Origin of the sequence: Caballeronia eucalypticola (genome assembly GCF_047608185.1) — a bacterium.
In the GTDB taxonomy this organism is placed as follows: domain Bacteria; phylum Pseudomonadota; class Gammaproteobacteria; order Burkholderiales; family Burkholderiaceae; genus Caballeronia.
This window is the reverse complement of the sequence record NZ_JBLKRU010000050.1, coordinates 1-52,963: the sequence shown is the minus strand read 5'-3', so window position 1 is coordinate 52,963 and position 52,963 is coordinate 1. Positions and strand designations below refer to the sequence as shown.

At 60.3% G+C, this 52,963-nt stretch carries 46 protein-coding genes; 19 read left to right on the top strand and 27 right to left on the bottom strand.

The window, feature by feature from the left end; genetic code table 11:
* Positions 1-7 precede the first annotated feature (7 nt).
* From ACMX25_RS34380 to ACMX25_RS34340, 9 genes are all read right to left on the bottom strand, one after another.
* Positions 8-1,366 carry an IS4 family transposase gene (locus tag ACMX25_RS34380; RefSeq protein ID WP_436231370.1) on the bottom strand — a complete coding sequence of 453 codons (1,359 nt, stop codon included), beginning with the start codon at positions 1,364-1,366 and terminating at the stop codon, positions 8-10.
* Between the two features lie 132 nt (positions 1,367-1,498).
* Positions 1,499-2,848: an MFS transporter gene (locus tag ACMX25_RS34375; protein WP_414954348.1), complete on the bottom strand. Its 1,350-nt coding sequence runs from the start codon at positions 2,846-2,848 to the stop codon at positions 1,499-1,501.
* A gap of 93 nt (positions 2,849-2,941) precedes the next feature.
* A complete protein-coding gene (locus ACMX25_RS34370) occupies positions 2,942-4,135 on the bottom strand; it encodes a CaiB/BaiF CoA transferase family protein (protein WP_414954347.1) in 1,194 nt (397 codons plus the stop codon).
* 104 nt (positions 4,136-4,239) lie between these two features.
* On the bottom strand, positions 4,240-5,169 hold the full coding sequence (locus tag ACMX25_RS34365) for a LysR family transcriptional regulator (protein ID WP_414954346.1): 930 nt from the start codon (positions 5,167-5,169) through the stop codon (positions 4,240-4,242).
* Between the two features lie 72 nt (positions 5,170-5,241).
* Positions 5,242-6,645 carry an efflux transporter outer membrane subunit gene (locus ACMX25_RS34360; RefSeq protein WP_414954345.1) on the bottom strand — a complete coding sequence of 468 codons (1,404 nt, stop codon included), beginning with the start codon at positions 6,643-6,645 and terminating at the stop codon, positions 5,242-5,244.
* 8 nt (positions 6,646-6,653) lie between these two features.
* The gene (locus ACMX25_RS34355; RefSeq protein WP_414954344.1) at positions 6,654-8,228 is read right to left on the bottom strand and encodes a DHA2 family efflux MFS transporter permease subunit; all 1,575 of its coding nucleotides are present in this window, start codon (positions 8,226-8,228) and stop codon (positions 6,654-6,656) included.
* Positions 8,225-9,325: an HlyD family secretion protein gene (locus ACMX25_RS34350; RefSeq protein ID WP_414954343.1), complete on the bottom strand. Its 1,101-nt coding sequence runs from the start codon at positions 9,323-9,325 to the stop codon at positions 8,225-8,227. Before ACMX25_RS34350 ends, ACMX25_RS34355 begins: the two co-directional genes overlap by 4 nt.
* 63 nt (positions 9,326-9,388) lie before the next feature.
* On the bottom strand, positions 9,389-9,811 hold the full coding sequence (locus ACMX25_RS34345) for a MarR family winged helix-turn-helix transcriptional regulator (protein WP_414954342.1): 423 nt from the start codon (positions 9,809-9,811) through the stop codon (positions 9,389-9,391).
* A gap of 124 nt (positions 9,812-9,935) precedes the next feature.
* Entirely contained in the window at positions 9,936-10,832 is an 897-nt protein-coding gene (locus tag ACMX25_RS34340; RefSeq protein WP_414954341.1) for a LysR family transcriptional regulator, read from the bottom strand.
* A 230-nt stretch (positions 10,833-11,062) separates the two neighbouring features.
* Between ACMX25_RS34340 and ACMX25_RS34335 the strand changes: the two genes are divergently transcribed.
* The 4 genes from ACMX25_RS34335 to ACMX25_RS34320 are packed head-to-tail and all read left to right on the top strand — an operon-like array spanning position 11,063 to position 14,089.
* Positions 11,063-11,803 carry an IclR family transcriptional regulator gene (locus ACMX25_RS34335; protein ID WP_414954340.1) on the top strand — a complete coding sequence of 247 codons (741 nt, stop codon included), beginning with the start codon at positions 11,063-11,065 and terminating at the stop codon, positions 11,801-11,803.
* 60 nt (positions 11,804-11,863) lie between these two features.
* On the top strand, positions 11,864-12,610 hold the full coding sequence (locus ACMX25_RS34330) for a transporter substrate-binding domain-containing protein (protein WP_414954339.1): 747 nt from the start codon (positions 11,864-11,866) through the stop codon (positions 12,608-12,610).
* A 31-nt stretch (positions 12,611-12,641) separates the two neighbouring features.
* Positions 12,642-13,307: an amino acid ABC transporter permease gene (locus tag ACMX25_RS34325; RefSeq protein ID WP_414954338.1), complete on the top strand. Its 666-nt coding sequence runs from the start codon at positions 12,642-12,644 to the stop codon at positions 13,305-13,307.
* 2 nt (positions 13,308-13,309) lie between these two features.
* Positions 13,310-14,089, top strand: coding sequence for an amino acid ABC transporter ATP-binding protein (locus ACMX25_RS34320; protein ID WP_414954337.1), 780 nt, complete (start codon positions 13,310-13,312; stop codon positions 14,087-14,089).
* Positions 14,090-14,106: 17 nt separating this feature from the next.
* Here ACMX25_RS34320 and ACMX25_RS34315 read toward each other — a convergent pair whose 3' ends face one another.
* On the bottom strand, positions 14,107-14,547 hold the full coding sequence (locus tag ACMX25_RS34315; protein WP_414954336.1) for a hypothetical protein: 441 nt from the start codon (positions 14,545-14,547) through the stop codon (positions 14,107-14,109).
* A gap of 147 nt (positions 14,548-14,694) precedes the next feature.
* On the bottom strand, positions 14,695-15,666 hold the full coding sequence (locus tag ACMX25_RS34310; RefSeq protein ID WP_414954335.1) for a GlxA family transcriptional regulator: 972 nt from the start codon (positions 15,664-15,666) through the stop codon (positions 14,695-14,697).
* Between the two features lie 275 nt (positions 15,667-15,941).
* Here ACMX25_RS34310 and ACMX25_RS34305 point away from each other — a divergent pair, with 275 nt between their 5' ends.
* The 5 genes from ACMX25_RS34305 to ACMX25_RS34285 all read left to right on the top strand — a co-directional run bounded on the left by ACMX25_RS34305 (position 15,942) and on the right by ACMX25_RS34285 (position 20,769).
* On the top strand, positions 15,942-16,631 hold the full coding sequence (locus tag ACMX25_RS34305; RefSeq protein ID WP_414954334.1) for an HD domain-containing protein: 690 nt from the start codon (positions 15,942-15,944) through the stop codon (positions 16,629-16,631).
* A 216-nt stretch (positions 16,632-16,847) separates the two neighbouring features.
* Positions 16,848-17,723, top strand: a complete 876-nt coding sequence (locus ACMX25_RS34300) for a TauD/TfdA dioxygenase family protein (protein ID WP_414954333.1) — start codon at positions 16,848-16,850, stop codon at positions 17,721-17,723.
* A 56-nt stretch (positions 17,724-17,779) separates the two neighbouring features.
* Positions 17,780-18,841: an ABC transporter substrate-binding protein gene (locus ACMX25_RS34295; protein WP_414954332.1), complete on the top strand. Its 1,062-nt coding sequence runs from the start codon at positions 17,780-17,782 to the stop codon at positions 18,839-18,841.
* A 201-nt stretch (positions 18,842-19,042) separates the two neighbouring features.
* Positions 19,043-19,873 (top strand): ABC transporter ATP-binding protein, encoded by an 831-nt coding sequence (locus ACMX25_RS34290; protein WP_414954331.1) that lies wholly within the window; start codon positions 19,043-19,045, stop codon positions 19,871-19,873.
* Entirely contained in the window at positions 19,870-20,769 is a 900-nt protein-coding gene (locus tag ACMX25_RS34285; protein WP_414954330.1) for an ABC transporter permease, read from the top strand. The genes ACMX25_RS34290 and ACMX25_RS34285 overlap by 4 nt, the downstream gene beginning before the upstream one ends.
* 76 nt (positions 20,770-20,845) lie before the next feature.
* Here ACMX25_RS34285 and ACMX25_RS34280 read toward each other — a convergent pair whose 3' ends face one another.
* The 6 genes from ACMX25_RS34280 to ACMX25_RS34255 form a co-directional block, all read right to left on the bottom strand.
* Positions 20,846-22,252: an OprD family outer membrane porin gene (locus tag ACMX25_RS34280; protein ID WP_414954329.1), complete on the bottom strand. Its 1,407-nt coding sequence runs from the start codon at positions 22,250-22,252 to the stop codon at positions 20,846-20,848.
* Positions 22,253-22,552: 300 nt separating this feature from the next.
* A complete protein-coding gene (oppF, locus tag ACMX25_RS34275; RefSeq protein WP_414954328.1) occupies positions 22,553-23,536 on the bottom strand; it encodes a murein tripeptide/oligopeptide ABC transporter ATP binding protein OppF in 984 nt (327 codons plus the stop codon).
* Positions 23,529-24,527: an ABC transporter ATP-binding protein gene (locus ACMX25_RS34270; RefSeq protein ID WP_414954327.1), complete on the bottom strand. Its 999-nt coding sequence runs from the start codon at positions 24,525-24,527 to the stop codon at positions 23,529-23,531. The genes oppF and ACMX25_RS34270 overlap by 8 nt, the downstream gene beginning before the upstream one ends.
* A 5-nt stretch (positions 24,528-24,532) precedes the next feature.
* Positions 24,533-25,435 (bottom strand): ABC transporter permease subunit, encoded by a 903-nt coding sequence (locus ACMX25_RS34265; protein WP_299709631.1) that lies wholly within the window; start codon positions 25,433-25,435, stop codon positions 24,533-24,535.
* A 30-nt stretch (positions 25,436-25,465) separates the two neighbouring features.
* Positions 25,466-26,386 carry an ABC transporter permease subunit gene (locus ACMX25_RS34260; protein WP_299709629.1) on the bottom strand — a complete coding sequence of 307 codons (921 nt, stop codon included), beginning with the start codon at positions 26,384-26,386 and terminating at the stop codon, positions 25,466-25,468.
* Between the two features lie 92 nt (positions 26,387-26,478).
* A complete protein-coding gene (locus ACMX25_RS34255; protein ID WP_414954326.1) occupies positions 26,479-28,179 on the bottom strand; it encodes a peptide ABC transporter substrate-binding protein in 1,701 nt (566 codons plus the stop codon).
* Positions 28,180-28,685: 506 nt separating this feature from the next.
* Here ACMX25_RS34255 and ACMX25_RS34250 point away from each other — a divergent pair.
* The 3 genes from ACMX25_RS34250 to ACMX25_RS34240 all read left to right on the top strand — a co-directional run bounded on the left by ACMX25_RS34250 (position 28,686) and on the right by ACMX25_RS34240 (position 33,444).
* Positions 28,686-29,615, top strand: a complete 930-nt coding sequence (locus ACMX25_RS34250; protein WP_414954325.1) for a LysR substrate-binding domain-containing protein — start codon at positions 28,686-28,688, stop codon at positions 29,613-29,615.
* A 355-nt stretch (positions 29,616-29,970) separates the two neighbouring features.
* The gene (ggt, locus tag ACMX25_RS34245) at positions 29,971-31,710 is read left to right on the top strand and encodes a gamma-glutamyltransferase (RefSeq protein WP_414954349.1); all 1,740 of its coding nucleotides are present in this window, start codon (positions 29,971-29,973) and stop codon (positions 31,708-31,710) included.
* A gap of 339 nt (positions 31,711-32,049) precedes the next feature.
* Positions 32,050-33,444: an NCS2 family permease gene (locus tag ACMX25_RS34240; protein ID WP_414954324.1), complete on the top strand. Its 1,395-nt coding sequence runs from the start codon at positions 32,050-32,052 to the stop codon at positions 33,442-33,444.
* Between the two features lie 169 nt (positions 33,445-33,613).
* Here the strand turns inward: ACMX25_RS34240 and ACMX25_RS34235 are convergent, their stop codons facing one another.
* The 3 genes from ACMX25_RS34235 to ACMX25_RS34225 form a co-directional block, all read right to left on the bottom strand.
* A complete protein-coding gene (locus ACMX25_RS34235; protein ID WP_213762224.1) occupies positions 33,614-33,763 on the bottom strand; it encodes a hypothetical protein in 150 nt (49 codons plus the stop codon).
* 248 nt (positions 33,764-34,011) lie between these two features.
* Positions 34,012-35,103, bottom strand: coding sequence for a calcium:cation antiporter (locus ACMX25_RS34230; RefSeq protein ID WP_414954323.1), 1,092 nt, complete (start codon positions 35,101-35,103; stop codon positions 34,012-34,014).
* Between the two features lie 503 nt (positions 35,104-35,606).
* A complete protein-coding gene (locus ACMX25_RS34225) occupies positions 35,607-36,038 on the bottom strand; it encodes an OsmC family protein (protein WP_414954322.1) in 432 nt (143 codons plus the stop codon).
* 192 nt (positions 36,039-36,230) lie between these two features.
* Here ACMX25_RS34225 and ACMX25_RS34220 point away from each other — a divergent pair, with 192 nt between their 5' ends.
* On the top strand, positions 36,231-37,571 hold the full coding sequence (locus ACMX25_RS34220; protein WP_414954321.1) for an NAD(P)/FAD-dependent oxidoreductase: 1,341 nt from the start codon (positions 36,231-36,233) through the stop codon (positions 37,569-37,571).
* A gap of 227 nt (positions 37,572-37,798) precedes the next feature.
* Here the strand turns inward: ACMX25_RS34220 and ACMX25_RS34215 are convergent, their stop codons facing one another.
* The gene (locus ACMX25_RS34215; RefSeq protein ID WP_158934984.1) at positions 37,799-38,017 is read right to left on the bottom strand and encodes a hypothetical protein; all 219 of its coding nucleotides are present in this window, start codon (positions 38,015-38,017) and stop codon (positions 37,799-37,801) included.
* 150 nt (positions 38,018-38,167) lie between these two features.
* On the opposite strand from ACMX25_RS34215, the gene ACMX25_RS34210 reads away from it, so the two are divergent.
* The gene (locus ACMX25_RS34210) at positions 38,168-38,818 is read left to right on the top strand and encodes a DsbA family oxidoreductase (protein ID WP_414954320.1); all 651 of its coding nucleotides are present in this window, start codon (positions 38,168-38,170) and stop codon (positions 38,816-38,818) included.
* A 30-nt stretch (positions 38,819-38,848) separates the two neighbouring features.
* Here the strand turns inward: ACMX25_RS34210 and waaC are convergent, their stop codons facing one another.
* Both waaC and ypfJ read right to left on the bottom strand, forming a co-directional pair.
* Positions 38,849-39,859, bottom strand: coding sequence for a lipopolysaccharide heptosyltransferase I (gene waaC, locus ACMX25_RS34205; RefSeq protein ID WP_414954319.1), 1,011 nt, complete (start codon positions 39,857-39,859; stop codon positions 38,849-38,851).
* 359 nt (positions 39,860-40,218) lie between these two features.
* Positions 40,219-41,130 carry a KPN_02809 family neutral zinc metallopeptidase gene (ypfJ, locus tag ACMX25_RS34200; protein WP_414954318.1) on the bottom strand — a complete coding sequence of 304 codons (912 nt, stop codon included), beginning with the start codon at positions 41,128-41,130 and terminating at the stop codon, positions 40,219-40,221.
* 451 nt (positions 41,131-41,581) lie between these two features.
* Here ypfJ and ACMX25_RS34195 point away from each other — a divergent pair, with 451 nt between their 5' ends.
* From ACMX25_RS34195 to ACMX25_RS34185, 3 genes are read left to right on the top strand one after another with little or no spacing between them, the layout of a single operon-like run.
* On the top strand, positions 41,582-42,994 hold the full coding sequence (locus ACMX25_RS34195; RefSeq protein WP_414954317.1) for a cytochrome ubiquinol oxidase subunit I: 1,413 nt from the start codon (positions 41,582-41,584) through the stop codon (positions 42,992-42,994).
* A 1-nt stretch (position 42,995) separates the two neighbouring features.
* Positions 42,996-43,997 (top strand): cytochrome d ubiquinol oxidase subunit II, encoded by a 1,002-nt coding sequence (gene cydB / locus ACMX25_RS34190; protein ID WP_414954316.1) that lies wholly within the window; start codon positions 42,996-42,998, stop codon positions 43,995-43,997.
* Complete coding sequence (locus tag ACMX25_RS34185; protein ID WP_414954315.1) at positions 43,975-44,145, top strand: hypothetical protein; 171 nt, start codon at positions 43,975-43,977, stop codon at positions 44,143-44,145. The genes cydB and ACMX25_RS34185 overlap by 23 nt, the downstream gene beginning before the upstream one ends.
* 122 nt (positions 44,146-44,267) lie before the next feature.
* On the opposite strand, the gene ACMX25_RS34180 is transcribed toward ACMX25_RS34185, so the two are convergent.
* The gene (locus ACMX25_RS34180; protein WP_414954314.1) at positions 44,268-45,323 is read right to left on the bottom strand and encodes a permease; all 1,056 of its coding nucleotides are present in this window, start codon (positions 45,321-45,323) and stop codon (positions 44,268-44,270) included.
* A gap of 41 nt (positions 45,324-45,364) precedes the next feature.
* A complete protein-coding gene (gene mnmH, locus ACMX25_RS34175; protein WP_414954313.1) occupies positions 45,365-46,456 on the bottom strand; it encodes a tRNA 2-selenouridine(34) synthase MnmH in 1,092 nt (363 codons plus the stop codon).
* Positions 46,457-46,790: 334 nt separating this feature from the next.
* On the opposite strand from mnmH, the gene ACMX25_RS34170 reads away from it, so the two are divergent.
* Together ACMX25_RS34170 and eutC are read left to right on the top strand one after the other, a co-directional pair.
* Positions 46,791-48,170 carry an ethanolamine ammonia-lyase subunit EutB gene (locus ACMX25_RS34170; RefSeq protein ID WP_414954312.1) on the top strand — a complete coding sequence of 460 codons (1,380 nt, stop codon included), beginning with the start codon at positions 46,791-46,793 and terminating at the stop codon, positions 48,168-48,170.
* Positions 48,170-48,976, top strand: a complete 807-nt coding sequence (gene eutC, locus ACMX25_RS34165) for an ethanolamine ammonia-lyase subunit EutC (RefSeq protein ID WP_414954311.1) — start codon at positions 48,170-48,172, stop codon at positions 48,974-48,976. The genes ACMX25_RS34170 and eutC overlap by 1 nt, the downstream gene beginning before the upstream one ends.
* A 115-nt stretch (positions 48,977-49,091) precedes the next feature.
* On the opposite strand, the gene ACMX25_RS34160 is transcribed toward eutC, so the two are convergent.
* The gene (locus ACMX25_RS34160; RefSeq protein WP_414954310.1) at positions 49,092-49,601 is read right to left on the bottom strand and encodes a fimbrial protein; all 510 of its coding nucleotides are present in this window, start codon (positions 49,599-49,601) and stop codon (positions 49,092-49,094) included.
* 587 nt (positions 49,602-50,188) lie between these two features.
* On the bottom strand, positions 50,189-52,867 hold the full coding sequence (locus ACMX25_RS34155) for a fimbria/pilus outer membrane usher protein (RefSeq protein ID WP_414954309.1): 2,679 nt from the start codon (positions 52,865-52,867) through the stop codon (positions 50,189-50,191).
* Positions 52,868-52,963 lie beyond the last annotated feature (96 nt).

Here is a 52,963-nt window from a genome sequence, read left to right as displayed (position 1 = left end):
CATTCCCTTATACAGAAGTGTCGTCACCATCGTCGTCGCGTAAGAGGCGCAATGTTTTTGCAGCGACATGAACTTCTCGGAGGCCGAGCCAGATGGTCTTTGCTCCGGGTTCGCCATCGCCCTTGCGGCCAAGGAAACCTCCCAGGCGCGCGATCAGTCGCAATACTTCGTTGAGCTTCGGTTGGGCCGGCGCTCGGGTTTTCGTGAGCAGGTAGGCGGAGCGAATTTCATCGGGATCGAAGAACAGGTGCGCGTCCAGATCCGGGCAGGTTCGTCCGAGCCGCATCAAATAAGCCACACGCCAAGCCACCACCAGAAACAGCGCTAACGCGCGCTCGAGCCGTTCGATCGTGCCCAACTGAAGCGCCTCGACACGGCACGCGTTCTTCAGGATGTTGAACAAGATTTCCACTTCCCAGCGCGCTCGATACCAATCGATCAGTTCGACTGCCTCCTCCACCGTGCTGGCCGTGCGATTGGTCAACAGACGCCATTCGATCGGCTTAACGCCCGCAGGAGCCTCGAACTCGCGCGCGACCAGGCACGTCGCAGCGATGCACTTGCCTTTGCCCGCGGGCAACTCCACGCGTTGCACCCACAGATGCTGGCGCACCGTGCGTGCTTTGACGCCATGGCGCGAAGCCATCGTGAAGGCGATTTGCCCGACAGCTTCCCCACGGCTCGTGCGCTCCCACAGCTTGTCTCCCTCCGGCAGGCAGCGATTATGAGCGGCTCGTACCAGCCAGTCGGCCGGCGTGCCCAGCTCCTGCGCTCGCAACATCAGCGACATCAGATCCGCTTCGCGGTCGGCCACATACACCAAACGCGTGGAGGGCAGGCTCGGCGCCATTTCGGCAATGCGCTCATAGCCCTCGATCCAGCGCACACTCTCCTTGAGTCCGCCACGCTTGCCGGATTCGTCCTTCTTCTCCCGCGCCCACATCCACGCATCCAGAATGCCCAACGGCTCGCGCTGCGGCGTAACCGCGTAGGTCGGGTGCAGATACATGCCCCGCTGGGCTTCATAGCTCAGCGGCCCGAGTCCGATCGCGCCTTGTCCATTGAAATCCAGCTCTGATGTGTCCTGCACGCAGAGCACGACACGATGGGCCTGCATGCGCTCCTGCGTCTGCTGCCAATGCGGCTCCAAAATTGCATGCCATTCGACCTTGTCGTTGTCGAAGAAGCGGTACGCCGCCATCGTCTCGCCCCAGCCCTGGCATGCCTTGGGCACGCTGGCCATCGGGTCGGCCGCCATTCTTTCCATCAAAAGCCTCGCTCGCTTGTTCAGGCGCGCATCGCCGAGCTCGAGCTGTTTGAATTCCGTCTGGGTCCAGGGCGTCGATTCGGTGACCAATGCGTCCACTCAAAAAGCAAGAGTAAACGCGATCCGCTGAAAGTTTACAAGCGCAGCGCTACGTCATTGAAAGTAAACGCGTTCTTCCGCGCACGACGCCTTGGGCTACCAGATGTGTATAACCGGATGGATATAACCAGGTTAGCCCCGGGAAATGCGGGCCTCCGACGCATCTTTCTCGCGCAATATAGTCGGCAAACCGAACAGCAAAAGCAATGCGCAGGCGAGACTCATCGCGCCAATTGCGTAGAGCGCGGGTGTCGTGCTGCCGGTCAGGTCGCGAACCCGTCCAACCATTACCGGACTCACAATGCCGCCAAGTTGTCCAATAGTGTTGATCAGCGCGATGCCACCTGCCGCGCCCGCCCCCGTGAGGAGCTTTGGCGGCAACGCCCAGAACGCGGGAATTGAAGCCACCACACCCGCTCCCATCACGCCGAGCGCCACGATCAGGAAGCCAGTCTGTTTATCGAAGATACCTGCCGCGAAAAAACCGATCGCCGCCATCACCAGCAGGCCGCAAACAAACTTGCGGCGCTCGCCCGACGCGTCGGAGAGACGGCCCACCACGACCATCGCGATCGCCCCGCAAATGTAGGGCACGGCCGTCAGGAAACCGATGGTGGTCGGGTTGCGTGTGCCAGCGCTTCGAATGAGTTGCGGCGCCCAGAAATTGAGCCCATACGACGCCACCTGGATCAGGAAATAGATCAGTCCGAGCATCAGGAAACCACGTGTCCTGATTGCATCGAGTAACGAGCTGCCGGCGCCCGAGTGCGGCGCGTGTCGCTGAATACGGCTCGCCAGCAGTGACTTTTCGGAGGCGCTGAGCCAACCCGCATCTTCAATCCGGTCCTTCAGCACCTTGAGTACCAGCAGGCCGAGGACCACGCACGGCAAGCCGCCAAGCAGGAATAACCAGTGCCATCCGCGGATGCCAAGCACGCCGTCCATGTGTCCGAGGACCAGTCCCGACAACGGCGCGCCCACCAGCCCGGAGAAAGCCGAGGCAAGAAACAGCATCGACGTGATGCGGCCGCGATAGCTCGCCGGAAACCACAGCGTGAGGTAGTACAGCACGCCGGGGGCGAAGCCCGCTTCCATTGCGCCGATGATAAAGCGCAGCCCATAGAACTGCCATTCGTTGCCGACCAGCACCATGGCGCTGGTGGCAATTCCCCACGAAATCATGATGCGCGCGATCCAGCGGCGCGCGCCGACCTTGTAAAGCAGCAAGTTGCTCGGGACTTCGAACAATACGTAGCCGATCACGAAGAGGCTGGCGCCGAGACCGTAGGCGGTGTCGGAGAAACCGAGATCGCTTTGCAGTTGAAACTTCGCAAAGCTGATGTTGATGCGATCGAAAAATGCGAACAAATAGCAGATCATGATCAGCGGCATGAGTCGCCACGCGACCTTGCTGATCACCGCTTTCAAGTCGTTTTCGCTGTGTGCCTGCGGTACGGAAGCCGTGGCGTCGAGATCGCTCATGATTGTCTCCTTGCCGGACTGGCCTTGGCGCCGTCCGGTCATATGTGTTCTTTGATGGTGAAAGAAGGGGTGTGTCAGTCGCAGTGCCCGAACTTATTGCACAGCGCCCTCGCTGCGTAACCGTTCGACGTCGTTCGCATTGAAGCCGAGATCCGACAGTACGGAGTCCGTATGTTCGCCCAGCGTCGGTCCTTGCCAACGGACTTCGCCGGGGGTGTCGGAGAGCTTCGGAACAATGCCGGGCATCTTCACCGACACCCCGCCGGGTAACGCGGCGTCAAGCAGCATGTCACGCGCCTGGTAATGCGGGTCCGCAACAATATCGGCGACCGAATAGATCCTGCCGGACGGCACTTCCGCTGTATCGAGCGCGGCGAGCACATCGTCAATCGGATGATGCGTGGTCCACGCGGTGATCGCAGCGTCCAGCATTGCGCTTTGTGCGGCGCGGCCGTCGTTGCGGGCAAGCGCGGGGTCATCGGCGAGATCGGCGCGGCCTATTACGTGCATCAGGCGCTTGAAGATCGGATCGCTGTTGCCCGCGATCACAACAAAAGCGCCGTCTTCGGTGCGATACGTATTCGACGGCGCAATGCCAGGCAACGCACCGCCGCTGCGCTCGCGCACGTGTCCGAGCAAGTCGTATTCGGGAATCAGGCTTTCCATCAGGTTAAAGACGCTTTCGACAAGCGACACGTCCACGACTTGGCCGTCGCCCTGCCCGGTCTTTACGCGCAGGATCGACATCAACGCGCCGATCACCCCGTGCAACGAAGCCAGCGAGTCACCGAGGGACACGCCCGCGCGTGCCGGTGCGCCATCGACGTCGCCGGTCGTATAGCGGATGCCGCCCATCGCCTCGCCGATCGCGCCGAAACCTGGACGATCGCGATACGGGCCCGACTGTCCGTATCCGGAGATGCGGACCATCGTGAGTTTGGGATTGATTGCGTGCAGCACGTCCCAGCCAAGGCCGAGTTTTTCGAGCGCGCCGGGACGGAGGTTTTCGATCACGACGTCGGCGTCCGCGGCGAGACGCTTGACGACATCGACACCGTCCGGGGACTTCAGGTTGACGCACACGGACTTCTTGTTGCGCGACTGCAGATACCACCAGAGCGACGTGCCCTCGTGCAGCTTTCGCCATTTACGAAGCGGGTCGCCGTTATCCGGCGCTTCAATCTTGATGACGTCGGCACCGAACTCCCCGAGCATCCGGGCGGCGAACGGCGCCGCTATCAGAGTGCCGATTTCTATGACGCGAATGCCTGCGAGCGGTCCAGCCATGATGCTTGTCTCCCAAAATTTCTAGTCTGGAAGACAGCTTAGGAGCGGGCAACGCGCCGCGTCCAACCGCATTTCGCCAATGACCGTTCGCGAACGGCGAACGCTCAGGCTTCGTTCTGTTCCTGGTGCTCTACGGCGCACAGATGATCGAACAGCATCCGGCTGACTGGCGGGAGCCCGGCAACATCGCGTACCACGACGATCAGGTCGCGCTGGCTCCAGGTTTCATCGAGCGTAACGGCCGTCAGCCCGAGCGGGCGGCCTACTGTATTGAAGACCTTCAGCGGCAGCACGCTGATGCCTAGCCCCGTCTGCACCATGCGGCAGACGCCGTCGAAACCCGGCACCTGGATGCGCAACCGCAATGGTTTACCCGCCTGCCGCGCGGCCGTTTGCGTACGCAAATTGATCGAGCTGGCCGCATGGAGACCGACATAGTCGCTATCCAGCGTTTCGATGAACGTGACCTGCTCGCGGCCCGCGAGTGCATGATCTTCGCGCATCACCACGACCAGCGAATCATGCCTGTAATGCGAGACATCGAGGCCGCGCGTATCGGCTTCGCCTGAGCAGATGCCGACATCGGCGAGGCTGTCGGCAATGCCCTGCACCACGCCGCTGCTCGGGCGCTCTTCCAGGTCGAGCTTGATGCGCTCGTTCATCGAGAAGAATGCGCGCAAGTCTTCGGGAAGGAATTCGACGATGGCAGAAAGGTTCGCCATCATGCGGACATAACCGCGCACGCCGGCCGCGTGCTCGGCTAATTCAATGCCAATGTTCTCGACATCGCGCAGCACGCGGCGCGCATGATGCAGCAGCGTTTCGCCTGCGGGCGTGAGCTCCATGCCGCGTGCCCGGCGCACGAACAGCGATGCTCCCACGGCCTGTTCGAGTTCGAGCAAGCGCTTGCTCGCAGCCGATACAGCGATTGCCTCGCGCTCGGCCGCCCGGGTAAGCGTGCCCTCCTCGTAGACCGCGAGGAACAACTGCAGCGTGGTCAGGTCAAGCCGTCTCAAGAGGTTTTTGAGTGCCATCGGGTGGGTTCGGGCGGGTAAGCAAGGTGAACACAAAAGATGCCCGATGTTACCCGAGGCCTGCACCACGCCTTATTCTTGCTTTGCTTCGCTCCACCCGCCGCCGAGAGAACGGTACAGCGCGACCGCTGCCAGCGCGTGCTCACGCTTCGCCTGGTTCAGCGCATCCGAGTCCTCCAGATACGCTTCCTGCGCCGCGAGGACATCGAGGAAACCACTCGCACCGCCCTTATAAAGTTGCGTGGAGAGGCGCAGCGACTGGTCAGAGGATTGCAATGCGTCCTTCAAACGGTCCGCCTGCTCCGATGTGCTGACGAGATCGGTACGTGTGTCTTCCACGTCTTTAAGCGCCTGCAGCATGGTCTGGCGCAAGCGCAGATCGGACTCGCGCATGCGGCTCTGGCTCTGCTCGATGCCCGCTGTAATGCGCCCGGCGTTGAAGATCGGGCTGGTCGCATTGAGTGCCGCGCTAAAGAGGTTATCGGTGAGCGTGGGCAAGCCAAGATACGACGATGCCAGCAAACCGTCGGTCAGTTGCAGCGAGAACTTCGGATAGCGATCCGCTTGCGCGACGCCCACTTCCGCCGCGCGTTGCGTGAGCTCGGCGTAGGCACTGCGGACATCGGGACGGCGCAGCAACGCCTCCGAAGGCAGCATCTGCGGCACGGCGTTTGACGGCGTCGGGATGGTCCCGGGCGTGGCGAGCACGAGGGTATCGACGGATTCAGGCGTGCGCCCGGAGTACACCGCGATCAGGCTGAGCTGATGCTGCACGGTAGCGTCGGCACGCGGCAAGCGCGCTTGCAACTCGCTCAACTGGTTCTGTGCGCGAGTGACGTCAAGTCGCGGCGAAAGCCCGTATTGCATGCGTTCCTGCGTCAGCCGGAGTGCACGTTCCCGGATCGCGATATTGTCCCGCAGGATCTTCTGTTCACTTTGCGCCCAGCGCAGATCCACATACGCCGACGCCGTATTAGCCGCGAGCGCGAGACGCAGCGCACCGACATCGTGTTGACGGCCCGTCAATTGCGCCTGGGCCGCCAGCAGTTCAAGGCGCTCGCCGCCGAATACGTCGGGCGTCCAGCCGAGCGTCAGGCCAAAACCTGCCTGACGAACATAGCCCAGCGGCGGCGGCGTGTTCTGGCGCTCATCCTCTGCGGTAGCGTTCGCGTCAAGCTCCGGCAAAAGCGCCGCGCGACGCTGCGTCGTCACGGCCTGTGCCTGCTTTACCCGCTCCAGTGCTGCCTGCACATCCAGGTTCTGGCTCAGCACCGAACTCACCAGTTCATGCAACACGGGATCGCCGAATTGCTCCCACCACGCGGCGGCATCCACGGTGTCTTGGGGAGCGTCGGCGCTCCAGTTTGCGGGCGCTATTGACTGGACAGTCGATGGTAAATCCGCATGGCTCGCGGGTTGCACCGCGCACGCCGCGAGCGTCATGCTCGCTGCCAGTGCCAATAAAATCTTATACATGGTCGATCTCAATGAGCGTCAGGAGAAGGCGGCGCAGCGCCGATAGGCCGCACGAAAAGCACGCTGACGATGCCGACGGCAAAGCACATCGCGAGTACGTAGAAGGTGTCGGAGAAGGTCATCACGAGTGCTTCCCGGAACACCAGCGCGTGCAGGTTGGCGAGGCCCGCGTTAGTCGCGTTGAGCGCATCGCCGGCCACCGATCCCCAGTGCGCGAATTGCCTGGACAAGAACGCTTCGGTCTCCGGACTAGCTGTAGTGACGCGTTCGCTGATGCGCAGATAGTGGAAATTCAGCCGGTCGTTGAGCATGGTCGCGCTAACCGCAATGCCGATCGCGCCACCAAGATTACGCATCAGGTTGAACAGGCCGCTCGCGGACTTCAGGCGCGATTGCGGCAGCGAGCCCAGCGCCATGGTTACGATTGGCGGTACGGCGAACTGCTGGCCAATCCCCCGCAGCGCCTGTGGCAGCAGCAGTTGCTGCCAGCCCCAGTCGTTCGTGAGCGGCACGTAGAAATAACATCCCGCACCGAAACACACGAGGCCGAAGAGCAGACACCAGCGCATGTCGACGAGACGCGAGGCGAATGCATAAGCGCCCAGCGCAAGCAACTGAAACACGCCCACCGACAACAACGCAATCCCGATCTGCAGCGAATCCAGTTCACGCACGCGGCTCAGGAACAGCGGCGTGAGAAACACTGCAACGAAGATACCGATACCCGTTACGAACGACAGCAAACAGCCGATCGCGAAGTTCCTGACCGCGAGCGCGCGCAGATCGACAACGGGATCTTTTGCAGTGAACGCGTGCACGAAAAACAGGAAGCCGCAGATGGCGGAAATCCACGTACAGGTGACGATTACATCGTCGCCGAACCAGTTCTTGCGCGGCCCTTCCTCCAGCACATATTCAAGGCAGCCGAGGAACCCCGACATCAACGCGATGCCCAGATAGTCGCCCTTCTTCAATAACGACAAGTCGGGTTCGTCGATATGCACGAACTTCGGCACCATGATCGCCACCACCAGTCCCGGCACGAGGTTCAGATAAAACAGCCAGTGCCATGACCATTGCGACGTGATCCATCCGCCGATCACCGGACCGATCGCAGGCGCAAGCGACGCGAGCGCACCGATCGTCGTCGATGCAATCAGCCGCTGCTTGCCGGGAAACAGCACGAACGCCGTGGTGAAGACGGTCGGGATCATTGCTGCACCGAGCGCGCCTTGCAGGCCGCGGAAAATGATCATCGAATTGATGTCCCACGCGAGGCCGCACAGCATGCTCGTGATGGTGAAGCCGACCGCGGAGGCCACGAACAGCCAGCGCGTGGAGAACACTTTGGAGAGCCAGCCGGACATCGGGATCACGAGGATTTCCGCGATCAGGTAGGACGTCTGCACCCACGAAAGTTCGTCCTGGCTAGCCGACAAACCGCCGCCAATATCCTTCAGCGACGACGCCACTATCTGGATGTCCAGCGTCGCCATGAAGAAGCCCAGGCACATCAGCGCGAACGCAAAAACACGCTGCCTGGTGGGCTGATCGGCGGGATTCAGTGGAACGGCGGGGCTCATGAACGGCTCGCGCTGTCGAGGTGTACCTTCACGGTCGCAGAGAGGCCGGCGCGCAGGACGTCCTGCTTGTCCTTCGGTACGTCGAGGCGAATCCGCACTGGCACGCGCTGCACGATCTTCGTGAAGTTGCCGGTCGCGTTCTCAGGCGGCAAGACGCTGAAGGTCGCACCGGTCGCCGGCGCGAGGCTCTCCACATGACCCGGGAAGGTCCCGCTGGCGGCATCGAGTTCAACATCGACGCGATCGCCCACATGCATCTTCTTGAGCTGGTCTTCCTTGAAGTTTGCATCGACCCATAAGCCATCAGTCGGCACGATTGTCAGCAGCGACGCTCCAGTGTTGGCGAGCATGCCCACGCGCGCCGTCCGGTTGCCGACGTATCCATCCACGGGCGAGCGGATGGTCGTGTACTCCACGTTCAGTTCGGCAATGCGCCGCAACGCTTCAGCGGTCGCAACACGTGCACGGGCGTCGTCTATTTGTGCGGCAAGCACGGCGAGTTGCCGCTGCGAAGCGAGCGCCGCTGCGTTGCTGTTATCGAGCGTGGCGCGAGCCTTCAGGAAATCCGCATCGGCGCGTTCGACCACCTGGTTCGATACCGCTTCGTCCTTGACGAGCTGCCGGTAACGCACCTGGTCCGACGCACTGCGCGTGACTTCTGCAGCCGATGCCCGCACCTGCGCCTGGCTCTGGTTGATCACGGCGCCCTGCAACTGCTGCTTCGCTTCAAGTTCCGCGACGGCGGCGCGCGCGCCCTGCACGTCGGCATTGGCCTGCGCGAGCCGTGCGTCGTAATCGCGTGAGTCGAGCCGGATCAGCACCTGGTTCGCCTTCACGCGCTGGTTATCGGAGACGAGCAGTTCGGTGACGAAACCGTTGACCTTCGGCGCCATCACCGTGACGTTGCCGCCGACATACGCGTCGTCCGTGCTTTGAACGAAACGCAACACGGTGAACCAGTAGGTGGTTGCAGCGGCGATCACGACCACCACCGCGATAATCGCGAGCGGCATCCAGCCGAGTCGGAAAGGCCGCCGTGCTTCGCGCTCAGCCGTCGGCGCGGCAGTGGAGGCAAGCGGCGTGGAAGGTGTGGTCATCGGTGAGTCCTGTTGGTTGCATCGAATGGGTTATGCGGGTGCGTGGCTTTCTTTTCTGACGGGTCACTCGCTGGTCAGGCGAAATAGTTCGCGCCGCAGGCGTGCCGCCTGCCGGCGCCCGAACTTCGCCTCGAATTCTTCTTGCGCTGCCTGCCAGTGCCGCAGCGCGTCGGCCAGCTTGGTCCGGCCGCTTTCGGTCAGCGTCAACTGCAAACGGCGCTGGCAAGGTCCGCCCATCGTCGACATGACAAGCCCGTTGCGCAGCAACGGCTGCAGCACGCGGACCAGGGTCGTGCGCTCCATCACCATGGCCTGCGCGAGTTCCGCCATCGTCATGTCGGCCACGCGATCAAGCGCGGAGACGATGCTGAATTGCGTCGGCGTGATCTGTACCGCCGATAAATGCCGCTCGTATAACTGCGAGATATGACGCGCGGCTTGGCGAACCGCAAAACAATCGTCGTGTCGTGGAGGGCGTGTGTGCATGTGCACAGATTATGTGTGCATATGCACGTAGTCAACCGCTATTGTGCGCATCAATTAATGTCGAATCCGTTAACAATCGAAACGAAATCGATGCGAAATGAAGTTGAAAATTTTTCCGCCCCGCTCAGGTTTCAAAGAATTCCGCAGCGTGTTCGATGAACGCCCGCACCTTCGCCGGCAGCAAGGTGCGGCTGCTGTAAGCCAGGCGGATTTCGATTGCGCCATCGACGATCTCGAAGTCGTCCAGCAGCGACACCAGTTCGCCCGATGCCAGTTCGTCGCGAACCAGCGCGGCCGGCAACACGCCAAGGCCGAAACCTTCCAGCACGAGTTCGCGGTTGAGCACCGCGTTGTTCGATGTCACGTCGGCTTTCAGCGGCACCGTGATCTGTTCGCCGTCATTCAGCCGGAACGTGAGCACGGGCTTGCGGATCGACGCGTGCATGGCGACGAATTCAAGGTCCGCAAGCTCGGACGGATGCGTCGGCCGCTGCTTGCCTTGCAGATACCCAGGCGTCACCACAATGACGAGCGGAATGCGTTCGAGCAAGCGTGTGACGGTGGTGTCACTGGTTAACATGAAGGGCAGCACGACACCAAGGTCGTAGCCGTCCGCCACCAGATCCACCGGACGCTCGGTCAGGGTGACGTCGAGTCCGATCAGCGGGTATCGCCGGCGGAAAGTGGCGATCAGCGGGACCAGCCGGTTCACCGTTGCCGTCGTGTGCGCGACCAGCCGCAGCATGCCGGTCGGACCGCTCATGCGATCCGACGCCTGCGCCTCCAGCGCGTCAAGCTCATCCAGCACGCGGGAGCAGCCCGGGAAGAATTGCTCGGCGGTCTCGGTCAGCGAGATGTGGCGCGTGGTGCGATGAAAGAGCCGGTTGCCCAGCCGCTGCTCGAGCGTGGCGATGGCGCGCGACACCACCGGAGGCGACACGCCAAGCAGGTCAGCGGCGCGCGTGAAGCTTTTCGCCTCCACGACCGCGCGGAACACTTTGAGGCTTGTCACATAGTCCATGTCTCTGAGTCCATTTTTCTCGGTCCTTGGGCGTGTTGCGCTGGGATTTGCAATTTGCCTTGTGTCGCCAGGCAATGTTGTATCGCAACGCCCAGATTCTCCCGCAAGCCGGACTTTTTTGCCGATCATCGCGTCGCGCTAACGAGGAAACAAGCGGCGCTTCCAAACTATTTTCCCATCCAATGAGAATTGATTTCTTTCTTTGAGAATTGGCGAGAGAAACTTTCACCATGAAACCGCCGGTCAAATCGTCCTCCGTCATCGACCGCGTCCTCCACGCGCTGACCAGCGTCGCCCGGGCGGGAAGGCCTATCGGCGCGAAGCAGATCGCAGAGGATATTGGTGCGCCGTTGTCCACGGTGTACCGGCTGCTGGGCTCGCTTAAAGCATGGGGCCTCTTGCAGGAACATGCGAATTCCGGCTTGTTCGAACCGGGTCCGTCCAGCATGCAACTCGCGTGGGGTTTCGATCAGAACGCGCAGCTCGTGACCCAAAGCCGCGACGAAATCAGGGCGCTCGTGCAGCGGACCGGCGAGAGTGTCGGCTTGCTCGTGCCGATCAACGACACAGTCGTCTGCCTCTCGATGGTCGAAAGCGACCAGCCGCTGCGATGCTCGTTCGCGCGCGGCCGCACGCATCCGCTGACACGCGGCGCGTCGGCGAAAGCGCTGCTCGCCTTCCTGCCTGAAGCAGAAGCCGATGCCGTGATCGCCGGCAACACGCTCGACGACCCTGAAAGCGCCGCTGCGCTGCATCTGCAGCTGGAAGATATCCGCCGCCGGCGATTTGCAACGAGCGAGAGTGAAGTCGATATAGGCGTTTGGGGCGTGAGCGCTCCGCTTATATCGGATGCGGGACGACTGGAAGGAACCATCACCTTGATGGCGCCCGTTGCTCGCATTGCAGGACGTGAAGCCGAACTGGCGCAGCTCACGCGCGCGGCAGCAGACCGTATCAGCTACAAACTTTAAACCCCTCAATTCTCACTTCGCGCGTAGTCCAAACTATCCACGCCACCCAAGGAAACCAATATGAAACTGACCCAGATACTTTCCGCCCTCGCGCTCGCCGTTGTAGTCAGCGTGGCCGCCGCGCCCGCCGCCCGTGCCGCCGATGACACCATTCGCGTGGCAACCGACGCGACTTTCCCGCCGCTCGAATTCGTCAAGGACGGCAAGCGCACGGGCTTCGATATCGAGCTGATCGAAGCGTTGGCGAAGACCATGGGCAAGAAAGTGCAATGGGTGGATATCGACTTCAAGGGGCTGATTCCGGGGCTGGTCGCGAATCGCTTCGACGTTGCGGCGTCGGGTATCTACATGACGGACGAGCGCCGCAAGGTCGTCGATTTCACCGATCCGTACTACAAGGGTGGTCTTGTCGTGCTGGTGCGCAAGAACGACACATCGATCAAGACACCCGCCGATCTCGACGGCAAGAAAGTCACCGTGCAGGTCGGCACGAAGTCGGTCGCCTTCCTGAAAGACAACTTTCCGAAGGTGCAACGCTTGGAGGTCGAGAAGAACCAGGAGATGTTTGATCTCGTGAACATCGGCCGCGCCGATGCCGCGGTGACCGGCCGCCCCGCCGCTGTCGAATACGCGAAGGTACAGCCCAACGTGCGTGTTCTTGATAAGGGGCTGACGACCGAGCTGTACGGCTTCGCGTTGCGCAAGGACGAAACCGCGCTGACCGCGCAGATGAACAAGGCGTTGCAGACACTGCGCGCTAACGGCACCTACGACGCGCTCGCGACGAAGTGGTTCGGCAAGCAGTAACGCGACAGACCTTACCGGAGAGGAGTAACCGATGACGCTCGATTTTTCGCCCGTGTGGGCAGGCTGGGAAGCACTCGCAACCGGCGCTGCGACGACTATCGAAGTCACGGCTTGTTCGCTCGTACTGGGCTGCGTGCTGGGCCTGTTAGTCGGAATTGGCAGGCTCGCGCCGCAGCGCCGCGTGGTCTATGGCATCTGCACCGCCTATCTCACGTTCATACGCGGTACGCCCTTGCTCGTGCAGCTTTTCATCCTGTTCTTCGGGCTGCCGCAGTTCGGCATCATGCTGCCCGCGTTTGCTTGCGGCGTGCTCGGACTCGGCGTTTATAGCGGCGCGTATGTGTCGGAGATCGTGCGCGGTTCGATTCAATCGGTGGATCGCGGGCAGATGGAAGCCGCAAGATCGCTTGGGATGCCTTATCGAATGTCGATGCGCAAGGTGATCTTGCCGCAAGCGTTCGTGCGCATGATTCCGCCGCTTGGCAATGAGTTTATTGCATTGATCAAGAACTCGGCGCTGGTCTCCTTGCTGACGATCAACGACCTGATGCACGAGGGCGAGAAGATCATCAGCGTGTCGTACCGGTCGCTGGAGGTGTATATCGTAATCGCGTTTATCTACCTGATTCTGACGAGCGCGACGTCACTGGCATTGCGCAAGACAGAAAAAACGCTGCGTGCCGACGGGAGAGTCTGATCATGAGCACAACCCTCAAAGAGCCTATTGTTTCAGTCAGGCAACTGGCGAAGTCGTTCGGGTCCAACCGTGTGTTGAACGGTATCGATATGGACGTCCAGCCCTCTCAGGTGATCGTGGTGATCGGGCCAAGCGGTTCGGGAAAGAGCACGTTCCTGCGCTGTTTGAATGGACTGGAAACGGCCGAAGAGGGCACGGTCCGGATCTGCGGCCATGCGCTAGTTGACAACGGCCGGATGATCGATGAAAACGGCCTGAACCGGATCCGAAAGGACGTCGGCATGGTGTTTCAATCGTTCAACCTGTTCCCGCACCTGACCGTGCTGCAGAACGTCACGCTCGCGCCGCGTTCGCTAGCTCGCGTGAGCGCGGCGGAAGCTGACGCAGAAGCGCGCGCGCTGCTGGCGAAGGTCGGGCTCGGTCATAAGGCCGATGTATATCCGGGCACTTTGTCTGGTGGACAAAAGCAGCGCGTGGCGATTGCACGGGCGCTTGCAATGCATCCGCAAGTCATGCTCTTCGATGAACCCACATCCGCGCTCGATCCCGAACTGGTCGGTGAAGTACTGCAGGTCATGCAGGCGCTGGCGAGCGAAGGCATGACCATGCTGATCGTCACGCATGAGATGAACTTTGCGCGCGATGTGGCGGACACGATCGTGGTGATGGACCATGGCAGCGTGATCGAGGCGGGACCGCCGGAACAGATTTTCGGGGCGCCGCGCGAAGCTCGCACACGCAGCTTCTTGCAAGCGGTCTTGTCGCGCGAACAAGCGGCTTGAGCGGAAGCGCCAAGGCCTCAGGATGCGCCGGACTCGGCCGGCCAGGGCCACCGGCTAAAGCGCGATTCCGGCGTAGGTTCGTCTGACGGTGCGGGCAGCCCTTCGGCAAACCACGCGACCTCGGCTCTACGCTCACTGACATAACGCGCCCACCCTTCCGCGTTTCCTGCAAAAAGATCGTGCTGCACCGTCGATGCCAGCAATGCCCGGTTGAGGTCTTGATCGAGGAGCGTTTTCGGCCACAGGAAAAACGCGGCGGTCGCGCGTTCGTTCACCTGTTGCGGGGTCATGGCGGCATCGAGATATCCGAGCCACGTGAAAGTGGCAAGCGAGTCCTCGCGCGCTATTGCATCGCCGAGTGTGGCGTATCGCTGGCCGCCACGCGACAAGCACGACAGCGCCTCCAGCACATCGCCCAGATGCAGCAATAGCGCACGTCGTTCATAAGCATCTTTCATAACATCTCCAGATTCATGGGTCCGCGCCGATCCGTTCAAGAACAAATTAAAGATATCGGCGCACTCGCGGACGCTTGTGTCATTCGTCAGTACGAAGGGAGCATGAAGCGGTCCAGCATACGGTCACGACCGTTCGTACCTACATCGTCAACCGTCCGCTCCGAGCTTCTGAAAGCTCAGGCGATAATCATTCGGCGACACGCCCAGGCGTTGCCTGAACACAATTCGCATGCGGTCCGCCGTGCCGAAACCGCACTCATACGCGATCGTTTTCAATGGCGTCGCGCTGCTTTCCAATGCGTTTCGTGCTGCATCAATACGTGCTTGCTCCACGAAATCATGTGGCGTCACGCTCGTTGCCTCAACAAACGCCCGCGCGAAATTGCGCTCGCTCATGCCCGCGATCTGCGCAAGTTTTTCAACCGTCATCCGTTCGCCGATATGCTCCATCACGTAGGCTTGCACCTTCGCGGCCGGCGAGGTTTCATCGGCGGGCGCACTCAAATACGGGCTGAATTGCGACTGACCGCCGCGACGCTGCGCAAATACCACCAGACGTTTGGCGACAGCGAGCGCGATCCGCGGCCCGTGGTCTTCAGCGACCAGCGAGAGAGCAACATCGATCCCCGCCGTCACGCCCGCCGATGTCACCAGGCTGCCGTCGCGAATATGAATACGGTCGAGCTCAACGCGGGCCAGCGGAAATTGCCGTGCGAGTTGTGGCGCATTTTGCCAGTGCGTCGTGACATGACGGCCATCGATCAGACCGGCGTGACCCAGCGCGAACGCGCCAGTGCAGATAGAACCGTAGCGCTCGCAACGGGAAGCCACGTCACGCAGCCACGTGCTCAGGCGCAAATCGGGGGGATCGAAAGGCAGCCCGGGACCGCCCGCCACGAGGGCGACGTCGTAATGCTGCTGCGGCGCGTCACAAGTAACGTCCGCCAGCATTCGCGTGCCGTTGGACGCGCGCACGGGCACGTTTTCCGCGCTGACCACTGTGATTGCGTAGCCTTCGCCCGGCTCGACGAAACCATTCGCTTCGGCGAATACATCGAGTGGACCGGCGACATCGAGCGCCTGCACTTGCGGAAAAATCGCGATGGCGACGCTACGCATTACGTCTTTCTCCAGTTCCAGGCAATTGATTGCGATCCCATGCGAAAGGGCCAATTTTTCAAGCATTTCACGCACTTGGCAGGAGACGCCGTGCGGTTGGCAGACTTCGACGGACCCATTGCATTGCGGCCGCGGCGACGTCCGGCGACACTGAATTCGTCGTCAACACCCTTTCGTTTCTCCCGATGACCCGCTTCGGACAGCGCATTTTAGCAAGCTGTTCGCGACAACAAGCGCGACATCGAGGACAGCCCAACATTCAAGGAGCATTCAACATGACCACCACCATCGCCGGCATCCACATTCCCGACAGCGCCATGGCGCGCGCCGCCACCGAACTCGTCCGCGATACCGAGCCGGACCTGCTCTATAACCACTCGCGCCGCGTGTTCCTGTTCGGCGCGCTGACCGGCGAGCGTCGCAAACTCGCCTACGACGCGGAATTGCTTTACATCGGCGCGATGTTCCATGACATGGGCCTGATCGATGCGTACAGCAGCACGACTGATCGCTTCGAAGTGGACGGTGCAAACGCCGCACGCGACTTCCTGAAGGGTTACGGCATTAACGAGCACGACATAGAACAAGTGTGGGATTCGATCGCATTGCACACGACGCCGGGCATTCCGCAGCACAAGAAGCCGGTGGTCGCGCTGGTTACGGCGGGCGTGGAGATGGACGTGCTCGGACTCGCCTACGATGAATTCACGGAGTCGCAGCGCAAGCAGGTTATCGCCGTGCATCCGCGTGAGGTGAATTTCAAGGAAGGGATCATCGATGCGTTCGCTCACGGCACGATCAAAAAGCCCGAGACCACGTTCGGCAACGTGAAAGCGGATGTCCTCGCGCTCAAGGACCCCACGTACAAGCGCCTGAATTTCTGCAGCCTGATCCTGAGTTCGTCGTGGAATGACAGCGCGGCCGGCTGCGCTCATTGCAGCGATCCGGCGCATAACCACCAGTGATTCGGCGAGTCTGAATGGAGCCTGAGTGGCCGCGCCTCTACTGGAGCGGCCTGTTTATCGCTAAAACAGATAAGCGTATGGGATTTGGTTCGTTGACGTTGTAGTCAGGGGATTCTAGATTCGGGGTCTAAGCAGGGTTTTTGCGGCGTATTCTCTTGGTACGTCTTGCCGCTTCACCTCAGCGTTCCCGCCCCGAATTGAATTGACGAGTCCCGCGTGACAACCTTATCCCCGCACCAGACCATCGAAATCACACCGTTTGAAGGCGCGCCGCTGGGCGCTGAAGTGACAGGTCTCGACCTGAGTCAGCCCCTTGCCGACAACGATTTCAAGCGCATTCATCAAGCCCATCTCGATCATCACGTGGTCGTGTTCCGCGACCAGCGCATCACGCCCGACCAGCAAATCAGCTTCAGCCGCCGTTTCGGTCCGCTGCAAATCCACGTGCTGCGCCAGTTCCAGTTGACCGGTCACCCGGAGATTCTGATTGTCTCGAACGTGCTCGAAGACGGCAAACCGATCGGTCTCGGCGACGCCGGGCATTTCTGGCATTCGGATCTTTCATACAAGGAAACACCGAGCCTCGGTTCCTTGCTGCATGCGCAGGAATTGCCGGCCGAAGGCGGCGACACGCTGTTCGCCAACATGCATCTGGCATGGGACACGCTGCCGCAAGCACTGCGCGACGCCGTAAAGGGACGCTCGGCCGAGCACACCTATCTGGCGAAATACGCTGAACTGCAAAAGCGCAGCCCGTGGCGCCCCAACCTGTCAGCCGAACAGATCGCGGAAGTAAAACCGGTTGTACATCCGATCGTGCGCACGCATCCGGAAACGGGCCGCAAGGCGCTGTTCGTCAGTGAGCACTTCACCACGCACGTGATCGGCTTGCCGGAAGACGAGAGCCGCGACCTGCTGCAGGCCCTCTTCGAACACAGCGTTCGCGATGAACACATCTACCGCCATGTCTGGCGCGAACACGACCTCGTGTTCTGGGACAACCGCTCGCTCATGCACCTTGCAGCGGGCACGCCGGATCATCTGCGCAGAAAGATGTATCGAACGACGATTGAAGGCGATACGCCGTTCTGAGGGGTCAAGCGCCCTGTCTTAAATCAAACTCCAAAAAAAATCTCTTCGGACTTTCAATGCCGCTTTCGCTCTTCTTTCGGCGGGGACCCGGGGGTTCCCGTTCATCGCTGCGCTCGTTCACTGCCGCGTTCCTCTCCGTCTCCGTTGCCCTCTCGTCGTTTGCGGCACCCGCGCCCGCGCGCGCCGAGGGCACGCTCCGTATCGCGGAGCAGTTCGGCGTGGTGTATCTGCTGCTGAACGTTGCGCGTGACCAAAAATTGATCGAACAGGAAGGCAAGAAAGCCGGTGTCGATATCAAGGTGGACTGGCTGAAGTTATCGGGTGGCGCGGCAATCAACGACGCGCTGTTGTCCAATTCCATCGACATCGCGGCTGCAGGCGTCGGCCCGTTGATGACGATCTGGGACCGGACGCACGGCAAGCAGAATGTGAAGGGCGTAGCCTCGCTGGGCAATCTGCCGTACTTCCTGGTATCGAATAATCCGAACGTGAAAACCATCGCGGATTTCACGGAGAAGGACCGCATTGCAGTGCCGGCGGTATCGGTGTCGGTGCAATCGCGCGTGCTGCAATTCGCTGCCGCGAAGCGTTGGGGCGACAAGGACTACGATCGTCTCGACAAGCTGACGCAAGCAGTGCCGCACCCCGATGCCGCCGCCGCGATCATTGCCGGCGGGACGGAAATCACCGGGCACTTCGGCAATCCGCCGTTCCAGGAACAGGAACTGGCGGGCAATCCGAAAGCCCATATCGTGCTGAATTCCTACGATGTCCTCGGCGGTCCCGGCTCGTCCACCGTGCTCTACGCGACAGAAAAATTCCACGATAACAATCCTAAGACGTATCACGCGTTCATCGCGGCGCTTGCCGATGCCGCGCGTTTCGTCGCAGCGAATCCAGAAGCGGCTGCCGATATCTATATCCGCGTGAACAACGCCAGGATCGACCGCAAGCTGCTGATCGGGATCATCAAGAACCCGGATACGCAGTTCAAGATCGCGCCGCAAAACACCCTTGGGCTTGCCCAGTTCATGTACCGGGTCGGCGCGATCAAGAATCAGCCGAAGACATGGCAAGACTATTTCTTCGCCGATCCGGCCCTTGGGAACGGTAGCTGAATCCGCCTGCTGCATGGCTGCGTGTCATGAACGCCCGCGACGCAGCGGGCGTTTTTTTGACCCTCGCTCCAACATCCGATTGCGGCAATCAAACGGCAAAACCGTCGCTTATGCGTCGGCGTGTTTTGAATATGCCCAATGATTGGTTCACGCGCGCGTGCCGCCCCGCTATGGTCGTGTTTTATGCACGAATGCACAGCCATGGCCGCCAACCCTACCGTTCTATATCCGCCGCCCGGGAGCCGCGATGCTCCCGCGACGAGCGCGAAGCTTCTCACCGTCGATAACGTCAGCCTCGAGTACCGCACCCGCGAGCGCATCGTGCGCGCGACGCATGAAGTCAGCTTCGACGTGTACGGCGGCGACCGCTTCGTGCTGCTCGGCCCATCGGGTTGCGGAAAGTCGACGCTGCTGAAAGCGGTCGCGGGTTTTATCGAACCGACTGCTGGCACCATCCGTATCGACGACAAAATCGTGCGAGGTCCCGGCACTGATCGCATTGTCGTATTCCAGGAATTCGATCAGTTGCCGCCATGGAAAACCGTGCTGCAAAACGTGACCTTTCCATTGCGTGTCGCGAAGAAACTGAGCCGTGCGGAAGCCCGCGAACGGGCCCTGCACTTCCTGGATAAAGTGGGCCTCACCGCTTTCGCCGATGCTTACCCGCACACACTTTCCGGTGGCATGAAACAGCGCGTGGCGATCGCTCGCGCACTCGCGATGCAACCCCGCGTGCTGCTGATGGACGAGCCGTTCGCCGCGCTCGATGCGCTCACGCGCCGCAAGATGCAGGAGGAACTGCTGCGCTTGTGGGAAGAGGCGAGTTTCACGCTGCTGTTCGTCACGCACTCGATTGAAGAAGCGTTGATTGTCGGCAACCGGATATTGCTGTTGACGCCGCATCCCGGCCGCGTGCGCGCCGAATTGAACAGCCATCAATTCACCAAGGACAGCTCGGGGCGCAACGACTTTCAGCAAAGCGTTGCGCGCATTCATCGGCTGCTGTTTGAAGACACGGAGGTGGCTCAATGAGCACGCCGACCATTCCCTCGTTCGACGCTGCCGCGCTCGCGCCACCGGTTCGCGAAGAATACGAACGCATTCCCGAACCGCTGCAGGATGTCGCCGTGGAGGCGCCGTTACCGTTCGGCAAGCGGCTCTCAAATCAGACGTGGTTGCGCAAGACGTTGATCGCCCTGGTGCTGATCGGAATCTGGGAAGTGGCCGCGCGTGCGGTTGGCAACGACCTGCTGCTGCCTACCTTCACCGACACATTGATTGCGTTCGTGCAGGGCATCTGGTCGGGCGAACTCATCGCCAAAACGGCGATCTCCCTGTCCGTGCTGTTGCGAGGGTATCTGCTCGGCGTGGCGCTCGCATTTGTGTTGACATCGCTTGCTGTGTCCACGCGCTTTGGCCGCGACCTGCTGTCCATGTTGACCGCCATGTTCAACCCGTTGCCGTCCATTGCGCTGCTGCCACTGGCGTTGTTGTGGTTCGGCCTGGGCACAGGCAGCCTGCTGTTCGTGCTGGTGCATTCGGTGCTGTGGCCGCTCGCGTTGAACACCTATTCCGGCTTTCAATCGGTACCGGAAACGCTGCGCATGACCGGCCGCAACTACGGACTGAAGGGGCTTCGGCATGTACTGCTGATCCTGGTCCCCGCAGCCTTGCCTTCGATCCTCGCCGGGCTTCGCGTGGGCTGGGCGTTTGCATGGCGAACGTTGATCGCCGCGGAACTGGTATTCGGCGCCAGCTCCGGAAATGGCGGTCTCGGCTGGTACATCTTTCAGAACCGTAACGAGCTATATACGGATCGCGTATTTGCGGGATTGGCAGCGGTGATCGTGATCGGTCTGGTCGTCGAGCACCTTGTCTTCGATACCTTCGAACGGCTTACGGTTCGTCGATGGGGTGTGCAGCGTTAGAGGGGCTCGGACCGCGAACGAGCTCAAAAAAAGCCCGCCGGGGCGAACCTTGGCGGGCTGAATTCAAAACACGCTTCTAGAATAGATTAACCGGGACATTAACCATCAAACGATAAACGTCGCTACTGGAATCCGAGTAGTACGTGCCGCCGTGATGATGCATGTAATAGAACTTTGCAGTCGTTCCCTTCAGCTTTCCAGAGCCGAACGTATAAGACGGGATCACACCAAATTCGTAATGGGTGCCATGGACCGGCTCACCATTCTTCCAGTAGAGATCATGCAGTGAGTTCGACGGATCGGCGTATCGATTCGCCATGTCCGACGCATCCGCACCCCAGCCATACGCCGTCCACGCGGTCACTTTCAAACCCGGAACACCGTAACGGCTCATGTTGACCGTATAGCTGAGCGAAAGGGATTTTTCGTGCGGCGCGTTGTAATCAACGTCGAGCGAATTCGCCAGATAATCACCCGCCGATTGCCCGACATAATCGAAGAACTGATTGCTCGCGATCTGCTGGAATCCGACCGCTACCGTATGCGCGTTGTGCGTACCCGAGAGCATCAAGCTATACGCGTGATTATTGATGGACCCTTCGCGACTCTGCCCCACGTCATGCGTGTAGTAATAGGTCAGCCCGCCTGTCCAGCGAATCTGCGATGGATCTCCAATACTGTGCGAGAGCGAAAGATAATATTGATCCCACACATTTTCCGCGCGGCTGCCGTATAACGACACGGCCGTATCGTCATTGGGCGTGTAGTCACCGCCTGCGAACGTGAAGCGGCTGAAGTGAGTCCCGCCGTATTCGGTCGACAACGACGAGACGCTGGTCTGGCCTCGCGCCAGCACCGCGTCCACGCTCCCCGCCTTGAGCGTCAGGTTCTTGATCTCGTCGCTCGCAAGAGAAACACCCCGGTACGTTGGCGGCAATGCGCGGTTATCGTGGGGAACGAGAAAGGGATTATCGAATAACTGTTGACCATATTTAACAACTGTATTCGATACCCGCGCTTTCACGTCCCACACGCCCGGGTAGGTCCAGGCGAGCTGATTTTGACCACTTTGCCCATCGTGATTCAAATGCACGCGGTTACCGGCGCCTTGTCCGCCATTCAGCTTGAACGCGCTGAACAGCGAGGCGTCGAAACCTACACCAAATAACCCGCGCGTATACCCCGATTCAAACACCGCCTGATTACCAAGAATCGATGCGTCCTTCTTCTGAATGCCTACTCCTTCGAGGTGTTCGGTATAACTGCGAAACAAAAGATTGAAATGTGAATCTTCGATAAACCCCTGAGACTTCGACTGATTACTGATCGGCGCGTCCGCTTCGGAATTCGGTGGAGAACTAGGCGGCGCCTCGGTATGCCGTGTTGAAACATCATCATCGTCCGCAAAAGCGGGCAGGGTCGGCGAAATCAAACCAGTGAAAACAATTAGAGATAGAGCGATCGAGCGCTTTTGTTGTTTCATTTGCTTGTCTCTTAATTCTTATGGGCAGCGAGTAAAGGACCGATGGCCGTTCTCATATATTTTCAGCGCGAGCGAGAGCACACGCCGAGGTCGGAACGACTCACCGGAGGGTTGTGACGGCAGGAACTACGGGAAACACAGGGACTACGGGTACTACAGGGACTAAGGGGACGACGAAAGTTTCTCGATTGGCCGAACGACTCCCTGGCTTCCGTTAAGAACGGAGGCCATCGGCCCTGCCAGGGGTGTCGAATCGGCGGTTAAATCAGGCGCTTGATCGGGAAACAATCAAGCAAAAAATCAGGCCAGCAAGCAGGCTGCAGCGACTCCATGTTCAAGCGTGCGCAGCGGTGGCACTTCGACCGAACAACGCGCCTCCGCTATAGGACAACGGGTGTGAAAGACGCAACCCGTTGGAGGATTGATCGGACTGGGGATATCGCTGGACAGGATCTGCACGACCTTCGTCCGTTCGATAGCCGGATTCGGCACCGGCACCGCCGATAGCAACGCGCGCGTGTACGGATGCCGCGGACGCGCATAGAGCGAACGTTTGTCGGCGAGCTCCATGACGTGGCCGAGATACATGACCATGACGCGATCCGAGATGTGTTTGACCACGGCCAGATCGTGCGCGATAAAAATCAGCGCGAGCTTCATTTCCTGCTGCAAGGACTTGAGCAAGTTGACGATCTGCGCCTGGATCGAAACGTCGAGCGCCGACACCGGTTCGTCGCAGACGATCAGCTTCGGCTCCACGATCAACGCACGTGCAATCCCGATACGCTGGCATTGCCCACCCGAAAATTCGTGCGCGTAGCGGTTGATCATCTGCTCGCGCAAGCCGACCTTCGCCATCATCGCGCGCACCCGCTGGTTCATTTCGTCCTTCGACATGCCCGGCCGATGTTCGCGCAACGGCTCCGCAATGATCTGCCCCACCGTCATGCGTGGATCGAGCGAAGCAAGCGGGTCCTGGAAGATCATCTGAATGTCGGCGCGCACGCTGTGCCACTCCTTCGTCGTGGCGCCGCTGAGATCCTTGCCCATCCACACGATTTCACCCTGCGTAGCGGGTATGAGATTGAGGATGGCGCGTGACAGCGTTGACTTGCCGCAGCCCGATTCACCGACCACGCCGAGCGTCTCACCGGCCTTCAGATCGAAACTCACGCCGTCCACGGCCTTCAGCGTGCGCGACGGCGCCCACGGCAACTTGCTCTTCGCCTTGACGTTGAAATGAACCCGGACGTCACGTACTGACAGGATGGTTTGCTCAGACATGGGCCACCTCGTGCAACGACTTCATCTCTTCGACCGGGCGATTGCAGGCGCGCAGCCAGGTGGTGTCGCCGCCGAACGATTCGAGCGGCGGGACTGCTTCAGCGCACCGCTGGCTTGCATCTATGCAGCGCTCCTGGAACGGACATCCCGACGGTGGATGCGCCATGTTTGGCGGGTTGCCCGGAATGCCGACTAGCGGCGCGTCGCTCTGGTCGAGCCGCGGCAATGCGCGCAGCAAACCGATGGTATAGGGATGCGAAGGACGCGCGAACAGGTTGTCTGCATTGCACTGTTCCATCACGCGGCCGCCGTACATGACCATGACCTGTTCGCACAGACCGGCGACCACGCCGAGGTCATGGGTGATCAGCACGATCGCCGTGCCGAAGTCGTGTTGCAGGTTGCGCAGGAGCTGAAGGATCTGCGCCTGGACGGTGACGTCGAGCGCGGTGGTCGGTTCGTCGGCAAACAGCACTTGCGGCTCGCACAGCAGCGCCATGGCGATCATCACGCGCTGGCGCATGCCGCCGGACAGTTCATGCGGGTATTGATCAATTCGATGCGCGGCTTCGGGAATGCGCACCGCTTCCAGCATTTCGATTGAGCGCTTCTTCGCGGCGCGGCGCGTCATGTTCTTGTGCAGCTCAAGCACTTCCGTCATCTGGCGTTCGATTGTCAGATACGGATTCAGCGACGTCATGGGGTCCTGGAAGATCATGGAAAGCTTGTTGCCGCGAATGCGGTTCAGCTTCTTCGCCGGCATGGTCAGCAGGTTCTCACCCTGATAGATCGCACTGCCCTTTGCACGGCCGTTCGTCGCCAGCAGCCCGAGCATGGAGAGCACGCTCTGGCTCTTGCCCGAACCCGATTCGCCGACAATGCCCAGCGTGCTGCCTTCCTCCAGGTCAAAACTGACGCCGTTGACTGCGCGGACCACGGCGTCGGGCGAGTCGAAGGCGACTTCCAGATTATTTACCTTGAGCAGTGACATGGTGCTTACCGATCCTTCGGGTCGAGCGCGTCGCGCAGACCGTCGCCAACAAAGTTGATGCAATACAGCGTTACCGACAACAACGCCGCCGGGAACAGGAGGATCCAGGGTGCCGTTTCCATCACGCCAACGCCATCCTGAATCAGCACGCCCCAACTGGTCATGGGCTCCTGAACGCCGAGTCCAAGAAACGATAGCACGGACTCCGTAAGAATAACGCCAGGAACCGTAACCGTTGTGTAAATAGCGACAATGCCGAGCAGGTTCGGAACGATGTGCCGCAGGATGATGCCGCTGGTAGAAACGCCAATAGCACGCGCCGCTTCGATGTATTCCTTGGAGCGGATGGCGAGCGTCTGGCCACGTACGACACGCGCCATGTCCATCCACGAAAACACGGTAATGGTAAGTACCACGAGGTAAAACTCGCGACCGAGCAGCGTGACCATCAGGATGGCGATCAGCAGGTACGGGATTGCGTACATCATGTCGACAATACGCATCATGGCGTTGTCCACGCGGCCGCCGACGAAGCCCGCAATCGCGCCCCACACAATGCCGAGCGTGACGGACGTCAGCGTGGCGAGCCCGCCGATCATCAGCGAGACGCGGCCGCCAATCAGGCAGCGCACGAGCAGGTCGCGGCCGGTATCGTCGGTGCCAAACAGGTGCCAGTTGGCAAACGTTGGCGTGGAACTCATCATGTTCCAGTCGGTGGAATCGAAGGCGTTCGGCAGCAGCATGGGGCCGATCGCACAGGCCAGCGTGATCAGCAGCAGGATCACGAGACTGGCCACGGCGGCCTTGTTGCGCGCAAAGCGCATCCGGGCGTCCTGCCAGGGACTGCGGCCTGCCACCGGCACGGCCAGCACGCTCTCGAGCGCGGGGACGAGCGTTCCTTGTTTCATTACGGACCTCATGCTGGTTGACTCATTATTTCAGTAGCGGATTTTCGGATCGAGCCACGCATAGGCGAGATCGACCAGCAGATTGAGCAGGACCGCGACCACCGTCACCAGCACGACCAGTCCCAGCACGAGCGTGTAATCACGATTGGCCGCACCGTTCACGATCAGCTTGCCGATTCCCGGCAACGAAAACACGGACTCGGTCACCACTGCTGCCGTAATAGAGCCGATCGCGAGCGGACCGATCACCGACACCACGGGAATCATGGTCGGCCGCAGCGCATGGCGCAGCACGACCGTCCAGCGCGACAAGCCCTTGGCGTAAGCGGTTCGAATGTAGTTGGTGTTCATCACTTCGATCAGGCTGCCGCGGGTCACGCGCCCCACGGTCGCCACGTTGATGATGGTGAGCAGCGCGATGGGCAGCACCATGTAGCGCACATGAAAGCCGTTCCAGCCGCCGGCAGGCAGCCATTTCAGCAGGATGGCGAACACGAGGATCAGCACTGGTCCGATCACGAACGAAGGGAACGCACTCCCCGCGTTGCCTATGATCATCAGCAGGTAATCCGCCGGGCTGTTGCGATACAGCGCGGCGACAATGCCGAGCACCACACCGAACACAATAGCGAGCACCATCGATACACCGCCAATAGTCAGCGACACCGGCAATGCACGCAGGACGAGGTCGTTGACGCTCCAGTCGGCGTATCGAAACGATGCCCCCAGGTCGCCGTGCAGCAAACTGTTGAGATACAGCAAATACTGCTTCCACAGCGGCTCGCCAAGATGGTATTTCGCCTGCAAGTTGGCGAGCACCTCGGCGGACACCTTGCGTTCACCGTCGAACGGGCCGCCCGGCGTAGCGTGCAGCAGCAGATAGCACACTGTAATAACAATCAGCAGCGTAGGCACTGTCAACAGCACGCGCCTCAACGTATAAGACCACATGGGACATCTCTCCTGGCGGCGCCGTGACCAAGCACGTCACGGCAACCGCCTCTTGCTGTTTGCTGGATAGGTTTGGCAGGCCGGCGTGGTGCTCAATGCGCCACGATATACATGTCCTTGCTGCGATAACGGTCCATCGGATTCTTCACCGAATATCCGCCCACATAGCTTTTTACCAACCGGACCGTGGTGTATTGCAGCAGCGGCAGGATCGGATAGTCGTCCATCACCAGCTTCGCGGCCTGCGTTTGCAACTGCGTGCGCTTAACCTGGTCCGTGGTTTCGTTCGCTTCTTTGATCAGCGCGTCGGCCTTGGGATTGCAATTGCCGCTGTCGTTCTGGTCCGAACCGCACTGCACGAGCTGCAGGAACGTGGTCGCGTCGTTATAGTCCGCGACCCAGCCGTTACGTGCGATCTGGTAGTCGCCGGTATGACGCTTCTTCAGCAGCACCTTGAATTCCATTGCATCGATCTGGGTGTCAAGACCGAGCTTCGTTTTCCACTCGGAGGCCGCAAAAATAGCCATTTTCTTGTGATAGTCGCTGGTGTTCAGCGCGAAGTGCAGCGTCGTGCCCGGCTTTACGCCTGCTTGCGCGAGGAGCTTTTTCGCTTCGTCGACGCGCTTGTCCATCGGCCATGTGGACCAGTCGTAGGCCGTCACGTCAGCACCCTTCACGCCTTTCACGATAACCCCATACGCGGGAATCTGACCGTCCGCGGTCACGCGTTGCGCGAGGATATCGCGGTCAATCACCATGGAAAGCGCCTGACGCACGCGCACGTCCTTGAGCAACGGGTCCTTGTTGTTGAACGAGTAGTAGCGCAGTCCGAGCATGGGTGCGATCTTCATGTCGGCGGCAAACTGCTGCTTGTATTTCGGGTACATGCCGGACGGCAATTGATACACCCAGTCGTTGTCGCCCGACTGGAACAGCTTGATGTCCGTGGTCTCGCTTTCGACCGGAAGGTACGTCACTTGCGACAACTGCACGTGGGCTGCGTCCCAGTATTGCGGGTTACGCGCCAGCACGAGCTTGTTGTTCACCTGCCAGTCCTTGAGCATGAAAGCGCCGTTGCTTACGAGCTTGCCGGGCTTGGTCCAGTCCTTGCCGTACTTGTCGACGGCGGCTTTGTTCAGCGGACCCAGGTTCGTATTCGACATCAGTTCCGGGATGAACGACACCGGATAAGGCGTCTTGATCTCGACCGTGTACGGGTCGATTGCGCGTACGCCCAGCGTGTCCGGCGACTTCTTGCCCGCCACGATGTCAGCACCGTTCAGCAAGAAGATGCCAAACGTATTGGCGTACGGCGAAGCAATCTTCGGGTCGACCAGACGCTGGCATCCGTACACGAAATCGCCCGCGACAACCGGCTCGCCGTTCGACCACTTCGCATTCTTTCGCAGATGGAAGATCCACGTGGTTGCATCCTTCTGCTCCCATTTTTCCGCTACGCCCGGCACGACGGTGCCGTCGGCATCGGTTGCGGTCAGCCCTTCGAACAGATCGCGCGTGACGTTGTTGGACGGCACGCTCTCGGCCAGGTTCGGATCGAGCGTCTCGACCTCGGACGCGTTGTTGCGCACCAGTTCCTGCTTGGCCGCGAGCTGCACGCCGGGCGGCACGATAGCCGCATGAGCCAGATGAACGGTGCTTGCAGCTGCAACGCAGACACTCGCGGCAATGACGGTGAGCCACTTGCTGGAAACGCGGCGATCGACAGCATCGCCCGGCCGATAAAACGCGTCAACGCGGGTGCTACGGGCAACACGAACTGCAAACAACGTCATGGGAATCCTTATTATTTATCTGTTCATCAAGCACTCAGCGCTGGAGCATAAGGGCTTTTGACCCTGCGCAACATGGCGATGCGTGCCGTTATGTGTAGCTATTAGTCGCTATGTACCGCGGTTCGCGTGCCGAAGCAGACGAACGGCGGCCAGCATCTTAGCCCACCTAACATTTCACTTTCGAATCTACCGTTCGAGGATCGGCATTGTGTGCGTCGCCTCTCGCGCATTCGATTCCTTCTTAACCTCTCACCTTCAATCAGCTTCAAAAAACTTTACACATATCGTACGAACCAACGGCGGAACCGAGTTCGCCGGGAGTATTTCAGAGCAATAAAGTGGAATCCACTCACATGTGGTTATAGGCCATGTGTTTTGGGTATAGGTTCGCGCCGCTCGCTTCCCACTTACGCTTTATCTACGCGCGCGTGGCCGTAAATCAGCAGGCACCTTTAGTTCGCGCTACCATCGGCGTCCTTGAGATTCATGCAGGGTGATTCAATACAATGATCCGTTTTCGCCAGATAGAAGCTTTCCGCTCGTTGATCATGACGGGTACCAGCGTAGGTGCAGCGCGAGCGCTGCACGTCACTCAGCCGGCGATCAGCCGCCTGATCGCCGATTTAGAGGCTGACCTCGGTTTTAGCCTGTTCAGCCGCATAGGCGGGCGCTTGAATCCGACAAACGCCGGGTTGCGCTTTTTTAAGTCGGTCGAAGAGAACTTCCTGGGACTTGAACGCCTGAAGCAAGTCGCCGAAATCATTCGCGACGAGGCGTCCGAAGGACTGACCGTTGCCTGCTTGCCGGTGCTTGCAAGCACCTTGCTGCCGCCTATCCTGGCCGACTTCGTCGAACGCCATCCGGGTGTGCCCATTCGTGTCGATTCCGTAAAAGTCCCGGAGGTGCTGACGATCCTGCAAAACCATAAGGCCGATGTCGCCATCAGCCAGGCGTTTGCAACCGTTGCGGGGATCGAGGTGGAAAAGTTGCTGCACGCGCGGGCGCAGTGCGCAATGCCGGCCTCGCATCGGCTGGCGAAGAAAAAAACCGTGCGCGCACAGGATCTTCGCGGCGAACGCATCATCGGCTGGCTGCCGAATTCAAGGCAACCTTATGCGGCCGAGCAATCGTTGTTCGCAGCCGGCGAAGACCGGGCAAACTACACCGTGATGACCGATACCGCACACACGCGTTATGCGATGGTCGCGGGTGGTCTGGGTATCTCGATCGTCGAACCGTTCGCGGCGAAGGTGTGGCGCGCGCATGGCGTGGTCGTGCGGCCGTTCGATGCCGCGATCGAATATGAATACGTGCTGTCGTATCCGAGCAGCGGTATACGCTCGGATCTGGTCGCTTCGTTCCGCGAGTCGGTACTGCGTGTTGTGGCAACGTACGACCTTGACGAAGCACCCGCATCCGTGGGCGTCGAGGCCTGACGAACGACGCGGGCGTTGGGCCTTGTGCAAGCGCTTTGTGTCTGCTTCATGCCGTCAGCCTGACGGCGAGACACTATCGATCAAGGTCCCGGTCACCTCCCGTGGCCGAACGAATCCCGCAACCGGATGGATCGTGCAATTTGCTTCCCTGCACGCCGGGCCATCACGGCCCGGCTCCGGATGAAGCACGGGCTTCCCACCCTTTCGGAATCAATTACGCCCGTGGTATAAGCCCCGGAGCGACTCCGCCTAGGCCCTTCGCCCGAAAAGGCGACGGCGCAAGACTCGGGGCAAGACTCGGGGCAAGACTGTTACCCACGCGCGCACCCATTTTCAGGAGGATCCAAAGATGTCCATGAAGAAGTCCGTGAGTTCACTGCATCGGACACGTCCGTTCGCACTTGGAACGCTCGCTGCTGCAACATTTTCGCTCTCGCTCGGGTTTGTCGAAAGCACGCCCGCTTACGCAAAAGTCGCAGCCCAACCCGCAGTCCTGACGGCTTCAGCTGTAGCAGTCGCCGATAAGTTCGCAGCCGACGCCGCCGAACAGGTCCTCAAGGAAGGCGGCAATGCCGTCGATGCAGCCGTTGCGATCGCCTTCACGCTGGCGGTGACGTATCCGGAAGCGGGCAACCTGGGTGGCGGCGGTTTCATGACGCTCTACGTGGATCATCGTCCGTACTTCCTCGACTATCGTGAGCGCGCCCCGATTGCAGCCACGAAGAACATGTATCTCGACGACAAAGGCGAAGTCATCAAGGGCATGAGCCTGTACGGGTATCGCGCAGTCGGCGTGCCGGGCACGGTGTCGGGCATGTGGGAAGCACAGAAGCGCTTTGGCAAGCTGAAATGGAAACAGGTCGTCGCGCCCGCGATCAAGTACGCGCAAGACGGCTTTGAAGTCAGCGACCAGTTGCAGGAACGCAAGGACGCCGCATCGAAGGACTTCGCCGGCAAGACCAATTTCGACAGTTACTTCGGAACCCTGAATAAAAGCGTGAACTTCAAGCAGCCGGAACTGGCTGCCACGCTTCAACGTATCTCGGACAAGGGTGCGAAGGGTTTTTATGAAGGCCAGACGGCGGACTTGATCTCGACGGCCATGGCGGGTCACGGCTTGATCACGTCGCAGGACCTGAAGGAATACAAGGCGGTCTGGCGGCAGCCGGTGCTCGCGAGCTGGAACGGTTATAGAGTCATCACCGCGCCGCCGCCGAGTTCCGGCGGTATCGGTCTTGTTCAGTTGCTGAAGATGAAGGCCGACCTCAAGGACAAATATGCCAACGTCCCGCTCAATTCCGCGCAATACATTCACCTGACCGCGGAAATTGAGAAGCGCGTGTTCGCGGATCGCGCCCAGTATCTTGGCGACCCTGACTTCTACAAGGTGCCGGTCGCGCAACTGATCGACGATGACTACATCCTGAAGCGCGCGTCCGAGGTCAATCCCGACACGCCGTCGGATACCAAGAGCGTCGTTCCGGGCCTGGGCACGACGATGCCTGAAAAAGCAGAAACCACGCACTTCTCGGTCGTCGACAAGTGGGGCAACGCGGTATCGAATACGTACACCATCAACGGCTATTTTGGCTCGGGCGTGGTGGTGGACGGCACGGGTGTCGTGCTGAACGACGAGATGGACGACTTCTCCTCGAAGCCGGGCGTGGCGAACATGTTCGGCGTCGTAGGCAGCGACGCCAACGCCATCGAACCGCGCAAGCGCCCGCTTTCCTCGATGACACCGACCATCCTCACGAAGGACGATCAGGTTGCGATGGTGATCGGGACGCCGGGCGGTTCGCGTATCTTTACATCGATCTTTCAGGTGATCAGCAACGTCTACGACTTCTCCATGCCCTTGCCCGACGCCGTGGCAGCGATGCGCTTTCATCACCAGTTGCTGCCGCCGAACACGATCTTCTGGGAGCCGTACAAACCCATTGACGGCGATCTCGCGAAGGAACTCGAAGCGAAGGGCTATACGCTCGCAAAACAGGGCTTCAATGGCGATATCCAGGTCATCAAGATCGATGACAAGACGCCAGAACCGGTCGCCGATCCGCGTGGTCGCGGCGTGACGCGCGTGATCCAGTAACGGGTCGAATCAGCGCACCAGCTTCAAGGTCAGTTCCAGTTGGACAAAAGGGCCAGGGTCATTCGAGACCTGGCCCTTTTGCATTTACTCCGTATGCGCGTTCCGCTAAAGCCGACCTGAAACGGACCTTATAAGGATCGCGGCATGACTGGAATCCCATTTTTGAGATTGGAGGCGGCTTAATGTTGCCCTAGTCTCTGTGCTGGCCCCAGTCCAATGCGTTGGCTCCCGCCAACACAACAAATAAACCTATCGAGACGACCCTGAAGACGGCGTGCCCCGGTCTGTCAACGACCGCCGGCCCGCTTGTTTCAGCCTGCTGATAAAGGAGAACAGCTCATGATGGAACCCCACGCCCAGCCGCTTGGCGGCATCGACATCCAGGATGACGCACCCGCGTCCCAATCAAGTGGATTGATCGACCGATACTTTCAAATCAGTGCGCGCGGCAGTACGCAGCGGCGCGAAATCATTGCCGGAGTGACTACTTTCCTGGCGATGGTTTATTCCGTGTTCGTCGTCCCGGCCATGCTCGGCAAGGCCGGCTTCGACACCCGCGCCGTCTTCGTGGCGGTCTGCCTGACAACCGCGTTCGGCTCGCTCTTGATGGGCATCTGGGCGCGCCTGCCGATTGCGATCGGCTGTGCAATCTCGCTCACCGCGTTCACCGCGTTCGGGCTGGTACTAGGCAAAGGGCTCTCGCCGGCGGTCGCGCTCGGCGCTGTGTTCCTGATGGGCGTCACCTTCACGGCGATCTCCGTCACGGGCGTGCGCTCGTGGATCCTGCGTAATCTTCCGGCAGGCGTGGCACATGGGACGGGGATCGGTATCGGCTTGTTCTTGCTGCTGATTGCATCGAACGATGTTGGCCTGATCGTCAAGAATCCGGGCGCGGGTTTGCCTGTTTCGCTTGGCCATATCACGGCGTTTCCCGTCTTGATGTCGATCCTCGGACTCGCTGCGATCATCGGGCTGGAACGCCGGCGCGTACCGGGAGGCATCTTGCTGGTGGTGGTCGGGCTGTCGGCGTTGGGACTCGCCTTCGATCCCGCCGTCCGTTTTACCGGCGTGTTCGCATGGCCCGCGCTGAGCGCGCCTGGACATGCATCGCTGATCGGGGCCATGGACATTCGCGGCGCGCTGTCGCTGGCCGTGTTGCCTAGTGTGTTCGCGCTGGTGATGACCGCCGTCTTCGATGCCACGGGCACGATTCGCGCGGTTGCGGGACAAGCCGGTCAGATCGACGATAAAGGCCGGATTGTGAACGGCGGCCGTGCGTTGACGGCGGACTCGGTCAGCTCGATTGTCGCTGCTTGCCTGGGCGGTGCGCCGGCTGCGGCTTATATTGAATCGACGGTGGGCGTGGCAGCGGGTGCGAAGTCGGGCCTGGCGGCAGCGACCGTTGGCGTGATGTTCCTGCTGGTGATGTTCTTCTCGCCGCTCGCTGGGCTCGTGCCTTCTTACGCTACGGCGCCGGCCCTGATGTATGTCGGCCTGCTGATGCTCGCCAGCGTGAGCAAGCTTCACATGGACGACCTTGTCGACACCATGTCGGGTCTCGTCTGCGCCGTATTCATCGTGCTGTCGGCGAATATTGTGACCGGCATCATGCTCGGCTTCTGCACGCTCGTGATCGGGCGCGTGGTAGCCGGCGAATACAAGAAGCTGAACGTTGGAACGGTGGTGATTGCCGCAGTGCTTGCCGTGTTTTATCTCGGCGGCTGGGCAATCTGACCTGACGGCTGACGCGCATTTAGCACAGTCAGCTTTCTGCTGCCATAGGTTGCCGGCGATTTTCCCGGCAACCTTTTTCACTTCTGCCAGATCGCCTGATCGACTCTCGAGAGCGATGAAACGGCTCAATCGGTATGTCGACTCAACGGCTGGTCAACCTGCAGCCGATTTACTTCCGGCGATACGCTTCAGCCAGCACTGCGCAGTTTTGCAGATGCAGGTTCAGCGCGTGAGCGGCTTCGCGGCGAACGACGGCCTTGGCCTTGCGGAACCAGGAACCGAACGAAACGACGAGCGAACTTTGAGCAGTGGTTTTCATGAGAGCACCTCAGCGAAGCTAGGGATTACCCGTTAGGGAATACCCTTATTATACGCATTCGATGCTGCATTGCAAAAAGATTTTTGAGATCGACGGCGTCGCGAAGCGCCAAGCGAAGCGTGAACGCAACAACGCGTCCTTTCGGGCCTGAATTGCCCCCTTTCATCGTTGCAACCGCCGATTCCAGGCCCCAACAACGCGCGCGGGACCACTTACTGGGCGCGCGCCTAACGAGATCGCGGATCGGCTCAAGGCACGACCGACAGGAACAAGAACGTCGCGAAAATGACCAGGTGAACCACGCCTTGAAGCAGCGTCGAGCGCCCGGTTCCAAGCGTCAAGACGCTCACGATCAAGGTCAGTGCGAGCAAGACGATTTCCTTCGGCCCCAGACCCAGCGCAATCGGCTGGCTGATTGCCAGCGATACCATCGCCACGGCCGGAATGGTCAGCCCAATGCTCGCCAGCGCCGACCCAAGCGCCAGGTTCAAGCTCGTCTGCAAGCGGTTAAGCCGTGCCGCGCGAATTGCGGCGACGCCTTCTGGCAACAGTACCAGCGCAGCGATCACGACACCCACCACCGCTTCAGGCGCGCCCGCACGGGCAACGCCGGCTTCGACCGCTGGCGAAAGCAATTTCGCCAGCCCGACCACCGAAATCAGCGACAGCAGCAGCAAACCGCCAGCGGCCAGCGCATATCCGTTGGTTGGCAGCGGCGCGTGAACATCGTCGGATTCGCCTTTGTTCGGATCGAGTGCAGGCACGGGCGGCAGGAAATAGTCGCGATGGCGCACCGTCTGCACAAACACGAACACCACATAAAGCACGAGCGACGTCACGCCCACGAACACCAGTTGCGACGTCGACAGCCCCGGCCCGATCACCGTGCTGGTGAAATCCGGCAAAACCATGGTCAGGACCGACAGTGCACAGAGAACCGCGAGCGTCGCGCTTGCACCCTGCAACTGGAAATTCTGCTCGTGATGGCGCATGCCGCCCACGAGCAGGCACAGCCCGACAATCCCATTGCACACGATCATGATCGTGGCGAACACCGTGTCGCGCGGCAACGCTGCTTTATCCGGACCGCCAGTCAGCATGACGGAGACAATCAACGCTACTTCGATCACCGTGACCGCGATCGCGAGCACCAGCGTGCCAAACGGCTCGCCAACGCGATGCGCCACCACTTCAGCGTGATGGATCGCAGCGAATACGGCGAACGCGAGAGCGATGGCGGAGAGTATCAACAGGAAGCCGTTCGGCATGGCGAACGTCAGTCCGAGGATGACAAGTGCGGCAAATGGCGCGATGCACGTCCAGTCCAGCTTGAATTTCATCGATGCTCCAGGGCGGTGCTGCGTGTGGATCGAAACGTCAGGAAGGTTGATCGGATCCAGTTTTCAGTCCGGCCCGATTACTTGAACTGCCGTCAGATTACAGGTTCTTGGCCCGCGCGGCCCGTTGCAGGGCGAGCTCAGGGCTTGATTAGGCCTTGCTTGGGGCTTGCTTGGGGCTTGCAACAACCGCCTGAAGATGCATTACCGGCTGCGCTCAGCGTTCCTGCTTCCGAAACGTTGGGGAACCGTAAACCGTTACGCATTAGTGAGTTGGCGACTGCTCACGCACGTTGTCCACATGGCTATCCACAAAAAATGTGGATAAGTCGCCCTTCGGATTTTAATCGCTGGCGTGTGTCAGATGACTATGCGCGAGGTAGATCTGAAAGGCCGTGAGATAACCAACGGCCCCAAAACTCCGCGCACAAAAGAAAGGGCGCGGCCCGTTTCGCGGCCACGCCCTAGAGTTGCTCAGTCACTCAGTCAGTCTGTTAAAACCAGACTCACTCGATGAATTCCGTGTTCAACGTAATCTTCGCGTTTCCAGCGAACAGCTTTGACACCGGGCAACCCTCTTTCGCCGCGCTGGCGAGCTTCTCGAAGGTGGCTTTGTCGGTGCCGGGCACCTTCCCCTTCAAATCCAGATGACAGGCGGTGATGGAGAACCCTTCGCCGTCCTTGTCCAGCGTCACGGTAGACTTCGTCTCCAGGCTTTCGGCCGTGAGCCCCGCCTGCGTGAGCTGCAGGGACAGCGCCATCGTGAAACATCCTGAATGCGCCGCGCCGATCAGCTCTTCCGGATTCGTTCCGGGACCGCCTTCGAAACGAGCCGCGAAGCCATAAGGCGCGTCTTTCAGCACACCGGTTTGCGTCGAAATGTAACCTTTACCGTCCTTGATGCCACCACTCCATTTTGCCGATGCTGTCTTTTGCACGAGTGTTCTCCAGAAAGTCAGGGTGGATATGCCGCGCGAACCAGCCGCAGCATGGAATCGACCGCCAAGCCGGCTGACATGGGCTGTCGGCTTTGACGCGCCATCGGAGTGAAGAGAAGCACACAGGATGCCCGAAAGCACCGCGGGTGTGTTGCCGGATCCGTTCCGGTGCGCCCCCTTAAAGGAGGATAGATGGGTCCGCAAGTCGTTGAAGTCTCTGAAGATCGTGATTTACCCGAGCGCGTCGATGTTGTTGTTATCGGCGGCGGCATTATTGGCGTGAGCACAGCCCTCTATCTCGCCGCGAAGGGCCTCTCGGTAGCGGTCTGCGAAAAAGGCGCGATTGCCGGCGAGCAATCGAGCCGTAACTGGGGCTGGTGCCGCGCGACGCATCGCGACTTGCGCGAACTGGAACTCAGTATCGAAAGCCTCAAGCTGTGGCGCGAGCTGGACCGGACGCTCGGCATTGACACGGGGTTCCGGCAATGCGGCATCCTCTATGCCGCCGACGACCCCAAGTCCCTCGCCGATCACGAAAGCTGGCTGGCGCGCGCCGTGAGCCTGGTAGGCCGTGAGGGTATCGATTCCCGTATCACGTCGCGCGACGAGACCGCCGCGTTGATGCCGGGCGTCGCGCGCGCGTTTCCTGGCGGCATCTACACGGCTTCCGACGGCCGCGCGGAGCCACAGCGCGCGGCACCGGCCATCGTCCACGCGCTGCGTGCCAAGGGCGTGAAGGTTCTAACGCCGTGCGCGGTGCGCGGCATCGAAACAAGTGCTGGCGCGGTCAGTGGCGTTGTGACCGAACATGGCATGATCCGCTGCTCGAGCGTGGTGGTTGCGGGCGGTGCGTGGACACGTTTGTTCGCGGGTAGCGTTGGCGTCGACGTGCCGCAGTTGAGCGTGAGGTCGTCGGTGATGCGCACGGAACCGGTCGATGGCGGCCCTGAGGTCAGTGCTTGCAACCAGACCGTTGGATACCGCAAGCGGCTGGATGGCGGCTACACGATCGCGAATGCGTTTCGCAGCGTGGCCGAGATCACGCCCGACAGCTTCCGGCTATTTCGGCACTATCTGCCGGCGCTGAAAAGCCAGTTCAGGTCGATGGATTTTGCTTTCGGTGAACGCTTTTTCGAGGCATTGCGCCAGCCGCGGACATGGCGGCTCGATCAGCCAACCGTGTTTGAAACCGTTCGCACGCTCGATCCGGCGCCCACGCAAACATTCAACGATGTCGCCATCAACGCATTCCGTGCCCTCTTTCCCGCGCTTGGCGACGTGAAAGTGGCGCAGGCATGGGCGGGTTATATCGATGTCACGCCGGATGCCGTGCCGGTGATTTCGGCCGCGCAACAGGTTCCGGGCATGTTCATCGCCACGGGATTTTCGGGTCACGGATTCGGGATCGGGCCGGGTGCGGGGAAGCTGATGGCCGACATCGTCGCGAACGACAAGCCGTTGGTAGATCCACAAGCATTCCGGCTAAGCCGCTTCAGCGACGGCACGAAGATCGAACTGGATGGCGGGTTTTAATCGCGCAAAGCGCAGGAATGCAATCGCGCGTAGGCGTTTGGCGCAGAACGTGGATTGTTGTAGCGGATCGAGCTTACGCTCTGAATTGATGGTGGCGGCGTGGTCGCCAATTGGAACGTCTCGATGCGCATCGGTCCACGTTGTATGTGCACAGGACCTCTTGCAAGACGGTACAGCGTATCGTCAACTGCCAGCTCCGAGCGGTCGCTCGAAGCCGCTTCAAACCATTACTTGCCGCTGATCACGCGACGTGCTTCGATCTCTGCGAGTTCAAGCGCAGCCTGCTCGGTTTTCACCGGACGTCCACATCCGCGTCCAATTGTCTGCCCGATGGGCCCGTTTACGTGTTCCGTAACAACACGGATATAACCCTTGAACATTGCGCCCGGTGCCGGCATTACGAGTGCCTCGACGGTCTTGTTACCCTTCGTTTCTTTGAATGCCATTGAGGCCCCCTGTTTAATAGTGGGCGGATCCTATCACGAACGAGTGTCCGATCCTTTTCGGCGGCATCCGATGCGGACAGAGAGAAAGTCGAATGCGGGGTAGAATTTCGCACTGAATTTCGCTGAATACGAATCCTAAACGAGCCTTATATGACAAGCGCCAAGCTGTACCTCGACGTGTGGTCCGATTTCGTCTGCCCATTCTGCTATCTGGAAGTGCCGGTGATCGAGCAGTTTCAGAATGCTTTTGGCGACGCCGTCGAAGTGCGCTGGCACGCGTTCGAACTGCGCCCCGAACCTACGGCGTTAATCGATCCGGATAGCGACCTTCTGCACGAGACCTGGGAAAACTCCGTTTATCCGATGGCCAACGAACGCGGTTTGCTGTTGCGCCTTCCGCCGGTTCAACCGCGCAGCCGCAAGGCATTCGAGACCGCATTTTTCGCGCGTGAATCGGGTCGCTTCGACGTCGTGCATCGTGCGATCTTCAAGGCATATTTCGAGGATGGCATCGATATCGGCGACACGGATGCGCTGCTGGATATTGCCGCCACGTGCGGCATCGATCCGGAATCGCTGGAAGAGGCGTTGCTCGGCGACGAGCTCACCGACGCGGTTATCGAAGACGAAGAGTTCGCGACCAAGCTCGGTGTGACCGGCGTGCCGTTCTGCGTGTTGTCGCGCGACGGCGTGGGCACCGAGGAACCGCCGCCGCCCATCGCATTGCGCGGCGCGGCGCCTATCGAACACTTCGAGGCGGCAGTCCAGCGCCTTTTCCCGGATGGGTTTCCGGGCGCTTGAGCATGTTTTAAGCGGCCCTTGCAGGTCGAATCAGGACACGATTCCCGTCGCGACATCGCGCGCGGCGGGCGCCGGCGATCCCGTCAACACGCCCTCTATTGCTTCCAGCACCGACGCCACATTCGGCGGCGCATGCTGGTCGCCGACCGAAATCGAATGCGTCGACGATCCAATGCCGAAATGCTCGCGCGACGTTGCCGTAAAGATCATCACCGTGGGCCGGCCCAGCGCATACGCCAGATGGACCAGGCCGGTGTCCATGCCCACAACGAGCGCCGACGCCTCGATGCACTGCGCGCACTCGGTCACGGTCAGCTTCGGCAAGACGATCGCGCCCGGCACAAGGGCCGCTATCTGCTCACCCTCCCGGCGCTCGCCTTCCGTTCCCCACGGCAGTGCGATTCGATAACCGCGCGCCGTCAGCGAACGCCCCGTCTCGGCCCAGCGGTCGATCGGCCACTTCTTTTCATCGGCTGATGTAGCGTGGAAAAGCATCGCGATGGGCGCGTCCTGCGGAAGCTGCAGCGGCGTGGCTGCCGGCGGCAAACGAAGATTGAAGTCAGGGGTTTCATCGAAGGTATAGCCGAGCGCGTCGGCCACGCTCACGCGCATGCCCCGCCACGCATCGGTTCTCGGTCGTGGCCCAAAGCGCTTGTTGTAGGCAAAGGCCGCGCCGAGCTCGCCAAGGTCCTTGTTCTTGTACCCATAACGCTGCCGCCCGCGAGCGATGAACGCAATGATCGCGCTCTTGTACACGCCATGGATATCGAGAATCACATCGTACTTTTCGGCCCGCAACTCTCCGATAGACGCAGCGATGTCTTTCAGATCAGCCCAGCTTCGCGCTTTCTTGAACTTGCGCAGCGGCGCGCTCAACACGCGGTTGACCGCCGGATTCCAGCGAATGATGTCGGCGAAAGCCGCGTCTGCCGCCCAGTCGATCTTGGCGGACGGAAATGCACGGCGAAGATCGGAGACAACCGGCTGCGTCTCTACGATATCGCCCAACGATGTCACCTTGACAATCAGGATTCGCTTCATGGGGATGCTATGGGACCTTTTGTTTCATCGGCACACTGATTCAGGCGGGAGCGCATAAGCCACAGTGCCGGACGGCTGGCTCGCTTGACCCGTAAAGGCTTCGACAGATCGAAAGCCGTTCGGATCATGAGCGATTTAATAGCCGGAATTCTATAAATTGGCGTAAAGCCGCGCTGTCAGTATTGGTAAGTTCTGCACTGCGCGTTCTGCCGGAATTATCCGTCGAATTAACGGTTTTCACTACTATTTCACGGTCTTTCATGAACAAGGCGCCGAACACGCCGGCGCCTTGATGTTGAAATCCGCATTAAAACCCGCGTTATCGACTGGCCGTGCAACTGGCCGCGAAATACCAAAACTCAGAGCGTTTTGGCACCAAACGTGTCGCACTGCCCGAGATCGCCTGTCGCCAGTCCACGATTCAACCAACGCTGCCGCTGCGCGCTCGTGCCATGTGTAAACGCCTCAGGAACCACGCGTCCTTGCGTCTCCTTCTGCAGCCGGTCGTCGCCTATGGCGCCCGCCGCATTCAGCCCTTCCTGGAAGTCACCGGGCTCGATCAGCTTCGCGTTGTTCTTTTGCGCCACGTTGGCCCAGACGCCCGCGAAACAATCGGCCTGCAACTCCACGCGCACCGACAACTGGTTGGCCTGTTCCCGCGACATCCGTTGCCGGGCGGCATCGACTTTATTCATGATGCCCAGCACGTTCTGCACATGGTGGCCAACTTCGTGCGCGATCACATAGGCCTGCGCAAAATCTCCACTCGCGCCGAAGCGATCGCGCAACTCCTGGTAGAACGATAAATCGATATACACCGTGCGGTCGTTCGGGCAGTAGAAAGGCCCCATGGCTGACTGCCCGGTGCCGCACGCGGTCGCGGTGCCGCCGGAGAAGAGGACGAGCTTGGGCGCCGGGTAATCCTGGCTGTAGCGGGTCCGGAAAATCTGCTGCCACGTGCGCTCGGTGTTGCCGAGCACCCGGCGCACGAACACTGCGTCTGTATCGTTCGCGCTTGCCTGGGGCTGAGTGCGCGGATCCATCTGCCGCTGCTGCGTTTGCGGCTGGCTGTATGAACCACCCTGCCCGGTGGAACCCCCGCCCAGGATCAGCATGGGATCGATACCGAAAAAGTACGCGGCCGCCAGCGCGATAACAATCGTGCCGATACCAATCGAGCGCCCTCCGCCGATGCGAAATCCGCCGCCCCCGCCGCCGGCCCCACGCCGGTCCTCCACATTGCGGCTCTCTGCTTCGTCGTCAAGACGCATGGTTTTCTCCCGTCACGGTGGTTGTTGGCTTTGCTGCAGAGCAGTTATTCCGGGCAGGAAAACGTCTGCGATGTTGTTCCGCCATGGTACCCGGCGCAGGCCAGCACGCCAGCGAAGAATCTCGCCAATAAAACGTCGCGCACGTAACGCATCTTGCGTCATCTCAATGCGGCCCGCCTTGTTTGATGCAGTGCGGTCGATTGTCGCGGAATTAACGCATCGGCATTTTCGGGCACTAATGAAATCGTTTTATAAAGTTACGTGTAAACAGTGAGTTACCGATCATTCATCTCAAAACTTGCGACATTTCCGCACATTCTCGCTTCCTTCCGCGCCGCAGCATTCATCTTAAAAACTAGCTTAGAGTCACTTCCGTCGTACTCAATCCAACCAACCAGCGCCCGCCCGCGAACTCGTTTCGAGTGCGCCCGCGACGGCTGCACGACCTGCCATGCATGCCACTCAGCAAGCGCTCGATCTAGCGCGTATCCAGTTCGCTTTCACGGTTTCTTTTCACATCGTTTTCCCGGCGCTCAGCATTGGACTGGCGAGTTTTATAGCCGTGCTCGAAGGCGCCTGGCTCAAGACCGGTAAGCCGGTCTACAAGGAGTTATGCCTGTTCTGGTCGAAGGTGTTCGCCGTCGCATTCGGCATGGGCGTGGTGTCCGGTGTCGTGATGAGCTACGAATTCGGCACCAACTGGGGAGGATTTTCTAGCTTTGCCGGCCCGATCACCGGTCCGCTTCTCGCCTATGAAGTGATGACCGCGTTTTTCCTGGAAGCGGGATTCCTCGGCATCATGCTGTTCGGCTGGAACAAGGTCGGACCGAAAGCGCACTTCGGCGCCACGCTGATGGTCGCCATCGGCACGCTGATCTCGACCTTCTGGATTCTCGCATCGAATAGCTGGATGCAGACGCCGCAGGGGTTTCGCATTGAAGGTGATCATGTTGTGCCGGTGAGCTGGTTCAAGATCATTTTCAACCCGTCGTTTCCGTACCGGCTTTCGCATATGGCAATCGCGGCGTTTATTGTCGCGGCGCTGGTGGTGGCGGCAACGGCTGCCTATCACTTGCTGAAGGGACGCAAGGATCCAGCCATCAGGAAGATGTTTTCGATGTCGCTCTGGCTGCTGCTCGTGCTCACTCCGCTTCAGGCTTTAGTCGGCGACCAGCACGGCCTCAACACACGCGAATATCAGCCGGCGAAGATCGCGGCTATTGAAGGCCTGTGGGACACCGAGAAAGGCGGCACTGCACTGAACCTCTTTGGCATCCCAGACATGGAAGCCGAAACCACGAAATACGCCGTGTCCGTTCCGCATCTGGGCAGCCTGATCCTGACGCATAGCTGGGACGGTGAAATCCGCGGCCTCAAGTCGTTTCCGAAAGAGGATCGGCCGAATTCAACCATCGTGTTCTGGACCTTCCGGATCATGGCCGGGCTCGGTGTCCTGATGATCCTGATGAGCGCTGCCGGCTTCGTACTACGAAGGAAAAACAAGCTCTTCGAATCGGAGATGTTCCAGCGCTTCGTGCTCGCGATGGGACCGACCGGCTTCATCTCGCTGCTCGCCGGTTGGGTAACGACCGAAGCGGGTCGCCAACCGTGGGTTGTCTACGGCGTGATGCGCACGGCGCAGGCTGTGTCGCCGGTCAGCGCGCAGCAAGTGGGCGTGACGCTGCTGATCTTCGTGATCGTCTACACGCTCGTGTTCGGTACCGGCATCTACTACTTGCTCAAGCTGCTTAAAACAGGTCCCGCGTTGCCCGGCACCATCACGCACGCACCGCGCATGGACGACGACAACCACACTGCGCGCCGGCCGCTGTCCGCGGCGACGCATTCAATCGAAGGAGCCTGAGATGGATTTGTCCTTAACGTGGGCCGCGATCATCGCGTTGGGCGTGCTGATGTATGTCGTGCTGGACGGCTTCGATCTTGGCATCGGCATCCTGTTTCCGTTTTTTCCCGAGGAGCGTGATCGCGACGTCATGATGAACACCGTCGCACCGGTCTGGGACGGTAACGAAACCTGGCTCGTGCTGGGCGGCGCGGGCCTGTTCGCGGCGTTCCCCATGATCTATTCGACCGTGCTGTCGGGGCTTTATCTGCCGTTGATGTTCATGCTGGTCTGCCTGATCTTTCGCGGCGTCACGTTCGAGATCCGCTCGAAGGCAACGCGCACGAAGCACATGTGGGATCTTGCGTTTATCGGCGGATCGGCGGGCGCGACGTTCTTCCAGGGCGTAACGCTGGGCGCGTTTCTCAATGGCATTCCGGTCGCGGACGGCCGTTTTTCCGGCGATGCCTTCACCTGGTTCACGCCCTTCAGCATGTTCACCGGACTCGCGCTGGTGGTCACCTATGCACTGCTCGGCTGCTGCTGGCTGATCGCGAAAACGGAAGGCGATTTGCAGCGACGGTTTTACCGCATTGTGTGGCCGCTGACGCTGCTGCAGCTTGGGACTATCGCGGTCGTCAGCATCTGGACGCCGCTGCAGGACGCGGGCATTGCCACGCGCTGGTTCGATACCCCCTGGTTCTATCGATTCCTGCCGGTGCCTGTGCTCGTGGTCGGCTGCGCGTGGCTGATGCGCCGGTCCATCCGTTCACGGCACGAAACGCGGCCGTTCATGATGGCGCTGGCGTTCGTGCTGCTCGGTTATAGCGGCCTGGTGGCGAGCATATCGCCCCATGCCATCTTCCCCGGCGTGACGCTCTGGGAACTCGCGGCTCCGCACTCTAGCCAGATGTTCACGCTCATTGGCGCGGCGGTGATCTTGCCCGTGATCATCGCGTACACGACGCTGGGTTACTGGGTTTTTCGCGGCAAGGTGCGCCATGGCGAACATCACTATCACTGAGACCGGTACAGAGACCGATATCAAACGCCGCAGGGGTGCGCGGCTCAGGAGCACGTTGTGGTTCGTCGCGCTCTGGTGTGTAGGCGTGGGCGGCGCGATGCTGCTTGCGCTGCCGTTCAAGCTGCTGATTCAGGCGGCTGCGCGTTAAAGCGTGGAAGAGGCAATCGGGTCAATCCGACCTCCCACTGACGCTCACGAAAAGAGGCCGGTTTCAACTCGCGTTGTAACCGGCCTCTCGTGTGTTGGACCTACGAGTTACATCACCGGCGGCTAGAACCCCAGCGCCACTGCAAGCAGCCCCGCAACGATCCCGAACGCCACCACCGCGAGGGCCACGAACGTCAGCACGCGCGGCGGAAAAGAACGGCCGAGCATGGCGACCGATGGCAAGCTGACCGGCGGCAGCGTCATCAGCAATGCGCCCGCGGGGCCGGCTGACATGCCGAGCGAGAGCATTGCCTGGATGATCGGCACTTCGCCCGCTGTCGGGATCACGAACAACGTGCCGGCAATAGCGAGACCCGCAATCCACAGCGCGCTATTGTCAATATTCGGACCAATATGCGGAAACAACCACGCCCGCGCCGCGCCGAGCACCAGCACGAGCACGATATATTCGGGCACAAGCCGGATCGTCATGCGTCCGAGAATGCGAATCCAGCGGGTGAACGCCGTGCCCGGATCTTCCGCTGTGACCAGCTTCGCCATCTCACTGCGTGACACTTCGGCTTCCTTCGGCGTCACCATCCGGTTCACGGCGTAACCCAGGCCGAACACCATCAGGATTCCCAGCGCGAGCCGCAGTCCCATCCATTGCCAGCCAAGCACGAAGCCCATGAAAATCAGCGTGGCCGGGTTCAGCACCGTGTTACCGAGCCAGAATGCGATAGCCGCTCCCGGCGCCGCCTGACGCGCCCGCAGGCCGGCCACGACCGGTGCCGCGCAGCAGGTGCACATCATGCCCGGCAGCGACATCAGGCCACCAGTCACCACGCTGCCAAAGCCGCTCTTGCCGAGCGCGCGCGCCACCCATTGCGGCGGAATCAGCGCCTGCACCGCCGAGCCGAGCAGGAGACCCAACACCATCGCCTGCCAGATTGCCTTGCCATAGGCGACGGCATAGTCGATAGCAGCCTGCCACGACGGCGCGGGCGCGCTCGCGGCGGTACCCATCACGATTGATTTACCGATGGAATGTTGACTGGCCGCCACGAAGGCGCGGTTGTAGTAAGGAAACCATTTGACGTAAAACAGGCCTACGACCGCGATCAGCAGGAACGTGACCCAGCCGAGCGTGACGCGTGGTTGTCGAAGAGTGGATTGCATGGTCTTGGGTAGCTTGTTTGTTGTACTGGAATGAAACGGCGTCAGGCCGACCCGATGGGCGGCTTTTCAGTCTGAACCTGCCGCGTGGTATCGAGCCGTGCCAGCAGCGCCCTTGCCTGCCCGACCACATCGGCGTCGTTCGGCCGGAACAGCATGTGCGTGGCGTACGGCAATTCGCTGAAATTCTGACGGCTGCTGCGTGAATAGGCCGGATCGTAATGCAGGTCGATCAGTTCGCGGGCCAGCTCAGCTTCTCGCCCCGCGTCAATCAACGCATGCCAGCCGCTCACCCGCTCGCGGCTATGCAGGCCGATCAGTCGCGACAGTTGCAGCTTGAACGATTCCGGATGTTGGAAAAGATGCGCGTAGTCATGCAGCAAGAACGCGGCGCGATCGTCGCGGCTTGCCTCGACCTCGACACATGCGCCGCGGTGAAACGACTCCAGCAGCGCCAAGGGCAAAGAGATCGCGCCGATCCGCCGGCTCTCCGCCTCGACGAACACCGGCCGGGCCGGATCGAAACCGCGTAGCGTGCAGACCAACAGCGTATCGAACCATTTCTGCGATGGCTGCTGCTCGCCCGGCAACGCACCGAGCAAGGAGCCGCGATGCGCCGCCAGTTGTTCCAGGTCCAGCGTCTGTGCACCAGCCTCGTGCAATGCGTGCAGCAGACGCGTTTTGCCGCTCCCGGTGGGGCCAGTGAGCACGATGTACCGGAACCGGGTGGGCAAATTATCGAGCGTATCGAGCGTTGAGCGCCGATAGGTTTTATACCCGCCTTCCAGCTGCCGCGCCTGCCAGCCGATCATGCTGAACACGGTGGTGACGGAACCGGACCGGGTACCGCCGCGCCAGCAATAAATCAGCGGGCGCCAGTTGCGCGGCCGGCCGGCAAAGGTCGTGTCGAGGTGCTGCGCGATATTGCGCGCGACCAGCGCCGCACCCACGCGGGACGCCTCGAACGGCGACACCTGCTTGTACATCGTACCGACCAGCACCCGCTCCTCATTGCTCAGCACGGGGGCATTGAGCGCGCCGGGGATATGATCGTCCGCGAATTCGAGCGGCGTGCGGACGTCGATGATCTCGTCGAAATCCGCCAGGCGATCGAGGGAAACAAGCAGGTTTTTCAAGGTGCGGCGCGCGAAAATGCCCGGATTGGGAAAGCGGGATTATCGCACGCGGGAAATCGGGCAACGGTGCGCCCGGGCGCGCGGCCCAGATCGGATATTCGGCAAGGACACTCCGTCTGATTCGTTTAAATTACCGCGTCCGCATTTTTGACCGTTAATTGTTTCGCCGCATACTTCGGGTTAACGCCCGGATCGACCGCGGGCGCCGATCGCCAGCGAAGGACGCGGCTCAACCCGCGCAAGACGCCTGCCGGATGCCAGATGCCGGATTCGTCGAGCCGGCCAGCGAGCGCGGAGTAAGTGCCTGGAGGGGCCTTGGAACAAGGATCACGCAATGAGCTATAACGAGACCATCGGTCTGCGGACTTACCGTTTCGACGACCTGAAGACGCTGCTGGCGAAAGCCAGCCCGCTGCGTTCCGGCGACCAGTTGGCAGGCGTGACAGCTCATACCGAAGAAGAACGCGTGGCGGCTAAGATGGCGCTGGCGCAAGTACCGTTGCGCGCCTTCCTCAACGAAGCCGTGATCCCCTACGAGATTGACGAGGTCACGCGTCTGATCGTCGACGATCATTCTTGCCAAGCTTTCGCCGAGATTTCGCACCTCACCGTGGGCGATTTCCGCAATTGGCTGCTCGCAGACACCACCGATTCCGGCGCGCTAAGCCGCGTGACGGCGGGACTGACACCGGAGATGGTCGCGGCCGTATCGAAGCTCATGCGCAACCAGGACCTGATCCTCGTCGCGAAAAAGCGGCCGGTCATCACGCGTTTTCGCAACACGATCGGCTTGCCCGGACATTTGTCGGTGCGCCTGCAGCCGAACCATCCGACCGACGACGTCAAGGGCATTGCCGCGTCAATGCTTGACGGCCTCATGTACGGCTGCGGCGACGCGATGATCGGTATCAATCCGGCATCGGATTCGTTGAGTGCGATCACGACGCTGCTCGTGATGATCGACGACTTCCGGCAACGCTATGAAGTCCCGACGCAATCATGCGTGCTCACGCATGTGACCAACACGATTGCTGCAATCGAGAAAGGTGCGCCCGTCGATCTCGTGTTCCAGTCGATTGCGGGTACCGAGAAAGCGAACAGCAGTTTTGGTGTCTCGCTGGCGCTGCTTCAGGAAGCGCATGAAGCGGGTTTGTCGCTAAAACGCGGCACCGTCGGCCGCGACCTGATGTATTTTGAAACTGGCCAAGGCAGCGAGTTGTCCGCCGACGCTCATCACGGTGTCGATCAGCAGACCTGCGAAGTCCGCGCTTACGCGGTCGCCCGCAAGTTCAGCCCGCTACTGGTCAACACGGTGGTCGGCTTCATCGGCCCCGAGTATTTGTACGATGGCCGGCAGATCATTCGCGCGGGACTGGAAGATCACTTCTGCGGCAAGCTGCTCGGCGTCCCCATGGGTTGCGACATCTGCTACACGAATCACGCTGAGGCCGATCAGGACGACATGGACAACCTGCTCACGCTGCTGGGCGTGGCCAATGTCAATTTCATCATGGGCATTCCCGGCTCCGATGACGTCATGCTGAACTATCAAAGCACGTCATTCCACGACGCGCTGTATGTTCGCAATGTGCTCGGCTTGCGGCGCGCGCCGGAGTTCGAAGCGTGGCTTGAGGCGATGCGAATTGCCGGTCCACAAGGCGCTTTGCTGAACCAGTCCGCATCACAACCGCTGCTCGAATGGATGAGTGCCTGATGGCCGATTTCTACGATCCTCCCTCTTCCGTCAGCACCAACCCATGGGACACGCTGCGTCGTTTCACCAACGCGCGCATTGCGTTAGGACGAGCGGGCAGCAGCCTGCCGACGGCGCCTCTGCTAGCGTTTAATCTTTCGCATGCGCAAGCCCGCGACGCCGTGCATCAACCGCTCGATGTGGCTGCGCTGCATGCATTGCTGAATGCCGCCGGTTTTGAAACGCTCGACGTGGAAAGCGCCGCGCCTGATCGCGAGCACTACTTGCGGCGACCTGACCTGGGACGAAAGCTGAACGACGAAAGTACCTCGCGAATGCATGATTACGCGGCCGCAGCGGCCGCGGCGTTCGATGTCCTGTTCGTGGTCGCCGATGGTTTGTCTGCCTACGCCGCTGCGCGTCATGCCTTGCCGCTGCTCGAGCGCATGCGCTCGAAGCTGGCGGGCCTGAACATCGGCCCGATCGTCGTCGCAAGGCAGGCGCGGGTCGCGCTCGGCGATGGTATTGGTGAGATTTTACGGGCGCGCATCGTGGTGATGCTGATTGGAGAACGGCCGGGTTTGAGTTCACCCGACAGCCTCGGCATCTACCTGACGTATGAACCGCGCATTGGTAAAAGCGATGCGGAGCGTAACTGTATTTCGAACGTGCGCCCCGAAGGTCTTGCCTACGATCCCGCAGCGTTCAAGCTGCATTACTTGCTGACTGAAGCAACGCGTCTGAAGCTAACGGGCGTGAAGCTCAAAGACGATAGCGACGCGTTGTTGCCTGCAGCGGAGGAATCGGGCTCGATGATGGATCGTTAAGGCGAAGGGCAGCGAGGCGGCGGTCATCGCACGCGGCGCATGCAGGGGCGTCGTTGCGCGATACCGTTGCTTCGCTCCACCGGCCTGGCGGATAGACCTTGTCGGCTTATATCATTCACTGATACGACATGGTGAAGGTCGCTTTTCCATTCACCGATCCGCTGCCGATCTTGCCAGTGCGGATGTATCGGGCCGTTAGCGGAACGCTAAGCACGCCGCCCGTGGTCGGCACGGGCATCAACACAAACTGACCCGGGTTTCCCGGTACCGACGAGTCAACACCGAAATTGACGGGCGTAGCGTTATAGAGAATTTGATAACCGATACCTTGCGCGGTCGAATCCGGACTGAGCGACAGCGTTGTCGTGGTATTCAAGGGCGTGCTTACGTCGGTTAGCGTTGTGTACACCTTGACGCCCGGGTCGCAATTCAGCCCTGTTGCCAGGCTCGTTTCACCATCGGTGGATCCGACCTTCGGTAATCGGTAGGTGTAGGTCTTCGGCATCGTTACGGCGATGGCCGGTGTCGTGACCGTGCAGGCGGCGACGGCGAATGTGCCGGTTGCCGAACCGGAAAACACGTTAGCCACAGCACCTTTGAGCGGAATGTATTGCCAAATACTCACTGCTGGAATTGTCGTAAGATTTCCAACCGCTGCATTGCCGACCTTTATGAAGTAAGCCGTGTAGTTCAAGCCAAACGTTTGTATCTCTCCGGTCGCTGACGCTTTCACCGTGCAGGAGATCGTTCGAGTTATTGTTAGTATTGGCGATGGCCAGCCTCCCGAACAAGGTGAGCAAGAGGTATTTGGTCCATTTCCGCGATGTATCGAACCGCAATGCCAGGAATATTCGTTTGATAGTAGTTAGTAAATCCAGGCACCTCTACGCCGGTAGGAGCGTTTGTATATACGCTCATCGAGTACGCGGTTACATCGGAGACGCAGCTGATTTGCACCAGTGTCGAGTAAGGCGGGCTTTGTGTGCCTATCGGGCGTCACGTGGAAACAGATTTGCCGTGACGGCTGGCGCATAGTTGGTGCCGCCCGCGATGGTACATAGAGTGGGGGCAGCATTTGCTGCAGTTACGCCGAACAGTAGCTGCAGCAGCAGAAATACAAGTAACGAGAGTTTCTTCAACATGGGATGAGTCTTCAAAAAGAGAATCGAGAGGCGGTTAGCCTGGCAATTCAGCCCCCACTATTCGCACACTTCAACGCTCCACATGCACAGGGATCGTTGCACCCGCCGTCGTACTTTTCGAAATCGCCATTTCACTTCCCAACACGCAATGCGACTGCAACGATAAATACCCGGGGTTATAAGCCTTCGCATCTTTCTTCGGCAGCGTATAAGCAATCCGGCATTGCTCCACCGGACCGCTGCCCCATTTCACCGTCAGCGCGCCCTGTTCCTCGAGACCGCGTGCAAATATTCCGCTGTCCTGACCGACCACGCCAACGCTCCTGCCTTGTTCGTCTTCCACACTCGCTCCAAAGGGTAACGATCCACCACCCAGTTTCGGCGCCTGAATCAGTGCCGCCCGGCCACTCACCGTCTCGTACTTCATCATCACGATAGAACCCGCGTGCGGCGCCACTTGCGCTGACGTCGATTTAAATTCAACGTCAGTGGACGTGCCCTTCGGGTCAAGATCCACCTCGTTCATGCTGTACGGCGACAAGTAAGGTATCACCGCGTAACCGCGCGAATCAACCTTCGTTCCCGGTGAACTCGTCACCATTGCACCCGCCGCATCAGGCGCCTCCACAATGCCGATCGTGTCACCCACCGTCTGCGATAACGTCACCCCGCCCGGGTGCGCCACCACGGATCCTTGCACGCCCGCCGACACTTGACGCGTCCCCGCGCCGCCACTCGCCGATGCATTCAACGTCGCGTAAGGCGCACGATATGTCGCGCTCACCCCCGCGTTGCCGTTATTCGCCGACGTGCCGCCCGCGTTATACGTGCCATAGCCGTTGTACGAGAACTGGTTTGTTTCACCCAGCGAACCACTCACATTTGCCTGCATGTCGCTCGCGCCGTCGGAGGTGTGCGAGGCGTTGGTGGTCAGCATCGGCGCATGCGCCTTATGACCCAGCGGAATGGTCGTGCTCAGCATGAAGTCGTTCGATAACTGCCCGTCCATCGAGCGCGTGCGCCCAGCCGTCAAGCTGTACGTTCCGTACTTGAACGCGTTGGTGTAGCCCGCCTGGAACAGCGTGTCGTTGCCGCCCCGGTTCCAGTAGTTCTGCGACGAGCCCGTCACGAACATCGTGCCGTGATCCCCCAGCTTCTGGTTCACCGACACCTGCATGCGGTTACGTTGCCGGTAAATCGAGTTGATATCGCCACCGTGCTCCGCCATATCGCGCACCGTCGCCGCATCGCTCAGGTTCATGTAGCCCGCCGTCGAGAAACGATACGCCGCCACCGATATATTCGTGTCGGTCGCCGCGATGAACTTGCTGTAACCCACGCGCAAGCTCGTGCCGTGCATCGACTGCGCATTCGGCACGCTCGTGAACGCACCCGTCACGTCCATCGAGAAGGCACCGACTCCCGTGTTCAACGCACCACCCACGTTCAACGCACCATAACCACTCGATGCCACCACGCCGCCGTACGCGGTGACCGCGTTGGTGAGACCCCGCTGAATCGTGAACTGAGCGAAGACGGGCTTCGTATCGAGTGAATCGTTGCGCAACTGGCCAGCGGTTGCGCTGAAACGCGTGACACCCGGACGCAGCAATTGCGCCACCGATGCAAACGGCACCGTGAACTCCTTGCTGCGGCCATCGGCTTCGGTGACCGTGACGACGAGGTCGCCGCCGTAACCCGTCGAATACAGGTCGTTGATTTCAAACGGCCCGGGCGCAACGTTCGTTTCCTGCAACACCTGGCCGTTCTGGCGAATCGTCACGCGTGCGTTCGTTTCCGCCGTGCCGCGCACGACCGGCGCGTAACCGCGCATCGATTCAGGCAGCATGCGGTCGTCGGTCGCCAGTTGCACGCCGCGAAACGACACGCCGTCGAAGATCTCGCCGGTCGTGTTCGCATCGCCCACGGTCAGTTGCGAGCCCAGCTTGGTGATATCGCGCTGCGCGTAGGTCGCGATGTTGTCGAACTGGGTCTTCTGACCCGTGCCCGCTGACACCGACGATTGATGGCGCAGATGCCACGCGCCAATGTTCACGCCCGCGCTCAAGCCCAGGTAGCTTTGGCTCGAGCCCACGCCCGAACCTTCCGTGTGATACGTGTTCGCGTTGTAGCTGATAAAGCCACCGTTGACGCCCCGGTCCCACTGTTCGGGCGGCACGTAGCCACGTGCCGAGTTCTTCATGAACGCCTGCGGCACGCTCAGTTCAAGCGTCTGCTGCGTGAAGTCGAAATCGACTGTCGCGCCCGGCACGATAGTGCCGATTTCTTCGCAGGTTTCGGCGTGGGCAGCAGCCGTTGCAGCGCTACGTCCGGCGGCAGCATCAGCCTTCGTCAGATCCACCCCGGCGCGTTGCAACAGCGCGCGGCTGAAACACGGCTTTGAGCCCAGCTTGCCGTCAGGCGAAGCAAAGCGGATGTCTTCACGCGCCAGACGCGCTCCATTCACGATCAGGTCCACCGGATACGTGCCCGGCGTCACCGCGTTGCCGCGCGTGAAACGGCTGGTATCGACTGCACTGCCCGCGTCTCCGCGCAAATACGTGTTGTCGAAGCTGACTTCATCGACGGCGCCGGTCTGCGTTTGCGGCGTAATCGCGACATCGGCCACGGCTTGAGAGATTGCACCGCACGCCATCATCGAGAAAGCGATCGCGGCAAGCGGCTTCAGGCGCAGCCGGAATGCGACCGGGTACTGAGCATTGAATGCGGTTTGAGCAGCGTGTTTCATGATTCAGCCTGCGATGATTGGGTCAATTCAGACGCGAGTTGACCCATCGGGCTGTTCGGAACAGTCCGCTCGGTAAAACGCGTGTTGAGTGTTGGG

What these genes read in the sequence shown, in the direction of transcription:
- ACMX25_RS34375 (WP_414954348.1), bottom strand. Translation starts at nt 2,848, where the DNA reads ATGAGCGATCTCGACGCCACGGCTTCCGTACCGCAGGCACACAGCGAA.
- ACMX25_RS34370 (WP_414954347.1), bottom strand. Translation starts at nt 4,135, where the DNA reads ATGGCTGGACCGCTCGCAGGCATTCGCGTCATAGAAATCGGCACTCTG.
- ACMX25_RS34365 (WP_414954346.1), bottom strand. Translation starts at nt 5,169, where the DNA reads ATGGCACTCAAAAACCTCTTGAGACGGCTTGACCTGACCACGCTGCAG.
- ACMX25_RS34360 (WP_414954345.1), bottom strand. Translation starts at nt 6,645, where the DNA reads ATGTATAAGATTTTATTGGCACTGGCAGCGAGCATGACGCTCGCGGCG.
- ACMX25_RS34355 (WP_414954344.1), bottom strand. Translation starts at nt 8,228, where the DNA reads ATGAGCCCCGCCGTTCCACTGAATCCCGCCGATCAGCCCACCAGGCAG.
- ACMX25_RS34350 (WP_414954343.1), bottom strand. Translation starts at nt 9,325, where the DNA reads ATGACCACACCTTCCACGCCGCTTGCCTCCACTGCCGCGCCGACGGCT.
- ACMX25_RS34345 (WP_414954342.1), bottom strand. Translation starts at nt 9,811, where the DNA reads ATGCACACACGCCCTCCACGACACGACGATTGTTTTGCGGTTCGCCAA.
- ACMX25_RS34340 (WP_414954341.1), bottom strand. Translation starts at nt 10,832, where the DNA reads ATGGACTATGTGACAAGCCTCAAAGTGTTCCGCGCGGTCGTGGAGGCG.
- ACMX25_RS34335 (WP_414954340.1), top strand. Translation starts at nt 11,063, where the DNA reads ATGAAACCGCCGGTCAAATCGTCCTCCGTCATCGACCGCGTCCTCCAC.
- ACMX25_RS34330 (WP_414954339.1), top strand. Translation starts at nt 11,864, where the DNA reads ATGAAACTGACCCAGATACTTTCCGCCCTCGCGCTCGCCGTTGTAGTC.
- ACMX25_RS34325 (WP_414954338.1), top strand. Translation starts at nt 12,642, where the DNA reads ATGACGCTCGATTTTTCGCCCGTGTGGGCAGGCTGGGAAGCACTCGCA.
- ACMX25_RS34320 (WP_414954337.1), top strand. Translation starts at nt 13,310, where the DNA reads ATGAGCACAACCCTCAAAGAGCCTATTGTTTCAGTCAGGCAACTGGCG.
- ACMX25_RS34315 (WP_414954336.1), bottom strand. Translation starts at nt 14,547, where the DNA reads ATGAAAGATGCTTATGAACGACGTGCGCTATTGCTGCATCTGGGCGAT.
- ACMX25_RS34310 (WP_414954335.1), bottom strand. Translation starts at nt 15,666, where the DNA reads ATGCGTAGCGTCGCCATCGCGATTTTTCCGCAAGTGCAGGCGCTCGAT.
- ACMX25_RS34305 (WP_414954334.1), top strand. Translation starts at nt 15,942, where the DNA reads ATGACCACCACCATCGCCGGCATCCACATTCCCGACAGCGCCATGGCG.
- ACMX25_RS34295 (WP_414954332.1), top strand. Translation starts at nt 17,780, where the DNA reads ATGCCGCTTTCGCTCTTCTTTCGGCGGGGACCCGGGGGTTCCCGTTCA.
- ACMX25_RS34290 (WP_414954331.1), top strand. Translation starts at nt 19,043, where the DNA reads ATGGCCGCCAACCCTACCGTTCTATATCCGCCGCCCGGGAGCCGCGAT.
- ACMX25_RS34285 (WP_414954330.1), top strand. Translation starts at nt 19,870, where the DNA reads ATGAGCACGCCGACCATTCCCTCGTTCGACGCTGCCGCGCTCGCGCCA.
- ACMX25_RS34280 (WP_414954329.1), bottom strand. Translation starts at nt 22,252, where the DNA reads ATGAAACAACAAAAGCGCTCGATCGCTCTATCTCTAATTGTTTTCACT.
- oppF (WP_414954328.1), bottom strand. Translation starts at nt 23,536, where the DNA reads ATGTCTGAGCAAACCATCCTGTCAGTACGTGACGTCCGGGTTCATTTC.
- ACMX25_RS34270 (WP_414954327.1), bottom strand. Translation starts at nt 24,527, where the DNA reads ATGTCACTGCTCAAGGTAAATAATCTGGAAGTCGCCTTCGACTCGCCC.
- ACMX25_RS34265 (WP_299709631.1), bottom strand. Translation starts at nt 25,435, where the DNA reads ATGAAACAAGGAACGCTCGTCCCCGCGCTCGAGAGCGTGCTGGCCGTG.
- ACMX25_RS34260 (WP_299709629.1), bottom strand. Translation starts at nt 26,386, where the DNA reads ATGTGGTCTTATACGTTGAGGCGCGTGCTGTTGACAGTGCCTACGCTG.
- ACMX25_RS34255 (WP_414954326.1), bottom strand. Translation starts at nt 28,179, where the DNA reads ATGACGTTGTTTGCAGTTCGTGTTGCCCGTAGCACCCGCGTTGACGCG.
- ACMX25_RS34250 (WP_414954325.1), top strand. Translation starts at nt 28,686, where the DNA reads ATGATCCGTTTTCGCCAGATAGAAGCTTTCCGCTCGTTGATCATGACG.
- ggt (WP_414954349.1), top strand. Translation starts at nt 29,971, where the DNA reads ATGAAGAAGTCCGTGAGTTCACTGCATCGGACACGTCCGTTCGCACTT.
- ACMX25_RS34240 (WP_414954324.1), top strand. Translation starts at nt 32,050, where the DNA reads ATGATGGAACCCCACGCCCAGCCGCTTGGCGGCATCGACATCCAGGAT.
- ACMX25_RS34235 (WP_213762224.1), bottom strand. Translation starts at nt 33,763, where the DNA reads ATGAAAACCACTGCTCAAAGTTCGCTCGTCGTTTCGTTCGGTTCCTGG.
- ACMX25_RS34230 (WP_414954323.1), bottom strand. Translation starts at nt 35,103, where the DNA reads ATGAAATTCAAGCTGGACTGGACGTGCATCGCGCCATTTGCCGCACTT.
- ACMX25_RS34220 (WP_414954321.1), top strand. Translation starts at nt 36,231, where the DNA reads ATGGGTCCGCAAGTCGTTGAAGTCTCTGAAGATCGTGATTTACCCGAG.
- ACMX25_RS34215 (WP_158934984.1), bottom strand. Translation starts at nt 38,017, where the DNA reads ATGGCATTCAAAGAAACGAAGGGTAACAAGACCGTCGAGGCACTCGTA.
- ACMX25_RS34210 (WP_414954320.1), top strand. Translation starts at nt 38,168, where the DNA reads ATGACAAGCGCCAAGCTGTACCTCGACGTGTGGTCCGATTTCGTCTGC.
- waaC (WP_414954319.1), bottom strand. Translation starts at nt 39,859, where the DNA reads ATGAAGCGAATCCTGATTGTCAAGGTGACATCGTTGGGCGATATCGTA.
- ypfJ (WP_414954318.1), bottom strand. Translation starts at nt 41,130, where the DNA reads ATGCGTCTTGACGACGAAGCAGAGAGCCGCAATGTGGAGGACCGGCGT.
- ACMX25_RS34195 (WP_414954317.1), top strand. Translation starts at nt 41,582, where the DNA reads ATGCATGCCACTCAGCAAGCGCTCGATCTAGCGCGTATCCAGTTCGCT.
- cydB (WP_414954316.1), top strand. Translation starts at nt 42,996, where the DNA reads ATGGATTTGTCCTTAACGTGGGCCGCGATCATCGCGTTGGGCGTGCTG.
- ACMX25_RS34185 (WP_414954315.1), top strand. Translation starts at nt 43,975, where the DNA reads ATGGCGAACATCACTATCACTGAGACCGGTACAGAGACCGATATCAAA.
- ACMX25_RS34180 (WP_414954314.1), bottom strand. Translation starts at nt 45,323, where the DNA reads ATGCAATCCACTCTTCGACAACCACGCGTCACGCTCGGCTGGGTCACG.
- ACMX25_RS34170 (WP_414954312.1), top strand. Translation starts at nt 46,791, where the DNA reads ATGAGCTATAACGAGACCATCGGTCTGCGGACTTACCGTTTCGACGAC.
- eutC (WP_414954311.1), top strand. Translation starts at nt 48,170, where the DNA reads ATGGCCGATTTCTACGATCCTCCCTCTTCCGTCAGCACCAACCCATGG.
- ACMX25_RS34155 (WP_414954309.1), bottom strand. Translation starts at nt 52,867, where the DNA reads ATGAAACACGCTGCTCAAACCGCATTCAATGCTCAGTACCCGGTCGCA.